50 protein-coding genes, 1 tRNA gene and 1 pseudogene (2 of these 52 running past the window's edge) are annotated in these 57671 nt (G+C 60.6%); 34 read left to right on the plus strand and 18 right to left on the minus strand.

Annotation, left to right across the window (positions count from 1 at the left end; genetic code table 11):
• From ACWUKX_RS15275 to ACWUKX_RS15310, 8 genes are all read left to right on the plus strand, one after another.
• On the plus strand, positions 1-35 hold the final stretch of the coding sequence (locus ACWUKX_RS15275) for a hypothetical protein (protein WP_456007713.1). 355 nt of this gene lie to the left of the window's left edge; only the last 35 of its 390 coding nucleotides appear in the window; the start codon falls outside the window, past its left edge; its stop codon occupies positions 33-35.
• 757 nt (positions 36-792) lie between these two features.
• Complete coding sequence (locus tag ACWUKX_RS15280; RefSeq protein ID WP_456007715.1) at positions 793-1023, plus strand: hypothetical protein; 231 nt, start codon at positions 793-795, stop codon at positions 1021-1023.
• Entirely contained in the window at positions 1020-1493 is a 474-nt protein-coding gene (locus tag ACWUKX_RS15285; RefSeq protein WP_456007717.1) for a Crp/Fnr family transcriptional regulator, read from the plus strand. Before ACWUKX_RS15280 ends, ACWUKX_RS15285 begins: the two co-directional genes overlap by 4 nt.
• Before the next feature lie 82 nt (positions 1494-1575).
• Positions 1576-1821 carry a hypothetical protein gene (locus tag ACWUKX_RS15290; protein WP_456007719.1) on the plus strand — a complete coding sequence of 82 codons (246 nt, stop codon included), beginning with the start codon at positions 1576-1578 and terminating at the stop codon, positions 1819-1821.
• 284 nt (positions 1822-2105) lie between these two features.
• Positions 2106-2312 (plus strand): hypothetical protein, encoded by a 207-nt coding sequence (locus ACWUKX_RS15295; RefSeq protein ID WP_456007721.1) that lies wholly within the window; start codon positions 2106-2108, stop codon positions 2310-2312.
• A 575-nt stretch (positions 2313-2887) separates the two neighbouring features.
• Positions 2888-3187 carry a PRC-barrel domain-containing protein gene (locus ACWUKX_RS15300; protein ID WP_128344980.1) on the plus strand — a complete coding sequence of 100 codons (300 nt, stop codon included), beginning with the start codon at positions 2888-2890 and terminating at the stop codon, positions 3185-3187.
• Between the two features lie 344 nt (positions 3188-3531).
• Positions 3532-3657 carry a hypothetical protein gene (locus ACWUKX_RS15305; RefSeq protein ID WP_456007723.1) on the plus strand — a complete coding sequence of 42 codons (126 nt, stop codon included), beginning with the start codon at positions 3532-3534 and terminating at the stop codon, positions 3655-3657.
• 147 nt (positions 3658-3804) lie between these two features.
• Positions 3805-4677 carry a ferritin-like domain-containing protein gene (locus tag ACWUKX_RS15310; protein ID WP_456007725.1) on the plus strand — a complete coding sequence of 291 codons (873 nt, stop codon included), beginning with the start codon at positions 3805-3807 and terminating at the stop codon, positions 4675-4677.
• A gap of 1088 nt (positions 4678-5765) precedes the next feature.
• Here the strand turns inward: ACWUKX_RS15310 and ACWUKX_RS15315 are convergent.
• The 4 genes from ACWUKX_RS15315 to ACWUKX_RS15330 all read right to left on the minus strand — a co-directional run bounded on the left by ACWUKX_RS15315 (position 5766) and on the right by ACWUKX_RS15330 (position 10200).
• On the minus strand, positions 5766-6116 hold the full coding sequence (locus ACWUKX_RS15315) for a hypothetical protein (protein ID WP_456007727.1): 351 nt from the start codon (positions 6114-6116) through the stop codon (positions 5766-5768).
• 938 nt (positions 6117-7054) lie between these two features.
• Entirely contained in the window at positions 7055-7465 is a 411-nt protein-coding gene (locus ACWUKX_RS15320) for a hypothetical protein (RefSeq protein ID WP_456007729.1), read from the minus strand.
• Positions 7466-8170: 705 nt separating this feature from the next.
• Positions 8171-9256, minus strand: a complete 1086-nt coding sequence (locus tag ACWUKX_RS15325; protein ID WP_456007731.1) for an FAD-binding oxidoreductase — start codon at positions 9254-9256, stop codon at positions 8171-8173.
• An 86-nt stretch (positions 9257-9342) separates the two neighbouring features.
• Entirely contained in the window at positions 9343-10200 is an 858-nt protein-coding gene (locus ACWUKX_RS15330; RefSeq protein WP_456007733.1) for a LysR family transcriptional regulator, read from the minus strand.
• A 134-nt stretch (positions 10201-10334) separates the two neighbouring features.
• On the opposite strand from ACWUKX_RS15330, the gene ACWUKX_RS15335 reads away from it, so the two are divergent.
• The 6 genes from ACWUKX_RS15335 to ACWUKX_RS15360 all read left to right on the plus strand — a co-directional run bounded on the left by ACWUKX_RS15335 (position 10335) and on the right by ACWUKX_RS15360 (position 17146).
• The gene (locus ACWUKX_RS15335) at positions 10335-11417 is read left to right on the plus strand and encodes an amidohydrolase family protein (protein WP_456007735.1); all 1083 of its coding nucleotides are present in this window, start codon (positions 10335-10337) and stop codon (positions 11415-11417) included.
• Between the two features lie 12 nt (positions 11418-11429).
• Positions 11430-11783 carry a Rieske (2Fe-2S) protein gene (locus tag ACWUKX_RS15340; protein WP_023797723.1) on the plus strand — a complete coding sequence of 118 codons (354 nt, stop codon included), beginning with the start codon at positions 11430-11432 and terminating at the stop codon, positions 11781-11783.
• A gap of 113 nt (positions 11784-11896) precedes the next feature.
• Positions 11897-13504: an ABC transporter substrate-binding protein gene (locus tag ACWUKX_RS15345; RefSeq protein ID WP_456007737.1), complete on the plus strand. Its 1608-nt coding sequence runs from the start codon at positions 11897-11899 to the stop codon at positions 13502-13504.
• A gap of 72 nt (positions 13505-13576) precedes the next feature.
• Complete coding sequence (locus ACWUKX_RS15350; protein WP_029353916.1) at positions 13577-14623, plus strand: ABC transporter permease; 1047 nt, start codon at positions 13577-13579, stop codon at positions 14621-14623.
• A complete protein-coding gene (locus ACWUKX_RS15355) occupies positions 14620-15504 on the plus strand; it encodes an ABC transporter permease (RefSeq protein WP_456007739.1) in 885 nt (294 codons plus the stop codon). Before ACWUKX_RS15350 ends, ACWUKX_RS15355 begins: the two co-directional genes overlap by 4 nt.
• Positions 15494-17146 carry an ABC transporter ATP-binding protein gene (locus tag ACWUKX_RS15360; RefSeq protein ID WP_456007741.1) on the plus strand — a complete coding sequence of 551 codons (1653 nt, stop codon included), beginning with the start codon at positions 15494-15496 and terminating at the stop codon, positions 17144-17146. Before ACWUKX_RS15355 ends, ACWUKX_RS15360 begins: the two co-directional genes overlap by 11 nt.
• A gap of 272 nt (positions 17147-17418) precedes the next feature.
• Here the strand turns inward: ACWUKX_RS15360 and ACWUKX_RS15365 are convergent, their stop codons facing one another.
• Entirely contained in the window at positions 17419-17652 is a 234-nt protein-coding gene (locus tag ACWUKX_RS15365; RefSeq protein WP_456007743.1) for an SOS response-associated peptidase family protein, read from the minus strand.
• A gap of 361 nt (positions 17653-18013) precedes the next feature.
• Here ACWUKX_RS15365 and ACWUKX_RS15370 point away from each other — a divergent pair, with 361 nt between their 5' ends.
• Positions 18014-18718, plus strand: a complete 705-nt coding sequence (locus ACWUKX_RS15370) for a Crp/Fnr family transcriptional regulator (RefSeq protein ID WP_456007745.1) — start codon at positions 18014-18016, stop codon at positions 18716-18718.
• A gap of 723 nt (positions 18719-19441) precedes the next feature.
• The gene (locus tag ACWUKX_RS15375; protein WP_456007747.1) at positions 19442-20230 is read left to right on the plus strand and encodes a LuxR C-terminal-related transcriptional regulator; all 789 of its coding nucleotides are present in this window, start codon (positions 19442-19444) and stop codon (positions 20228-20230) included.
• Positions 20231-20332: 102 nt separating this feature from the next.
• Here ACWUKX_RS15375 and ACWUKX_RS15380 read toward each other — a convergent pair whose 3' ends face one another.
• Positions 20333-20599 (minus strand): hypothetical protein, encoded by a 267-nt coding sequence (locus tag ACWUKX_RS15380; RefSeq protein WP_456007749.1) that lies wholly within the window; start codon positions 20597-20599, stop codon positions 20333-20335.
• A gap of 681 nt (positions 20600-21280) precedes the next feature.
• Positions 21281-22078: a LuxR C-terminal-related transcriptional regulator gene (locus ACWUKX_RS15385; RefSeq protein ID WP_051695254.1), complete on the minus strand. Its 798-nt coding sequence runs from the start codon at positions 22076-22078 to the stop codon at positions 21281-21283.
• A gap of 593 nt (positions 22079-22671) precedes the next feature.
• Here ACWUKX_RS15385 and ACWUKX_RS15390 point away from each other — a divergent pair.
• The 10 genes from ACWUKX_RS15390 (at position 22672) to ACWUKX_RS15435 (ending at position 37864) form a co-directional block, all read left to right on the plus strand.
• Positions 22672-24459: a polysaccharide biosynthesis/export family protein gene (locus ACWUKX_RS15390; RefSeq protein ID WP_456007751.1), complete on the plus strand. Its 1788-nt coding sequence runs from the start codon at positions 22672-22674 to the stop codon at positions 24457-24459.
• Positions 24460-24708: 249 nt separating this feature from the next.
• Entirely contained in the window at positions 24709-25998 is a 1290-nt protein-coding gene (locus tag ACWUKX_RS15395; RefSeq protein ID WP_456007753.1) for a GNAT family N-acetyltransferase, read from the plus strand.
• Between the two features lie 121 nt (positions 25999-26119).
• A complete protein-coding gene (locus tag ACWUKX_RS15400) occupies positions 26120-27394 on the plus strand; it encodes an NAD(P)-binding domain-containing protein (RefSeq protein WP_456007755.1) in 1275 nt (424 codons plus the stop codon).
• A 434-nt stretch (positions 27395-27828) separates the two neighbouring features.
• The gene (locus ACWUKX_RS15405; protein ID WP_456007757.1) at positions 27829-28704 is read left to right on the plus strand and encodes a hypothetical protein; all 876 of its coding nucleotides are present in this window, start codon (positions 27829-27831) and stop codon (positions 28702-28704) included.
• 727 nt (positions 28705-29431) lie between these two features.
• Positions 29432-29516: transfer RNA gene (locus ACWUKX_RS15410), tRNA-Asn, on the plus strand.
• 776 nt (positions 29517-30292) lie between these two features.
• The gene (locus tag ACWUKX_RS15415; protein WP_456007759.1) at positions 30293-31147 is read left to right on the plus strand and encodes a class I SAM-dependent methyltransferase; all 855 of its coding nucleotides are present in this window, start codon (positions 30293-30295) and stop codon (positions 31145-31147) included.
• A 525-nt stretch (positions 31148-31672) separates the two neighbouring features.
• Positions 31673-32284, plus strand: a complete 612-nt coding sequence (locus ACWUKX_RS15420; RefSeq protein ID WP_456007761.1) for a 4'-phosphopantetheinyl transferase family protein — start codon at positions 31673-31675, stop codon at positions 32282-32284.
• Positions 32285-32584: 300 nt separating this feature from the next.
• A complete protein-coding gene (locus ACWUKX_RS15425) occupies positions 32585-33613 on the plus strand; it encodes a TubC N-terminal docking domain-related protein (protein WP_456007763.1) in 1029 nt (342 codons plus the stop codon).
• 36 nt (positions 33614-33649) lie between these two features.
• Positions 33650-36625: an amino acid adenylation domain-containing protein gene (locus ACWUKX_RS15430; protein ID WP_456007765.1), complete on the plus strand. Its 2976-nt coding sequence runs from the start codon at positions 33650-33652 to the stop codon at positions 36623-36625.
• A 60-nt stretch (positions 36626-36685) separates the two neighbouring features.
• On the plus strand, positions 36686-37864 hold the full coding sequence (locus ACWUKX_RS15435) for an acyl-CoA dehydrogenase family protein (RefSeq protein WP_456007767.1): 1179 nt from the start codon (positions 36686-36688) through the stop codon (positions 37862-37864).
• 317 nt (positions 37865-38181) lie between these two features.
• On the opposite strand, the gene ACWUKX_RS15440 is transcribed toward ACWUKX_RS15435, so the two are convergent.
• From ACWUKX_RS15440 to ACWUKX_RS15470, 7 genes are all read right to left on the minus strand, one after another.
• Positions 38182-39516 carry a hypothetical protein gene (locus ACWUKX_RS15440; RefSeq protein WP_456007769.1) on the minus strand — a complete coding sequence of 445 codons (1335 nt, stop codon included), beginning with the start codon at positions 39514-39516 and terminating at the stop codon, positions 38182-38184.
• Positions 39507-40784 (minus strand): glycosyltransferase family 4 protein, encoded by a 1278-nt coding sequence (locus tag ACWUKX_RS15445; protein ID WP_456007771.1) that lies wholly within the window; start codon positions 40782-40784, stop codon positions 39507-39509. The genes ACWUKX_RS15440 and ACWUKX_RS15445 overlap by 10 nt, the downstream gene beginning before the upstream one ends.
• 14 nt (positions 40785-40798) lie before the next feature.
• Complete coding sequence (locus ACWUKX_RS15450; RefSeq protein WP_456007773.1) at positions 40799-41443, minus strand: hypothetical protein; 645 nt, start codon at positions 41441-41443, stop codon at positions 40799-40801.
• A gap of 100 nt (positions 41444-41543) precedes the next feature.
• A complete protein-coding gene (locus ACWUKX_RS15455; protein ID WP_456007775.1) occupies positions 41544-43544 on the minus strand; it encodes a hypothetical protein in 2001 nt (666 codons plus the stop codon).
• Positions 43520-44665 carry a glycosyltransferase family 4 protein gene (locus ACWUKX_RS15460; RefSeq protein WP_456007777.1) on the minus strand — a complete coding sequence of 382 codons (1146 nt, stop codon included), beginning with the start codon at positions 44663-44665 and terminating at the stop codon, positions 43520-43522. Before ACWUKX_RS15460 ends, ACWUKX_RS15455 begins: the two co-directional genes overlap by 25 nt.
• On the minus strand, positions 44653-45471 hold the full coding sequence (locus tag ACWUKX_RS15465) for a glycosyltransferase family 2 protein (protein ID WP_456007779.1): 819 nt from the start codon (positions 45469-45471) through the stop codon (positions 44653-44655). The genes ACWUKX_RS15460 and ACWUKX_RS15465 overlap by 13 nt, the downstream gene beginning before the upstream one ends.
• Before the next feature lie 689 nt (positions 45472-46160).
• Positions 46161-47816 carry a glucosamine inositolphosphorylceramide transferase family protein gene (locus tag ACWUKX_RS15470; protein ID WP_456007781.1) on the minus strand — a complete coding sequence of 552 codons (1656 nt, stop codon included), beginning with the start codon at positions 47814-47816 and terminating at the stop codon, positions 46161-46163.
• Positions 47817-48160: 344 nt separating this feature from the next.
• Here ACWUKX_RS15470 and ACWUKX_RS15475 point away from each other — a divergent pair, with 344 nt between their 5' ends.
• The 5 genes from ACWUKX_RS15475 to ACWUKX_RS15495 all read left to right on the plus strand — a co-directional run bounded on the left by ACWUKX_RS15475 (position 48161) and on the right by ACWUKX_RS15495 (position 52898).
• Positions 48161-48463, plus strand: a complete 303-nt coding sequence (locus ACWUKX_RS15475) for a hypothetical protein (RefSeq protein WP_456007783.1) — start codon at positions 48161-48163, stop codon at positions 48461-48463.
• Between the two features lie 217 nt (positions 48464-48680).
• Entirely contained in the window at positions 48681-49853 is a 1173-nt protein-coding gene (locus ACWUKX_RS15480) for a glycosyltransferase (protein ID WP_456007785.1), read from the plus strand.
• Positions 49854-51470 carry a hypothetical protein gene (locus ACWUKX_RS15485; protein ID WP_456007787.1) on the plus strand — a complete coding sequence of 539 codons (1617 nt, stop codon included), beginning with the start codon at positions 49854-49856 and terminating at the stop codon, positions 51468-51470.
• A 7-nt stretch (positions 51471-51477) separates the two neighbouring features.
• Positions 51478-52359: an NAD-dependent epimerase/dehydratase family protein gene (locus ACWUKX_RS15490; RefSeq protein WP_456007789.1), complete on the plus strand. Its 882-nt coding sequence runs from the start codon at positions 51478-51480 to the stop codon at positions 52357-52359.
• 230 nt (positions 52360-52589) lie between these two features.
• Complete coding sequence (locus tag ACWUKX_RS15495; RefSeq protein ID WP_456007791.1) at positions 52590-52898, plus strand: hypothetical protein; 309 nt, start codon at positions 52590-52592, stop codon at positions 52896-52898.
• A 143-nt stretch (positions 52899-53041) separates the two neighbouring features.
• On the opposite strand, the gene ACWUKX_RS15500 is transcribed toward ACWUKX_RS15495, so the two are convergent.
• Positions 53042-53488: an FkbM family methyltransferase gene (locus ACWUKX_RS15500; RefSeq protein ID WP_456007793.1), complete on the minus strand. Its 447-nt coding sequence runs from the start codon at positions 53486-53488 to the stop codon at positions 53042-53044.
• A complete protein-coding gene (locus ACWUKX_RS15505) occupies positions 53425-53718 on the minus strand; it encodes a hypothetical protein (RefSeq protein WP_456007795.1) in 294 nt (97 codons plus the stop codon). The genes ACWUKX_RS15500 and ACWUKX_RS15505 overlap by 64 nt, the downstream gene beginning before the upstream one ends.
• A 390-nt stretch (positions 53719-54108) precedes the next feature.
• Here ACWUKX_RS15505 and ACWUKX_RS15510 point away from each other — a divergent pair, with 390 nt between their 5' ends.
• The gene (locus ACWUKX_RS15510; RefSeq protein ID WP_456007797.1) at positions 54109-54984 is read left to right on the plus strand and encodes a glycoside hydrolase family 16 protein; all 876 of its coding nucleotides are present in this window, start codon (positions 54109-54111) and stop codon (positions 54982-54984) included.
• Positions 54985-55032: 48 nt separating this feature from the next.
• Here the strand turns inward: ACWUKX_RS15510 and ACWUKX_RS15515 are convergent.
• Together ACWUKX_RS15515 and ACWUKX_RS15520 are read right to left on the minus strand one after the other, a co-directional pair.
• Positions 55033-55405, minus strand: a pseudogene (locus ACWUKX_RS15515) (Tn3 family transposase); the annotation flags it as partial.
• A 204-nt stretch (positions 55406-55609) separates the two neighbouring features.
• Positions 55610-55768 (minus strand): hypothetical protein, encoded by a 159-nt coding sequence (locus ACWUKX_RS15520; RefSeq protein ID WP_456007799.1) that lies wholly within the window; start codon positions 55766-55768, stop codon positions 55610-55612.
• Between the two features lie 217 nt (positions 55769-55985).
• Between ACWUKX_RS15520 and ACWUKX_RS15525 the strand changes: the two genes are divergently transcribed.
• Together ACWUKX_RS15525 and ACWUKX_RS15530 are read left to right on the plus strand one after the other, a co-directional pair.
• Complete coding sequence (locus ACWUKX_RS15525; protein ID WP_456007801.1) at positions 55986-56969, plus strand: NAD-dependent epimerase/dehydratase family protein; 984 nt, start codon at positions 55986-55988, stop codon at positions 56967-56969.
• Positions 56969-57671, plus strand: partial view of an HAD-IIIA family hydrolase gene (locus ACWUKX_RS15530; RefSeq protein ID WP_456007817.1) — the 5' portion only. 1220 nt of this gene lie beyond the right edge of the window; 703 of the gene's 1923 nt are visible here — the first part of the coding sequence; its start codon is at positions 56969-56971; its stop codon lies beyond the right edge, outside the window. The genes ACWUKX_RS15525 and ACWUKX_RS15530 overlap by 1 nt, the downstream gene beginning before the upstream one ends.

Raw genomic sequence — 57671 nt, forward strand, 5'->3', positions numbered from 1 at the left:
CGCGTGCCATGATGCGCGCCGGCAAACCCCTTTAGCATTAGGAGTGGGTCAGTTTCAATTTCTGAATATGATTGGCTGTGCCGCCCACAAGGGCGTATGGTGAAGTGTCGTCCGCACCAAACCGAGGCAAACGGACGCTTGAAAGAGCAGATCACGCTTTCGCCCCGACGAGGGAGGAGAGTGTTATGGCCTTCTCAAAATTCAAAGCGTATTCACGTCGACCGACCTGGACCTTCTCCAGAAGGTATTCGAGCAGCTGTGCCAAGAGCGTCGTCTGGCCCTTAAAGACCGGGACCAGAGGGAACGGCTCGCCTGCCAAGTTATTGAAGCTTTCGAGAACGGCTTCACAGACGAAACAGAGTTGTGGCAAGCGCTTTCGAAGCGCCGCACGGCCAGTGCGTGAACTTTAGGTGCTGCGCATTATAAAAGAGCCCGTTCCGTTGAGAGGTCCGGAACGGGCCCGAAACCCACGGAGTGGTGGGTCCGACGGGGCAAATTCGGCATTAGATTCACCCGGTCCCCAACTTCTAAGTCAGCGCAATGTTCCATCGTCCCATCGCGTGCTCATTTCCTCGCGAAAGTCTTGTAGCGCGGCGTTTGCTACTGAACGCTTTCGGACAAATCTTGGCCAGTGGCTTCGGAATAGACAGGCCTTCGCCCTCCTCGCGAATTTCCAGCCAAACAATTTGCGAGTGGCGTCCACAGGGTATACGTTGTCGTATGGGCCGCCGTGTTTCCCGGATGCAGCCGACAGTAAGAGGTTCGTGCTCTTGCCCGTCAGGGAGAAGAGCCATGCCCCAATCTCTCCTTCGCAACCATGTTTTGAAAACCCTCTCCTCCGAGGATTTCGCGCTTTTACAGCCCTCGATACATCACGTCGAACTGGCCATCAAAGCGGAGTTGGAGATCCAATATCAGCCGATCGAGCACGTCTATTTTCCAGAGGCGGGTATTACGTCGGTGGTCGCGACCATGACCGGAGGGCGGCAAGCGAAGTTGGCACCATTGGGCACGATGGCATGACGGGTCTTGCGGCAGTGCTCGGCCAGGACAAGTCTTCCAACGAAACCTATATCCAGGTCGCGGGCAATGGCTGGTGCCTGCGGGTGGACGATTTGCGTGTCGCGCTCTCGAAAAGCCCGACACTACGAACGTCACTGCTGCGCTATGCTCACGCATTCCTGGTTCAGTCGTCCCGAACGGCACTGGTCAACGGCCATTCGAAAATCGACGAAAGGCTGGCCCGCAGGTTGCTGATGGTCCACGACCGGATCGAAGGAAACAAGATCTACCTGACCCATGAATTTCTGGCGACCATGCTTGGCACTCGGCGCCCCGGCGTCACCACGGCTCTCCAAATGCTTGAATATAGGGGGCTGGTTCAAGCTCGGCGCGGCGAAATCACAATCGTCGACCGCCCCGGAATGATAGAACTCACTCATGGTGCTTATGGCGAGGAGGAGCAACGTCACTTCGGCATTGCCTCCGGCTGATTGTCTGGAATCGGACATTCCCTTGAAGGCTGTCGCATCTTGGGCGTAAATCGTGTTGGTTTTGGTTCGGGGAGGCATCTTGATGACAAACACGTTTCACACCGTCACGGTTGAAAGAGCGGCCGAGGCCTATGTCCTTTCCAGAGGCAGGGCCCGATTCCTCTCCATCGCACAGGCAATCCGTGCCATCCGAACACTCATGCCGGCCTGCAACGCCACCGACTGCCAGTTGGAGGAAATTCTGGCGGCGGAATGCATCATTCACAGTGTGCCCGTCGTTTTCGACGCAACAATGGGCGACGGCTCGGAAACGCGGCTCCATTCATAGGGCCTGAGATGCCCGCGCACCCCTCCGAGGCCTATTTCATAGGACATTCGCCAAGCGATTGTCTGCTATCTGCTCGACAATGTCGAAAACCCGATGTCCGCGCCTTGCGAGACGCGTTCCCACTTTCCGAGCGGACGGATTGGGAACTTGGCGATCGTGTAGCTCGCAGCGCGATCGATGCAGGATTTGCTATTGATTTCGATGGGGTGTTTCCGTAATCGCAGAATCTTGTTCTCCTCGACTTCGACCATATTCGCTGGTGACGGCATATCCGGAATGAAGGCATGGCGGGCGAGTATTTAAATCACCTTTTAGAGTGCCCGTTCTGTGGCACCATTCGGCTGCAGATTCCGATTGATGCAGAGCCTTCAACGCCAATTAGCTGCGCCGATTGCGGCGAATATCTCGGTACATGGGATGATCTCCAGACGGACTTCGAACGCCAGGGTGGCAACAATGGGGTGTTTCGTCTCGACAAGGGCGCATCCTGAAGCTCGGCTAAGCGCTCTGGAGTTTCCCCACATGAATCGAGATTCTTCGCAGTGATCGTCTGTATTCGCACTTCTGCCGCTCTCCCTCGCCAAGGCGAACGCCTTCTCCTTGTCCTTCGTCGCCAGCATGTCGAATCAGCGCGGGCCCTTCGTCAGCGACATCGGGATCAAGAAAAGGCAGCCGCACGGCGTTTCAATTAGCGTCCCACGACGGCGTGCGTTTCCTCTACGGTATGGCTGCAGAATACCGAAAGGATCGTGCATAGTGATGTTCGGTCGCCTGGATATTTCAAACTGAGACACTACCCGGGTTCGTTTGAGCTTGCCCACGGAACGCGCTCTGTTTGCTATCGTCTCGAGCGTCAACGCCGCGATTTCAGCACCCGGGCCTCACGGGTCAATTAATTCCAGTTGGTGCGCGGCAGCTCCAAAAATCTGCGCTCTGTCCAGCGGGAGACCGGATTGTCAGGCTGTCGCGAAACGGCGAGATCACATTTGCCATCTACCTGGCTTCCTTCGGAACAGATGGCCTTGCCGGGGATTAAGGCCATTCGAACCCACAAGGAGCCAAAGCAATGGACCACACCAATCATGTCCGCCTAACTGAGGCGGAACTCACACCCGATATTCTCGAGGATGCCACGATCTACGGCCCCGATGATGAGAACATCGGATCGGTCTCACGTGTCGACGGCACCGGGAGTACCGCCACAGTCATCATCGACGTCGGCGGCTTCCTCGGTATTGGCGCGAAGTCAGTAGCGGTTCCTGCCAGCCAATTAGAGTTTATGCGGGACGAAGACGGCGATGTTCACGCCGTCACCACATGGACGGAGGACCAGCTCACGGACATGCCGGAGTATATCGACACCTAAACCTTATCGAGCGTTAAGGTCGACCCCAACGCCGACTCATTCAGAGCATCGGCGAAGGCGTCGACCTGATCGTCGAATTGTGCATTGGGGAACGAGCAGACCTCATCGAGGTAGACTCAAGGCGATCTCAAACAATCTCGAACAAGAAACCTGCCGGTCTCGCCGTCGGATACAAGCGCGATGGGCAAGTTATTGCGGCGATGGCGCCTGTGCACATCATGGTGAGCAGCGGCGAGAGACCAATGCCTGGAGTGATGCTCTAGGTCGACACTGAGGACAAAGCGCTCGCGGCCGAGCCGGACGGCTACCTCCATGTTATGTGGCCCAAGGTCGATGAGTTGCGCATGCCGACGGCGCAGACCCGGACGCGCATGATCGTCGGCTGGGTTGCGATGGTCGGTGTCGTTGGCCTGTTTGGCTGGCTTGCCTATTCCGCACCGGCGAGGCGGCGTAAAGGGGTGGATGCCTGATGTCGTGCGTTGGTTCCGACCATCGACTGAACTTCCGACCCGCCGCCACAACCAGATCCCGGAACCTTTGGACTGCGGCGATGTTTGGTTAACTGGCCCGCACTTGAGGAGCCAAGACTGACGCCGGGCGGGCTTTAGGAGGAAGTCATGTTCCGTGCGATCCCTTCACTTATTCTTCCCCGCCGCCGCCTCTTGCAGTTTGGCTTGGGCGCGACGCTTGCCTCGACTGTAGGCCGCGCTTCAGTATCGCTCGCCGACGAGGCCAGTGATATCAAAGACGAGGATGTCTTCCAGTTCGCGCTCAATCTGGAGTACATGGAGGCGGAGTATTACCTGCGCGGCACGACCGGGAAAGGAGTCGATGATTCCGATGCAGGTGCGGATGCGGGCCAAGTGACCGGCGGCAAGCAGGTTTCCTTCGAAACGCCTGCCATCGGCGAGTTCATGGCCGAGGTGGCAGAAAACGAACTGGCTCACGTGAGGTTCTATCGCAAGACCCTCGGAGACCAGGCTGTGCCTAGGCCGACCATCGATTTCGAAGCTGGCTTCGCAGCCGTCGCAAAGGCTGCAGGGCTAGGGGAAGACTTCGATCCCTTCGGTAATGAGACGAACTTCGTCCTTGGCGGAATGCTCTTCGAGGATGTTGGTGTTACCGCCTATGCCGGCGCGGCGACAGTGTTGAAGAACAAGGATTTCCTCGCCGCCGCCGCTGGAATCCTAGCCGTTGAGGCTTACCACATGGGAATGGCGCGATCAACGCTCTACCGAAAGGGCGAACAGGCCTGGAAAGCCGCCAACGCGGTCTCCGACGCGCGTGACAAGATCGACGGATCGGACGACAAGGACCAAGGCATCCGGGTAGACGGCAAGGCAAACATCGTTCCTTCGACACCGGATGCGATAGCCTTCACCCGAACACCGCAAGAGGTGTTGCGCATCGTGTATCTCACCGATCAGGAAGGTGCGAGCAAGGGTGGCTTTTACCCCAATGGAATGAACGGCAAGATAAAAAGTACCTGAATCGTCTGGGCTGTCCGAGTGGCCAAAGCCTGACATCGACGATCGCTACGACCTTGCCGCCGTCATGATCTGTGCCGATGGAACATCGCTGGCCAGCGATCTCGGAGGGAGAGGACGCGACGACGGGACGCCCGGTCGCTTATGATTCTCCCTGCGTTAAATACCACGGGCTGGGCGAGATTTGAGTGGCGTCGCGGCGGAAGCCTTATACCAGTTTAGCGTCCTAACGGGAGTTTCGACGCCGAAAACAGTTCTTCCTCGTCCGTGATTCCGGCTTGGTAGTTTGCGATGATGCGGGACGCGATCGCTTCACGTCGCTGCGGGGATTGACCCTCGATCGTCAACCTCTCGAGACGCGGCCGAGCAAGGCATCTTGTGCAGCTAATCCAATTGGAAACTCAATCAAAGAGAAACACGCGGGATGGCGCGCGCGATCAAGAGCGGCGATCCACTGTCCTTAGACGCGTGGTGATGCATACAGAGATAGTCTCCGAAAATGGCATTGCATACCAGCGGAGCGCGCCTTGCGCGCCTTGGCGCGGCAAGCCGTATAGGATCGTCGACAACGTCCGGCGTTCGGATTGTCACCGCCGACGTCGCAACGGGATCGAGCAGTCAGGTCAGTGGACGTGGTCCAACCTCAGCGGCGGCGAGGATGCCGCAGCTGTTGCGACTGAGCCATGCAACCGTAGAACATAAGCTGAAAACGCAAAAGCCCGCTGCCAAAGATAGGCCCGCTAGGTCACGCTCGAAGAACGCGAGCGGAACAGAGCATCGAATGGCCGCAGGAACAGGCCCGTTTCAGCGTTGCAGGATCCAAATGGATCGTTGTCGGCCGCTTGGTTCGAAGGCTAGAAGCCGAACAGCAAAGAGGGCGCAGAACCGGAACTGGCGCGGTTTCGTCCCGCCCGCGTTCTGGAGGACAAGACGGTCATGTGCGCGTTTTGCTGCGTAGCGCTTTAAAGCCCATTCCCGAACCGATCCTCGGCTGGCGGCAACTCGCACGCCAGCCGAGTTCATTCTCAGTCGGTCGTCGGGGAGACCAGCCCAGCGACCGCTGGGCACTCCGATGCGTGTCGAACCGCCGATCAACAACCTTCGGGGGTCTTTTTCATCTGGCCGGGCGCGGCGGTGTTGGCAGCCGTGTCCTGCTGGCCCGGAGCGGCCTGCTGAGCACTACCGGTCTGCTGGCCAGGTGCGCAGTCCCTGGCCGAGTTCGGATTGGTGGTGCCGCTGGTGGTGGTCGTGTCGGTGCCCTGATCGTTGGGCGTGTTGGCCCCGCTGGTGGTGGTGCCGGTGCCCTGGGTCGTGCTGGGCACGGTTGTTGTGGTCGAAGTTCCGCCCGTCGAGGTGCCGCTGGAGGTACCGCTCGTCGTCTGGGCAAGGGAAAGCCCGGCCGACACTGCCAGAATTGCCGACGCCAAAAGTATGCGTTTCATCTTCTTTCTCCGGTTCTGAATGCGCGACATGCGCTGGTAAATCCAACAGGCAGACCGAAGGAGTGTTCCGCCTATGAAGTGTCAACTTTTGTAACTCTGGCCTTACGGCTAGTCTCCGCGCCAGGAGTGCGAAACGAACGGCACTTACTTTATTCGTCCCTCCAGAGCACCCGCACTCGAAACTTTCAGGCGTCACGTGGAGGGATGCGTCACGATGTTGTCGGGTTTGGAAACGTAGCCACGTTTCGGAGTTCCGTCTGGATAGCCATCAAAGGTATGGCGGGTGGCAGCAACATCATTCACAAAGTCAGTGCACCACTTCACGGCCCCCGTGGCGGGCCGATCGATGCGCTGCCGATGGCGGTGTTACTACTTTGATGCAATGTTGAATTGCAGCCCGCTTATGTTCCGGGCCGCTCTGGATTCGTCGCCTTCCGGAGGCTTGTTGACCAGGGTCGGCATGAGCGGTTCGATAAACTGCAACCGGCCATCCCCGGAACTCTTACTTATACTGGAACCCGTTCCCCTTTCCGCAGCGTGGGTCGGACATTGGAACGAAAGACGCGTTCGCGAATTCTTCCGCTAGATAATTGGAATCGTCGCCCATGAGGCTCGCGACCCTCCACCTTGAAACTGCGAGATACGGCGACGTATATCGCGCCGCAAGGCTCGCGATGTTAAGGCAGCAAATGGTGAGGCACATCAAGCGGACGGACCGCTCGGCGCAGAAAGTCGAGCAAGCGCTGGTCAGGTTGGCTGAAGCCAACGCGCCCGTAGAGCGGCTCGCGCGGCATCAGTAGGGCGGCGCTCACGGCAGAGCTCCGGTGAAGATCGCGCCTACGTCGACAGCCGGTAGTGATCTCATGTCAGTTGCTCTTCTCGGGCAGGCCCATTGTGTCGCCGGTCGCCTTCTCCACCCGATCGAAAAGGGTGCGCAGTCAAAAGAGCTGCGCAGGCAGCAGCTTGCGGACGGTATGCAGATCGCTCCGCTCGAAGTCGCCCGCGGCGACAGCGCCCGTCGCCTGGAATATGTCAGAAGCCGCGTCGAGCGTCGGATCCAGCAGGGCGCCCGGAGTGTTTCGGGTCGCATACCTGGAGATCGGCTTGCCGGTGACCATCGAGGGGCCAAGCGTGCCCCTGGTGGCCTTCTCCAGCACGCCATTGGCATCCATCGCCCATCCGGTCAGGCCGGACCAGTCGAGGGCTTCCACCGCCCACACCTTTGGATCTTCGGAAGTCTCGCGGCCGGCGATCGTTTCCTTTGCCCAATACGTCACGGCGCCAAGGCCAAGCGACAGCATCACCCCGTCAAGGGTTGCTGCATCTCTTTGCTGAAAGCCCGCGAGCATCGTTTTCTGCATGCCCGAAATCGAAAATGACTTGAATTGACCTACCGGTCTTCCCAGTTCCGTGCTCATCCACAACGGCTTGTCCTGCCCAGGAGTCACGATGATCCGATCGACTTCGCGGACAACCGCCGCTCGAAACGCTTCGATTGCACCGCGATCGGACCAGTCGCCAGCCTTCGCAAACAGGATGCCGTTTTGCTCCTCACGATATTCGGCGAACTGCTTGACGATTCGGCCGGCCAGGTCGGCATCGATGTCGGAAGAAAGGCTCCGGATGTCTCTCGCCGTCCCCTTCCCTTCTGCGACACGCTGCGAAGCGCGTATGGCCGGAGTCGACCCAAGTGCGACGTAGAACGCTCTGTGGGGACACGGCAGAGCCGAATCCTTTGGCCGGCTCGGTCGCGCCAGAAGCTGTCCTTGCCAAGCTGATCGCGAAATGTCGTCTCTTGGGCCGAATGCTGACTGGCGGCTTTGAGGCTCGGATTATAAGAAGCGGCCCTTCAGGCCCCCCGCGGGTACCGACGTGATCTGACCCAATCCGACCATTCCCGCCGCACGATGCGCCAGAAAGCCGACATTCAAAGGATACCAGCGGCCAAGCGCAGGTTGCCCGAACCGACTCATGAGTGCGCGCGCCGTTTATCCAATCATGTGAGCCAGCGGCATGCCCGCAGCGCCGGGCTTGGCCATCAATTCGCAATGAGGTCAGAGATCGAGGCAAACGGTGCCTTGCGGCCGGCTGCAGCAAGCCAGCACATAACCAGCCGCCTTCTCTTGAAGGCTGAGTCCTCCAAGGTCGTCGATCACGACGTCACCTGAGAGCTTGACCGTCCGACAGGTTCCGCAAATGCCCTGCTGGCATGCGGAAGGGATGTAGAGGCCGCTATTGCGCGCCGCATCGAGCAGAGTCTCTCCAGGCGCACACAGGTGCTCCACGCCAGACCGGGCGAAACGGACACAAGTTGGGCCAGCGGCAGCCGATTGAGGAGGCATGGAATTGCCCCCGGCGCCGCCGAAACTTTCCTCGTGGTACTGCGAGGGTGCGATGCCGATCTCCGCGACACAGGCCCGAACCGTCTGCATAAACGGCTCGGGGCCGCAAACGTAAGATGTGCGCTGGTGAAGGTCGGGAGCCAGCCGCAAGAGCATGGGGCCGTCGATCCGACCCATAGGGCCCTGCCACGCCGAACCTTCCTGAGTGCAGATGAAGCTTACATCGACATTGGAGAATCGCGCGGCGATCGCCTCCAACTCGGAGCGGAAAGCGATGTCGTTCGCCGTCCGAGCGCAGTGAATGAAACGGATGTCATGACCAGATGCCCGGTCGGTTAGCGCCCGCAGCATCGACATAACGGGAGTGATGCCGCTGCCGCCCGAAAGGAAAAGCGGCTTTTCGGATGGCAGATCGTCGAAGTTAAAACGCCCGACTGGCCCTTCGATTTCAATGTCGTGGCCCGGACGGAGATTGTCGTGAAGCCAGTTGGAAACAAGCCCGCCCTTCACCCGCTTCACCGTGATCTGCAGGTCGAGCGGTCGAGTCGGCGGAGACGACACTGAGTACGATCTTGTTACTCGGGTGCCGTCGATCGTCAGGTGCAGGACTAAATACTGGCCTGCACTGAAGCTGAACATGTGGCCAGAAGCGGCCGAAAACACGAATGTCCTGACATCGGACGTGTCATCGATGATGCGTCGGCAGCGCACGAACTGTCTTGCGCTCTCCGCCCATTGCCGTTGACGCATCGCTGGAGCGAAATCGGTGGCCGAAAAGGAAGCGTGTGCGTTCATCATTTGACTCTGCTTGACCTGGCCAGGATGGCAGCCGGGATGCTTTAAAAAAAGCGGCAGATGTCCCCTTTACAATCGGGTATTTCGATCTAACTTTCCATGGACATAACGGCCAGATGGAGCGCGCGAATCCCTCTGCGGATGATCGGCTCGTGCTTGCGGCGCGCCAAAATAGCGGTGTGAACGGGCTGCTGAAGCGCGGGCGAACCCTCGACCACAAAAGACGGCCGCTCGGCGGTATATCGCCGAGCGTCGTCACTGCGCATATAGCAAGTGCCACCCATGCGCCGCAGCATCGCTTCGGCGAGCGTTTCCGAGCCCATCGAAAGGCGGCCTATCGCCAATGCCGGTAGCGCCACGGCGTGGGCTTTTTCAAGCGCGACCGTGTAGCCTGGCCGGATATACGTATCCGGGTTGACCTCCGACAGGATCCTGGCAGACGTAGACACCATCACGTATTCTTCGACCATAAGAGGATCGTAGGAGATTTCAGGCAGGTATCGGGGCGCGTAAACCACAGCAATATCCAGGTTTCCCAAGCTCAAATCGGAAATCATCTGCGGCGAATAGTCGGATTCCACGTGAATTGACGATTTTGGCAGCACTTGGAACAACGTCTCCACCCAACCTGGCAATATCGAGCGCGTCATCCCGACCTGGGCAGCGACGCGCAAGGTGCCTTCGAACCGGTTAAATGCCCGCACGTCATGGCGGGCCTGTGACCATGTCGACAGCACGGCGCGCGCATAGGCTTCGAAACGCCGCCCCGCCGCGGTCGGTTCGGCGCCGGCTCGTCCTCGCAGGAAGAGCTCCGAACCGATGGCCTGCTCCAAGTTCCTGATGCGGGTGCTGACTGTTGACTGCGTTACGCCCAAACGATCCGCAGTGCGGTTGAAATTTCGCGACTCCATGATGTCGAGAAAGGTCTCGATGTGCTCCAGCTGCATGTCACCTCGCAATCGAAAAATCCGATCGTATTACCCCAAATTACAAGCTTGATCAAATAATTCCCAAGGCGGAAGCTGCGGTTGAAGGAGCCGGCTAGGTTAGTCGGCCTGCTACGCCAAGGAGTTGGATAGGGGTGTGCATAGTCGATTGCGATTGTCACAATTACTGGTCGAGCGCGACGGTGCTCGAGCCCTACCTTTCCGGCGTCTGGAAAGACATGTTCATGGAAGGCGAGAAAACTGGTCCGAGAGGCGCCTTCCCGCACGGGCACCGTCCGTGGTTCCACCCGCAGGACTTCTCCCGCAAGGATGTCAGGCCAGAGACCGAAGCCGACAATTATCTCATCATGAAGGAAAAGCACCTCGACAAATATAATGTCGGGGCCGCTATCCTCACCGGCGACGAGCCGATAGAGGCATCCACGCTGGCAAACCCCTATTACGCCAGTGCGCTGGTCAGCGCCTATAACGACTATCAAATCGCCGAGTGGCTTCCCAAAGACAGTCGCTTTATGGGTTCCATCATCATCGCGCCGCAGGATCCGAAGCTCGCAGCAGCCGAGATCCGCCGCCTCGGCAATCATCCCCGTGTGGTACAGGTTCTGGCCTCCCAAGGCTCGGTCAAACCCTACGGCGATCCGTTCTATCATCCAATTTTCGAGGCTTGCGCCGAAGTCGGGCTGCCATTCGCGATCCACCTGGGCGGCCATGGCGGCATCAACTGGAACGCGGTTGCGCCGGCTCCGACTACCTTTTTCTGGGAGACGCACGCTATTCTTCACATGTCGGCCTTGTCGCATGTGGCGAGCATGATCGCGCATGGCGTTTTCGAGAAATGGCCGGATTTGTATTTCGTGATCATCGAGTGCGGCGTGGCCTGGGTTCCGTCGGTATTGTGGCGCCTGGACGCAGACTACAAAGCGCTTCGCAAGGAAACGCCGTGGCTGAAGATGCTGCCCTCAGAGTATTGCCGGCGTAACATCCGCTTTTCCACGCAGCCGCTGGAGCAGCCCGCGAACATACAGCATCTCTGGTCCACTCTCGAAGCAATGGACGGGGAGAACACACTGATGTTTGCCTCCGACTACCCGCATTGGGATTATGACGATGCCAACACGCTGCACATCCCGCCCGCCTGGAAAAGCAAGATCATGGGAATGAATGCGCTCGAGGTCTATAAACGCATTCCCCGCACGCAAGCGGCGAATGCCGCGTGACGGGAGCAAACCATGGCTGAGAAGACATACATTTGCCGCGTCGACGAAATCGAGACCGGAACCCCCTACATCGCCAAGATCCGCAGCCTTTCAGTCGGGGTTTTCCGTATCGGAGATTCATTCCATGCCTTGCTGAACGTTTGTCCGCACCGCGGCGCTCCGCTTTGCGAGGGACCGCAATGCGGAACCACGGCACCGGTCGACCAAGCGCAATTCATCTACCACCGCGAGAACGAAATCGTGCGCTGCGCCTGGCACGGCTGGGAATTCGACATAAAGACCGGTGCCGCCCTAGTCGATCCGGGCGTGCGTGCCCGAACATTCCCTGTCACGGTGGAAGCTGGTGAAATCTATGTAACGGCGTAGGATTTGCGTCAAACCGCGGAAAAATCGAAAGGAGGCAAATCGGCTGAATCCGCCAGATCTGCTCGGTAAATGCCAACAACAAGAATGCGGGAAATCCGCAATGGGAGGAAGCAGTGTCGGAATCTGAATATAAACTGCGCTTGGCGCAAGACCTGATCGGCCGCGGCAAGGTTTCGCGCCGTGATTTCATCCATCTAGGGCTGGCGGCAGGCCTGACGGTCGCCGCCGCCAATATGCTCTTCGTGAACGTGGCGCGGGCCGCACCCAAGCAGGGCGGCTTCGCCAAGCTCGGCATGGCGCATGGCGCGACGACGGATTCGATCGATCCGGCCGGCTATCCCGATACCTTCACGCAAACCGCCTTTTCGGGTGCCATGTCCAACAGCCTGACAGAGGTGGACGCGAAAGGCAGCATCCAGCCGGATCTTGCCGAAAGCTTCGAGACCTCGGACGAGGCGACGACGTGGGTCTTCAAGCTGCGCAAAGGTGCGACCTTCCACAACGGCAAGACCATCACCGCGGACGACGTGGTCGCCTCTATGCAATATCACATGGGAGCCGACACCAAATCGGCGGCGAAGTCGCTGCTCGAATCGGTGACCAACATCAAGGCAGACGGCCCGGAAACGATCGTTTTCACGCTAAACAGCGGGAATGCAGACTTTCCCTACATCATGAGCGACTATCACCTTGTCGTCATGCCTGCCAAGAACGGAAAGGCGGACTGGGAATCGGGCGTCCGGACCGGCGCCTTCGTGCTTGAGAACTTCCAGCCAGGGGTCTCGGCGAAGCTCAAGCGCAATCCCAATTACTTCAAGGCCGGCAAACCCTATTTGGACGAGGTGGAGTTTATCGCCATCACGGACCTCGCCGCGCGTATGGCCGCGCTGTCGACCGGCGAGGTTGATTATATCGGCCGCGCCGACCTGAAAACGCTCGGCATGCTGAAGCGCAAGCCGAATATCGATATCCTTGAGGTCACCGGCTACGGCCACTACACGCTGCCTATGAACGTGACGGTTGCCCCATTCGACAACCCCGATATGCGCATGGCCCTGAAATGGGCGATCGACCGCGAGGAAATCGCGCAGAAGATCTTCCTTGGCCATGCAACCGTCGGGAATGACAACCCGATCGCACCGGCTATCAAGTTCGCCATCAATCCGGAGCCGCAGCACAAATTCGATCCTGAAAAGGCGCGCTTCCATCTGAAAAAAGCGGGAATGGAAAATCTCAAGGTCGACCTTTCCGTCGCCGACGCCGCTTTCGCCGGCGCCGTGGACGCAGCCGCCCTCATCCGCGAGACGGCGGCCCAATGCGGCATCGATGTCAATGTGGTGCGCGAGGCCGAGGACGCCTATTGGGACAATATCTGGCTCAAGAAACCGTGGTGCGCCTCCTATTGGAGCGGTCGTGCAACGGCCGACTGGATGTTCACGCAGGCCTACTCGGCCGATTCCAGCTGGAACGAGACGTTCTGGAAAAATCCCCGCTTCAACGAACTGCTGATTCAGGCACGCGCGGAGACCGACGAGGCCAAGCGCTCCGCGATGTATGCCGAAATGCAGCAGTTGACGCACGACGACGGCGGCGCCATCGTCCTGGTCTTCAACAATTTTGTCAGTGCCAAGTCCAAGAAACTGGCGCATGGCGAATTGGCGCCGAACTGGGAAAATGACGGACTGAAGATGGCCGAGCGCTGGTGGGAAGCCAACGCGTGACGTTCGCCAGGCGAACCGCCGGCGGCGCGGGCGGTTCGCTCTTTTCAGGGGAAACGCTCGAAGACATCGCCCATGAACCCGGTCGTTAGGACGGTTTTGCAGCGCCTGGGTCTCGGCCTGATCACGCTGTTCATCGTCTCCATCATCATCTTTTCGGCGATTGCCATGCTTCCGGGCGATTTCGCCAAGGCGATGCTCGGGCAATCGGCGACGCCGGAGACGGTCGCTGCGTTCCAGCGCGAGATCGGCATCGATCGTCCGCCGGTTGAGCGCTATTTCGCCTGGGTCGGACAGATCGTGCAGGGGGATTTCGGCTCTTCCTTCGCAAGCCGCACCGGCTACCGGCGCACGGTCGCCGAGATCATTGCGCCCCGGCTCTACAACACGATGTTCCTCGCCGTGATGACTGCCCTTATAGCGGTTCCACTCGCGCTGGGACTCGGCATTCTCGCCGCTCTCTACCGCAACAGCTGGTTCGACCGTGTGGTGAACACGGTGACGCTGACGACGATTTCATTCCCCGAATTCTTCGTCGCCTATATGCTGGCCTATCTCATCATCTCGCGCGACACGTTCATTGGGACCGAATTCGCACAGTCCCTGCCCGAGTGGCTCGCGGCTTCGATCAACTGGGTCCTGAACCTGGTTCCCAAATTTCCGACACTGGCGAACATCAGCGACCGAACGCCGTTCTGGGAGCACGTCTGGCGCGCAGCGCTGCCGTCCATCACCCTCACGCTGGTGATTGTTGCCCATATGATGCGTATGACGCGCGCTGCGATTATCAACATGCTGGCAAGCCCCTATATCGACATGGCGCGGCTCAAGGGAATGTCGCCGATGGCAATCGTTCTCAGACACGCCCTGCCCAATGCCTGGGCGCCTATCGTCACGGTAATTGCGTTCAACCTCGCTTATCTCATCGTAGGCGTGGTCGTTGTCGAGGTGGTGTTCGTCTATCCCGGCATCGGCCAATTGATGGTCGATGCGGTGAAGTCCAGGGATGTTCCGGTCGTGCAAGCCTGCGCCTTGATTTTCGCGGCAACCTACATCCTGCTTAACCTGACCGCCGACATCATTTCCATCGCCACCAATCCGAGGCTTTTGCACCCGCGATGACCAGCACCGAACATGCCGTGGCGGTTCCGAGACAGAGGCGCACGCGCGCCTTCCGGGTAAAAACCGCACTCAAAAAGGCTCCATTCAGCGCCTGGTTCGGCGTCGTGGTCATCCTTGGCTATGTCTTCGTCGCGCTGTTAGCGCCCTGGATAGCGCCCTACGGAGAAACGCAGGTTTTCACCGAGGCTTTCGCGCCTTGGAGCCAGGAGTTCATCGTCGGGACTGACCAACTCGGTCGGGACGTGCTCACCCGGCTGATCTATGGCGCGCGCAATACAATCGGCATCGCCTTCGCGACTACGCTTCTGTCCTTCGCGGTGGGCGTCACGCTCGGATTGCTGGCCGCGATGTACCGGGGGTGGCTCGACCAGATTCTGTCGCGCGCGGTAGACGTGCTGATGTCGATCCCAAGCCTCATCTTCGCGCTGATGTTGCTGTCCATTTTCGGTTCCTCAGTCATCAACCTGATCCTCATCATCGCCGTGCTCGATTCGACCCGCGTATTCCGGCTGGCGCGTGCGGTCGGGCTGAATGTTGCCGTCATGGAATACGTCGAAGCCGCGCAACTGCGTGGCGAAGGGCCGAGATGGATTCTGACCAAGGAGATCCTGCCCAACGTGCTGCCGCCGCTGATCGCGGAATTCGGCCTGCGCTTCTGTTTCGTTTTCCTCACCATCGCCGCGCTCTCCTTTCTCGGCGTCGGCATCCAGCCGCCGACAGCCGACTGGGGTTCGATGGTACGGGAAAACGCCACCCTCATCACCTATGGCGACATCACTCCGCTCTTGCCGGCAGGCGCGATCGCCCTTCTCACGGTCTCTGTGAATTTCGTTGTCGACTGGTTCCTGCACGCGACAAGCGGGTTGCGCGATGAAAAGTAAGGATTCTGGCCTACGCGAAAAGGGGACGAAACTCCTCAGCATTCGCGACCTTCACGTCGAAGGGTTTTCCGACGAGCGCTGGCACCCGATCGTTCGCGGTGTGAATCTCTCGCTAAGGCGCGGTGAGGTCCTCGGCCTCATAGGCGAGTCCGGCGCCGGAAAGTCCACTATTGGGCTTGCCGCGATGGGATATGCCAAGCCAGGTTGCCGAATTACGCAAGGGTCGATCCTGTTCGACGGGATCGACCTTCTCGCCATGAGCGAAACCGCACGGCGGCGGCTCCGAGGCTCGCGCATCGCCTATGTCGCACAAAGCGCGGCCGCTTCCTTCAACCCGGCGCATCGGCTGCTCGATCAGACGGTCGAAACAGTCGTGGCTCACGGGATCGCCAGTCGCGAGGCAGCGAATCGGGATGCCATCGAGCTTTACCGGCGTCTTCACCTGCCGGATCCGGACACCATCGGCTTCCGCTATCCTCACCAAGTCTCCGGAGGGCAGTTGCAGCGGGCGATGACGGCGATGGCGATGGCCTGCCGGCCCGACCTCATCATCTTCGACGAGCCGACGACGGCGCTTGACGTAACCACACAGGTCGAGGTCCTCGCCTCGATCCGCAAGATTGTCGAAGATTTCAACACTGCCGCGATCTACGTCACGCATGATCTGGCCGTCGTCGCGCAGATGGCGGACCGGATCATGGTTCTGCGCCATGGCCGTACTGTGGAGGAGGCCGAAACACGCCAGATGCTTGCGGCGCCGACTGAAGACTATACGAGGACGCTCTGGGCGGTGCGAAAGCTAGCCAAACCAGAAGTGCCGGCCGCGGACCATCTGCTCACGATCGATAACATCACCGCCGCCTACGCCGGGGCAGTCAAGGTTCTGCAGGATGTATCGATCAACGTGCCGCGCGGACGGACGGTAGCGGTCGTCGGTGAATCTGGTTCCGGTAAATCGACGCTCGCCCGCGTCATAACCGGCCTGCTGCCGCCGGTCTCGGGCTCGATCTCATTTGCGGGACATCGTCTGCCAAAAACACTGAAGGAGAGGCCTAGAGACATTCTGCGCCGCATTCAGATGATCTACCAGATGCCTGACAACGCGCTCAATCCGCGTCAGACCGTCGAGGAAGTCATCTCCCGGCCGCTCGAGTTCTATCTCGGCCTCAAAGGGGCGGCGTGCGACCGCCGCGTTGGCGAACTCATGCACATGATCGAGATGGACGAAAGCTTCCTCGACCGTCTGCCGGGCGAACTTTCGGGCGGTCAGAAGCAGCGCATCTGCATTGCCCGGGCGCTAGCTGCTAATCCGGAGCTCATCATCTGCGACGAGGTGACCTCGGCCCTCGACCAGATCGTACAGGAAGAGATCCTGAAGCTCCTTATGCGGCTGCAACAAGAATTCGGAGTCAGCTACATTTTCATCACGCACGACATCGCGACGGTGCGGGCAATCGCCGACGAAATTGTCGTCATGCACCAAGGCAAAGTCGTCGAGCAGGGGCCCAAGACCGAAGTCCTGACGCCGCCGCATGCTCCGTATACCGAACTGCTTCTCTCCTCGGTGCCGGAGGTGGATCCAGACTGGCTGACGAAGCTGCTGGAAACCCGGGAGGGCAAGCGGGTCGGCGCGGCGAACTGAATCCCAACGTATTGACCGCTTGAGACTCCGGCTCCAGTTCTCGCGCGAACGTCCGATTTTGAGGGGTGGCGGGAATCACCGGTTATGCCGCAACCGCGACGTCCAGAATGGTTGCAACAATGTCTGCTTTCAGGCAGTAGCAACGGTCACCTCAACGGCCGATATTAGGCGCACAGCAGTCGTTCACCAAAGTGTGGCAAGAACGACTGCAACGGGTTGAAGGCAGATATTGCTGGCGATCTACCTGAATTTATTTCGCGAAGACGGTTCGCTCATTTAGGAAACGGGCCGTATTCCGAGGCCATGTCGGTCGGCTGAATCAATCTCTCTCCGCCCTTATTCTTGCTCAAATTCACCTGCCGATCGACTCTGTTGAATTGCAGATGGCCACCGAGATCGCGCCTGAGCAGGTCCTTGGCCGCTGAGGTCGGCGTCGCCGGATCCAGCCAGGCGTCATAGGCGGCGGGATCGAGAATTATCGGCTGCCGATCGTGGAGGTTGGCCATCGAAGGCTGCCCTGTCCGTCGGGCAACCGGCACCAGAGATAGCCCCGCGCCCTGTGATCATATTCACCGTCATCGGCGATCAATCACCGGCATCGGTCCGCGCCACTGACGTTCACTCTGCGATCCGGGTGTTCTGCAACCGCATCGTCACGCCGCCAAGCGAGCAAAGAGCGAGTGTCCGACACAAGCCGGGAGACCCGCCTGATGCGTGCATCACCTTGATCTAAGCGCAATTTGCCTCATTCAAACAGACGAGGACAGTAGGCCGGCCTGATCCTACGTTAGGAGGTCGTTCTGTCGAACTCGTCCTGGAGCAATTATTGCACGTTATGCGGAAACAGAAGCAAGCTTGCGAATCGTCATGCAGACACTGTTGGAGTTCATGCGGTCGCATCCCGTAGGGGGCACATTGTCGAAGAACGGTTGGGGGAACAACGATTTTTTCGGTGTTACCGCAAAAATCTACAAACCCCATTCGGTTATTTCCCGCCAGGATGACCACAACGATGGGATATTTGTCGTAAAATCGGGTTGGGCCATCCTTTACCACGGACTGCCGGACGGAGAACGGCAGATCATCGACACCCCTCTCAGGGGAGACATTGTCGGTTTCCGTGGTGTGGACGGACCCCGTCTAGCGTCGCTGGCGTCCATAACCGAACTAGCTGTTTATGAAATTTCCAGTAAGGAACTGCTCGAGGCCATTTTGTCCCAAGGCCACCTCGGGAAGAAGATCGCCTGCTCCCTGGCCCGCTTGAACGCCATCCTTGCCGAACATCTTATGAATACCGGGCGGCGGAACGCGATGAGGCGCACTGCCCATTTCCTGCTCGAGTTGGAGGAGAGGCTCTCTGTGATTGGGCTGTCGGCCCATGGAAGATATGAGTGTCCCCTTACCCAATATGAACTGGCCGACATCCTCGGGATGACCGCCGTTCACGTCAACCGAACGTTAAGGGAACTCCGCAAGGCCGATCTCGTCTCTTTCAAGTCAGGCTATGTAGAGGTGATCAACCGCAAGAAGCTGGTCGAAACAGCCGGATTCGATAACGAGTATCTCAGGTAACGGCTATCTCTCTTTGAGCGGCAGCGCATGGACCATCAGCAAATTTTCCGCTGAAGACGACCGTCCGCCGTCGGCGGAACAGTTCCACACGACATTTCCGGGGAAACCTGGCGGGGCTTGGTATGTCTCAACGACGGCAGCCGCATCCGGCTCGAGGCGGTCGAAGGTTGGGCTGAGCGGAACCAGGTTCGTGCTGAGCAAAATGCGCGAAAGGCCGGATCATCCTGACCGATGGCAACACGGCCTATCGCGCGAGGACAGTGTGCTGCAGAAATATGTGCAAGTGCCCACATACTACGGCAGATCCACCGGGTGTGCTCGACGTAATGCGTCGTGCCACGGTTATCACCGCTGCCCCGACCACTGCCAACAGCACCTTCAGGAATTCTGGGCTACCCCCGTAATCGCGGCAGCACTAGCCGATCCACGTGCGGCTGCCTGCTGGGCTGAAGATGGCTAAGGGGTCCCATGCCTGCGTCTTAAGGTGATTGCAGCGCCTTGGGGCCAGCCTGGCGCCGGTTTCCTTGAAAATTACAAAAAAAACAACCTATGTTAGAGACTGCTTATGAATAAACCTTACACTCACCCAAACTGGGTTCGCTGAGGAGTCGGAGAACTGAAAACGGCTCAAATGGGGTAATCGAGCCTCAAGCTTTCACACATCCGGGGTATCAAACCTTCAATGTTAGCGAATGAAGAAACTACATCGCAAGGCGGCTTGGTATGGGAAAGAGTGGCTATTCCACAGCAGGGCTGCATAATTACCCTTCGGCCAATCGGTCAGGGGTTCCGTCCAGCGGAAGCGTTCACGGACAGAGGGAATACCTCCTCATCCTGGACGGAAGGGCCCTAGACCGCGAGTGTCTCGCATCGGCTCTCGTGGACCACGAACTCGCCATGGGGGTCGCCGCCTTGAGTTCGATCGATGAATGGCGCGTAAAGAAGGGCTCGGCCCCTCCCCTTGCAGCCATACTCTTCAACCTTGGCGGACGGAAGGTCACCGACCATGGCATCGCAGATGAGATCAGGCACATTTCCTCCGAGTTCAAATCAGTCCCTGTGGTCATCCTGGCCGACACCGAAGACCTTGTACAGATACTGACCGCTCTCGAATGCGGTGCACGCGGCTACATTCCGACCTCGGTCGGAATCGATGTCTGCGTCGAGGCTATCAACCTTGCGGCAGCGGGAGGCATCTTCGTCCCGGCGAGCAGTGTCCTTTCCATGCGGCACCTGATGGATTCGGGCAGCCGCGACAGACAGCCTTTGACAGGCATTTTCACGCTCAGGCAGGCCGAGGTTGCCCAAGCGCTCCGGCGCGGCAAGGCGAACAAGATTATCGCCTACGAGCTGAATCTGCGCGAAAGCACCGTGAAGGTCCACATCCGAAATATCATGAAAAAGCTAAAGGCGACCAACCGCACGGAAGTCGCCTACAAGGTCAACGATCTCCTCGCCGAGGGAACTCTGGCTGAAGAGCGAACCAGGCGTAACACTGCCCGCCTTGGGTGAATTCCGCGGGGTGTGTTCGAGGTCTTCGGCACGATCGGCAGTATTGCCTAGCTGACTGTGCGGGTTAATTGCTACCGCGGAATCGGCCGCTCAATCTGCGATCTAAGCAGGCTCGGGGAAGGTGTGTCTGCCTACCCATCCTATGGCCTCCTCGATCGTATCGAAATTCTTGTGCTGCCCGCTCAGCAGCCCGAACCCCGTCTCGAGGAACCATTTGCCCTTCGTGGAGTAGGCTTCCTCGTCAATCTGGGTGAGGACCGCCACCAGTTGGTCGCGTTTCCACACCAGAACCCCGGCTTCTCCGCCCTCGACCGTTCCGATCCGGACTTCGCTGAACGACAATCCACAAGCAATTTTTTCTTTGCCCATTTTGATGAATCCCCCTCGAATTCAAAATGGTAGTAAAAATCCGTCAGCCTTGTGTATGTATCCGTTTTTAATCAGCTCACGCGGTGAGTTCAAGCCGTTTCGCTCGATCTAATACGCTGATCCACCGTTATTCGTGTGAGAATATGTACAAACTGCTAAAGGATTTTGAACTTCCGGAGCGCGAACGCCTCGGCGAAATGATCTTGTGCCCGGCATTCCATTCCGCAGCCTCGCAAGCCCGGCGAATGTCTCGCGGTCGAACCCGTCCTTGGAGTGCAAGATCGAGTCCCTCCACGAACACGGGAGGCAGTGTTCGAGCACGTCGGCCGTGAGCGGCACGTATGCATTGGGCTGGCAAAGATCGCCGTCCTATTCGGGATCTCGTATTCGAGCATCAGGTGATCGCGAAAGACGTTCTGGGTCGGTTGGTTGACCTCCCGTTAGTCCTCGGGATCAACCCGTGATCTGCATCCGTCGGCCACTGCTTATCGATCGGCTATAGGCGGGGAAATAGCTGTCTTCGAAATCAGCGGGTTCGAATGTGGACGAGTTTAATCGGAAGGGCCTCGGCCGAAGCCCGTGCCGCTTATCCAACGCTACCGCTAGGCTTTGGCAAGTGACCGCACAAGCCCGAATGACGATATGTCAGGACGGGAAAGCGGGTCTATCGGATGATGATTATTAGTGGTACCCCTTTTGTGCTTCAAGTAGATCTTGCGGATGGTGAGACTGCTGAGTTGCCATCTTTTCGTTCCCCGACGAGCCATTGCCAGAGGGGGGCGTAAGCATACCATGGTTCATCGCCCAAACTGCAGCCTGTGTCCGGTTGCGGACCCGAATCTTTCGAAGGATGGCCTTGACGTGTACCTTCACTGTAGCTTCGGCGATGTTAATCTCGCGCGCGATGGCTTTGTTAGATTCCCCTTCGATCAAGCGCCATAAAATACATCTTTCCCGATTTGACAAAATTACTAGTTCTCGATCCTCATTCTCCACTTTAACAGCCACGTGTGTTAACTCGTCAGTTACCGTGTCATGTTTCAGACCATGCCTTACATCTTGAAGAAACGTCGAAGTTTCTGCAGGTAACACCATCTGCCCTAGCATAACCAATTCGAGAGCTTTGACGAAAGTGTCGTAAGCAGCAGCTTTTGTCAAATACCCGTCAGCCCCCGCACGAAGAGCTGAAACTATATCGGTCGTTCGACAGTAATCGGCTAGCGCAACGACATGGCAGGTCGGGTAAATCGCTTTAAAGTCTGCAATTTGTGCGAATTCAGCATCCGCATCGATGCCGCCGACATCTATGATGAGCAAGATGGGTCGGTGCTGGGGTAGCGGCTTCTGCAGAAGATCGTGAACACAAGCCGCAGAGAAAAGAATACGAAAATTTGCTGCATCCAGGATTCGACTAAGGCCTTCCCGGAGTAACTCGCTCGGCCCGACAAGCACTGTGATAAAAGATTGCCTTGTCATCATGGTCTTCTCGCTCTGCGCGATTAAGATACACGCGTCGATTAGGGCGCTCCACGCACCACCGCACAGTTTCTTTTTTCACCTTACGCTTGGAAAGCCCTACCCCAAAATACCCTCTTAAGGCGTAGGGCAGCATCGTCGAGGCCTATCCGGATTCTCAGGCCTACGACCTTTGGGGAAGGCACGAGCCCGGCTTTCAGCCGCTCCGCTAGCGGAATCATCGTGTTTGCAACTAGGAGTCGTAGATGGTGATCGGCTCGTCCTTCCAGGAGCTGGATGATGAAGTTGGAAACGGCCCAGCCATCCTGCGAATGCATGTCGGAGCCGCAGGCGGTTCGAGACGCTGCGTCGGTAAACCAAGAGTTCCTCTTCGTTGCGTTCGATCGCTTTTGTCCCGTTTGCCATCAAAGAAGTTCTCCTGCAGCGCAGCAACCTGGCTATTGGACGAGTTCTCCCAAGACCGCGCTTTATCCGGAAGGAGTGCCCACAAAGGGATAGTTGTGCCGCTGACGGCGAAGGCTCACGATAAGGCAGAGCCTTGTCCGTCGACCCTCGACCAGTTCGGACGGGATGGCCACCATTGAAAGAAACGCGCCATGGCCATGGATACAGAATACAAATCCGAGCCCGTCACTCATTCGTCACTGGTGCCCCGCGGCAGGGGAATGAAGGCCGTCCTGCTTGTCTTAGGGCTCTCTGGGGTCGCCGCCCTGGGAGGGGGCGTGATCAGAAACTGGGGGGCCATCGAGGTTATTTCCAGACCCGTGATCCAAAAGGTCGAGGACGTCGCCGGAGCTGTGGTGCACAAGGTCGAGGGTGTTTCCGGAGCCGTGATGAAGCAGGCCGAGAATGTCTCCGGCGACGTGGCGCAGAAGGTCGCGGATGCCTCCGGAGCCGTGGTGCAGAAGGTGTCTGCTGCTATCGATAGCTGGCAAGAACAACCGGTCCAACCCATGGCCGAACCCTCCCGCGCGATCGCGTCGGGACCGGATGCATGGGCCGTGGCGTCGGTCGAGCGGAGTGCCATCCCTGCCGTCCCCGCCAGTGCCGAGCGCCCCAAAGCCCTCAGCAATGCGCCAGGCGCGTCAATCGGAGCCCTGTTTGGCATCGGCGACCGCCTCAAGGTCGCGTTCTACGAGCGCGTCGAAGTCGAAGAAGACAAATGGGGGCGCGCGTCCTCGGCCTTGCGCGGCATCCAGCAGCGTCCAGAACTGAGCGGCGAATATATTGTCCAAGAGGACGGCACGATTTCCGTGCCTTTGCTTGGCTCCATTCCGGTCGCCAACCGGTCGACGCAACAGGTACAGGCCGATCTGGTGGAAACCTTCAATCAACTGCTGGGCCGCGAGGGACTGGTGAACATCCTGTCGCTGGAGCGCCCGCCCATTTACGTACTTGGGCCGGTCAAGAATCCAGGCTCGTTCAAGTACGCTGCCGGCATGACGATCCTGCATGCGATCGCGCTGGCCGGCGGACTCGACCGGGCCGAGAGCGAACCGTGGCAGAAGATCGAAACCGTGCGTGAAACCCAGAAGCGGAGCGGGGCGATCGATGCGATGTTGAAGTTGCTCGCGCGCGCGGCGGTGCTGAAGGCCGAGCGCGACAGCACGGCACCCACTATCCCGCGCCAGTTGCTGGAGCTGGCCGGCGCGACCGAAGCTGCTAACCTAGTCAACGAGGAGAGCGACCGGCGCAAGGCCGTCTCCACGGCCCGCAAGGATCGCGAGCGCGCGAGCCTGCGGGCGCTGGAGGCGGCCAGGCAGGATGTTGTTGCTTATGGGCGCATGGAGTCGCTCGACGAGCTCGTCAAGCTGCGCCAGGAGCGCGTCAACAGCATGCGCACGCTCGTGGACCGCAAAGTTCTCAGCATGACGGTGATGGCTCAGATCCAGAGTGAGTTGTCCGACGCGGAACAGCGTCGGCAGGACGCCCTCAACCAGTACGCGAGCGCCAAGCAGCGCCTCGCGTCGCTGGAGTTTGAGGTGTTGCGGACCCGGGCCGACCTCAGGAACGATCTGGAGGTCGAGATCGAGGCCACGGAGAGCCAGATCGCGGCCCATGTGCGCGAGTTGAACGCCAGCGAAGGCGTCCTGCACACGTTGCCGGTGACCCGCACCCAGTTTGCGAAGGACGCAAGCAGCGCAACTTATCAAATCGTGCGGCAATCGGCAGCCGGGCCGGTCAGCATCGAGACCGTTGGGATGGCCCTGTTGAAGCCAGGCGACCTCGTCAACATCATCGTGGGCGAAAGCGAGCCAAGAGAGCCGGCCGATTCGTCGGACCCGATCTTGTCGCCGACCTGCGAGGGCTTGCCGGCCGCGTGCAACCCAAGCGATGTCGACCCTGCCCGCGTGGTGACGGAGGAGAGGATCGGTCCGAATTGATGCCCGGCAAGCAGTGGTCTGCATGGCTGGTCTGCGTGGATGAACTCGTCGTGACGAAGTGGGAAGCGCGAAACGACCACTCGCCGTCGCCGACAGCTTGAACCGCTTCATGAACGAGCATGTCCGCCTCCGCTCAGGAGTTCGGAATATTGGCACCACTAGCCGGCCGTGAGTAGTCAGGAATAGCGTCTTCACTTCCCGCGCTGGCGATACGAAGCTTCTCCAAACAGGACAAACCCCGAGTACTCCATGGACGAACAGCAGCGCGCAGCGAAGATACTCCTGGCATTCCCGCCGCAATGCGAAAAGTATCAGGAAGATACCTGTATATCAGGACCTCTTGATGTCTCAGCCATCGGTGCGGAACTCTCTTGTGTGGCTTCGGTAGAGCAAGCCGTGCGCCAGGATACGGTCATCGATGTTACCGTGGAGGCCTTGCCGGATATTGCGAGACTCGAGACCGTTTGGAAGGAGCTCGAAGCGCGAGCAACTCACTCATTCTATCTGTCCTGGCTCTGGATCGGAACTTGGCTGCGGCATCTGCCAGGGAGCGCGCAACCACATGTTCTAGTCGCTCAAACGTCAAGCAGGATCGTTGGGTTGGCTATTATTTGCCGGCGGAGGGCGTGGAGTTTCGGGCGGGATGCGCGGGCGCGTTGGCTGCTCAATGAAACCGGAGATGTGCGTTTCGATCGGTTGTTCATCGAATACAACGATATTCTTGCGGAGCGATCCCTGGCCGATGCCACTAGGGTGGCCTGCCTCGAGGCCTTGGCGCATCACTTGCGCTACTCTGACCAACTGGTGCTCTCCGGAATTGGCCCGGACTTCGAGTTGTCCGCTTGTCGCACCGCGGGTCGGGCCGGCCTCCTTACCGAGGTGAAAGCAGAAGATACGGCACGGTGGATCGATTTCGCCAAAGTCCGCCAGAAAGGCGGAAATTACCGCGCCACATTGGGCCGCAATACCCGCCAGGCGGTAAGCCGTGCCATGCGGTTATATGCGGAACGCGGCCCCATTGCGTTCCGGACTGTGGAAGTGACATCGGAGGCGCTCGCCGCGTTTGATTTGCTCGCCGAGCTTCATCAGGCGCGGTGGGGACGCAAGGGAGCCTTTGCCGATCCGAGCTTCCGTCGATTTCACGAGGAACTCATTGCACGCGGAGTTCCCACCGGGACCGTCCGCATCTCGCGAACGTTGGCTGGGGACCAGACAATTGGGGTCCTGTACAATTTTGTGCATGACGGCTGTGTTCTCAACTATCAAAGCGGCTTTCTGTATGAGCGCGACGGCCGGCTCAAGCCCGGGCTTATCAGCCATATTCTGGCTATTGAGGACAGCATCGGACGTGGCGAGTGCGGTTACGATTTTCTGGCAGGCTACTCCGGGCACAAGTCCCACCTGGCCAATGCGGAGCATCCCTTGAAGTGGATCGCAATAGGCAGAGACAATCCAGAGCGCCGCATCGAGGCCAAGGTGCGCGGTGCCAAGCGGCTGCTCGGGAGCATTGTTGCTCACATGAAACAGGCCGCGGCTTGACGCGTCGGCCAAAAAAGGACCCGCCACTTAGTGTCGGTATTGGTAGCAGGTTCTTGGACAGTGGTCGGCGGGTGCGGCTATTCGGCAGGCGAGGATCAACGAGAGGTGCGCTTTGTATACGATGTGCGATGTGACCATCGTCGGTGCTGGCCCGTATGGACTGTCTGTAGCCGCACACTTGCACGGCCAGGGCATCGACTGCCGGATAATCGGCAGCCCGATGGAGAGCTGGAAAAGGAAGATGCCGAAGGGCATGCTGCTCAAGTCAGCTGGGTTCGCATCAAACCTTTCTGATCCCGAGCATGCTTTTACACTTCGGCAATTCTGCATCGAGCACGGCAGTCCCTATGACCATTTGGATCTTCCAATTCCGCTGGAAACATTCTCCGCCTACGGGTTGGCATTCCAAAAACGCTGCGTGCCGGATGTAGAAGCCGAGGAACTCGTTTCCTTAGTTCCGGCTCCAGAAGGATTCGATCTTCGCATGAAGAGCGGACTATCCTTCAGGACGCGCAAGGTGGTGATCGCAACAGGCCTAACCTATTTCCGCCATATCCCCGACTTGCTCTCCCGACTGCCCAGCGACAAGCTATCGCATGCCGCTGATGTTCACGACCTGCAAAGATACCGGGGGCAGCGTGTCGCGGTGCTCGGAAGCGGGGCATCCGCAATAGATATAGCGGTGCTCTTAAGCGAAGCGCGGGTAAACGTTCAGCTTATCGCGCGCAAGCCGGCCATCATTTACAGTGGCCGGTGGGGAGGCTCAGGCTCGCACCCGGTGCTACGCCACCTAACATGCCCCGTTTCTGGAATCGGCCCGGGTTGGAAACATCGACTGCTCGCGGACTTGCCTTGGCTCTTTCGGTATTTCCCCGAGTACTATCGACTTGAAATGGCAGAAAAGTTTCCCTCTCCGTCGGGAGGGGAGCCAATGAAACACCGAGCGGCAGCTGTTCCTCTACTTGTGGGACGCTTGCCGCAGGAGGTGAGATTATCAGAGCACGGAGTACAATTAAACTTAGTTTCCATGGACGGCAACACTCAAGTCGTCGAGGCAGATCATGTAATAGCGGCGACCGGATATAAGGCCGACGTGCATCGTCTACCTTTTCTAACCCCCTCAATTATCGAGCAGCTGCGTCTGATCGGAAAAACTCCGAGGCTATCCACGAACTTCGAGTCGTCCATCCCGGGATTGTATTTCGTGGGGCATGTATCGACTACGACGTTTGGACCCGTCATGCGTTTCGTGTTTGGCACCGACTTCACCTCTCGCACGATATCCAGGCATCTAGCGAGTCTTATGCGGCCTAGGCCGTGGCGAGAATCCCCCCGTAGGAGTACGGGGCAGCACCGCCCCTCTGTGTCGACATCTTCAGCCCGGAAATGTCTGTAAACGCCCACCCTAAACCATTCAATTGGAAGTTAGTCTTCTCGCTAGGATTGCCGGCTCTCATGCCTAGTCACGTGACAAATCCGCGGCAACACACTCTAGCAACCGATGGCGCGCCGACACCCCTAGTCTTAGGAGGAGGAATAAACGGCCTGTCCGCTGTACGCAGCTTGGCTCAAGCGGGACTTAGACCCGTTGTAGTAGTTGATGAAAAGTATGATGTGGCATCTGCATCGCGATATGCCCGGAGAGTTACCGTTTCCACATTTGTCGGCGAAGAGTTCGTGCAGGAACTATTTAGACTGAGAGAGGTAATTCCTCAGGGCGGCGCAATAATATTTTCCGATGACCGTCCGCTGTTGACTGTATCGCGGTACCGTGACCGTGTAGCTCCTTGGTTCGGCTTCCAACTCCCACTCCACGGACTGCTGGTCGACTTGACTCAGAAGGAGCCATTTTTTCGTCTGGCCCAGCGCGGTGGCTTTCCGGTGCCAAGGACCCTCTTGGCGCAAAACCACGGTGACTTGAACGGCCTGAGTGACCTTCGGCCTCCATTGTGCGTGAAGCCAAATAGCCGTTCCCCGGCGTATGACGGCTTTTTTAAGAAGGCCTATCGCATCGAGACCCAAGCCGATGCTCGGTTGCTCTGCGAGCGAGTGCTGGACACGGTGGGGGAGGTGATTGTTCAGGAGTGGATTGAGGGGTCGAATGACTCCATCTACTTTTGCCTGTGCTACCTGCGCCCGGGTGCCTCGGTCGCCTTTACGGGCCGCAAAGGCCGTTCCTGGCCGCCTCAGATCGGCGTGACTGCTAGTTGCTGGGCGGCGCCGGAAGTCGCCGAGGAATTGGAGGATCTGACAATCCGCTTCTTCCGATCAATCGGTTTGACGAGCGGCTTCGCCAGCATGGAATACAAGCGCGACCAGCGTGACGGGGGCTTTCGGTTTGTCGAGCCAACCGTTGGCCGGATCGATGGGCAGGTGGAGATCTCCGCCCTCTGTGGCATCAATCTGTGTCATGTCGGTTATTGCGACGCCGCCGGGCAGACAGACCCGCCATTAGAGCTTGATCCGACGCACGTCTGGCGCGATGAATTCAGGGATTTCATCTCGGCCCGGCTCCTCGGCGCCGGCTGTTTGTATCCTTTGGGTCATCAAATTCATAACGCCTACTGGCGCTGGGACGATCCAGGCCCGGCGCTGCTGGAGGCAGCAAAAGCCGCCAAAGAAACGCTACGCCGTGTGATCTGGCGCTCCGTCAAAACTGCACCGATTTCAACGTACCGGAAAGATCAACCAGAATTGAGGTGCTGATTGTCTCAGCGTCATCTCCGCCATGGGGTGCACTTCATGGGCCTGTCGGCCGCGACTGGTTTTGTTGAGAGGCTCCCGCAGCAGCGCAGCCGCCCTAATGCGTAATAATTCCTGACTGCTCGGCGCATCCTTGTGGTCGAAAACGGCTATTTTTAATCGCTGATGGTAGCAACTGGAGGCAAGGTGGACGCGACAGCCAAGTTACTCGTCCGTGGGCTTTTGCGCTGCCCGCGCTGCAAATCGGGCATTGCGGCCGTACAGTCGGGTGCGCCAGCACGCGCTTTCGTATGCCAGGACCCCGACTGCGAAATGTCGCAAGCTGGATTTCCGGCTCTCGACGGCATTCCCGTACTGGTCGACTTCGACAACTCCGTCTTGTCCCGGGAGGAGGTGCAACTTACCGGGGGAAGCTCTTACTTGGAACGCAGCACGGGCTTTCTCCAGAAGGTCCACGACTTCTTCTGGCGTTCCGCCAGCCCGACCACCGCCAATGCCGTCGCAATAGGCAGAGACAGTCCAGAGCGCCGCATAGAGGCAAGCTGCGCAGTGCCAAGCGGGTGCTAGGGACCATTGCTACTCACATGAGACAGGCCGCGGCTTGCAGTGTCGAGAAAAAAGGGAGCTGCCACTCTGTATCAAATATTGGGGGCAGGTTCTTGGACAATCGATCAGCGGGCCCTTCGGCAGGCGAGGACCAAGGAGAGGTTGGATTTGTCTAAATCTATGTTTCAGCGTGGCGGAATTGGTAGACGCATCGCACTGTTAATGCGACGCCGAAAGGCTTGTAGGTTCGACCCCTACCGCTGGAGCCATAGATTACAAGTAGCCACGTAGCCACATATTAAGCGGTTGAATAAGGGCCTTTCGGCCCCCCTTCTGCCCGTGCGGGAGTACCCCTTGGTCCACCTGATCCGCCGCCAGCAGGGCGAGGTTCACCGCAGCGGCCGACAGGACCGTTTATCGGCGGACGCTCGCCAACATCAGTGTGCCGGCCGGTGATGGCGGCGTCCGGTGCTTCGGTCGCCTTTACGGGACTCTCGGTCGCGACTGGGTTGGACATCCGGTGTGCCATTGAAAGGCTCCTGCAGCACCGCAGCCATGTGCTCATTGGCCGAGTTTTGACTTCGCCCAAGGCGGTGCCTTATCCGGAAGGAGTGCCCACAAAGGGATAGTTGTGCCGCTGGCGGAGAAAGCTCACGATAAGGCAGAGCTTTGCTCGTCGACCCGTGCTCGACCAGTTCGGGACGGGATGGCCATCGTTGAAAGTGAAAGCCACGCGCCATGGCCACGGATACAGCATACAATTCCGAGCCCGTCACTCCCTCGTCACAGGTGGCCCGCCGCAGGGCCCTCCTGCTTGTCTTGAGCCCTCCGGGGTCGCCGACCTCGGAGGGGCGCGGTCAGAAACTGGGAGGCCATCGAGGGATGCATGGATACACTCTGTGCTGGCCGGGGACTTCAACTGTCGGGCCGAGGCTTTCCCTAAGGCCCTTGTGCCGGGCCGCTCGGCTGCCGGGTGGGCCGCGCCAGCCGGTCGCCAGGGTCTCAGACAAGGCCACAAGAAGCGGGCAGATCGAATGGGGCGCGCGTGCTGACAAATCTGAAGCCTGACTATGTCGCGATCCAGCGGCGCTGCAAGGACAGACGGCCGCCCGAGCGCCTGATCGCGCACTACGAACTCGAACGCCGGCTCGCGGATCGGCTGCGGGCCGCCTCCCGCGACGAGCGCTCCCGACTCTATCCCGAGGTCTATTCGGAACTGTTCAACAGCCTGCCGGACCATCCGCAGAAAGCCGCCGTCGGCTCGCGCCCGGACCGGATCGCGAAACAGTTCAGGGTGCTCAAGCCTCTGATGGGGCGCGGCGACATGTACCTGGAGATCGGCTGCGGAGACGCCTCGCTGCCCTTCGCGCTGTCCGGGATCGCCCGTCAGGTAGTGGGCCTCGATGTCACGGACGCCCTGGTGGATTTCGCCGTTGCTCCGGCCAATTTCCGCTTCCTGAAGACGGACGGGGTCGAGATCCCGCTCGCGGACAACTCCGTCGATCTGGCGCATTCGGACCAGCTCATGGAGCATCTGCACGTGGAGGACGCCGAGGCTCAGCTCCGGGAGATCCACCGGGTGCTCAGGCCCGGCGGGCACTATGTGTGCACGACCCCTAGCAGCGTCACGGGGCCGCACGATATCTCGATGTATTTCGACGAGGTGGCGACGGGCACGCACATGCGGGAATACGACTACCGCTCACTGCGCGCCCTGATGCTCCAGGCGGGCTTTCGCCCGATCGAGTTCCCACTGGTGGTCACCGGATATTGGCTCGCCACGCCGCCCTACCGGCTGCTGCACGGCATCGAACGGGCTCTGCAATGGCTTCCGGCTCGGTTGCGGCGCAATCAATTGGTCCGCGTCCTGATGGGCATCACGGCAGTCGCCACCAAATAAAAGCGCTGAACTTCAGGGCGCGCGGCCGGGACTTCCAGGGCCTTGCCATTGTAGCGCGAGTTCATTGTCAATCCGGCAAGCTAAGTTTGGCAGTTTCGCCTCCGGCAGACCCCTTGCGAGCAGCATGTCTGGGTCTTTTGATGTAGCCCATCCATACATCAAAATATCCACCAGGCGCTCCTTGCTTTCGCCCTTACGTGATTGTTTCATCAGGGAAACCCTAATGAATGGCGCTGCCGTTCACTAGAATGAATCGCACTTGTGCGCATGAGCACTCCCAGCGATCGGAATCCACGTATGACTTTTGACTGCTGCCCTGAGCTCGACTTTATCCGATTTTCTGGCGCGGGCGGGGACGATCGCCATGGCGCATTGGGCGCGAGCTGGAATTTTCATGCTGTCTCGGCTCGGCCGGGACATCGATTAATTCGACCCGTCAGATTCGGCGTCAGTCAGCCTCTTGTGGAGCCGGCACCGCCCCCTCCAAACTTTTTGGATAAAGTCGAGCTGAGACCCGGGATCATAATGCCGGTTCTCGAGAGTGATGGTTTGGAGGTCCTGGCATTCATGCTCGATGCGGCGCAGAACGTCATCCGCGAGATAGGCGTTTGCCTCAACGAAGAGGAACGTCGGCGCGCCGAGGGGTCGAGACTGGAGCGGGACCGCCGCCGCTTTGTCGCTACCCGTGGGCAGCTGCGCCGGGTCCTCGCTTCCAAACTGGGAATCTCGCCGTCCGACGTCGAACTAGAATATGGACGCCTGGGCAAACCCCACCTCTCGCACCGCATGCCTGCTCGCGATTTGCGCTTCAGCGTCTCACGATCCGGAGATGTCGCGGTCGTCGCCCTCTCGACCAGGCAGGAGGTCGGGGTGGACATCGAGGCAGTTCTCCCTGTGCCCGAAGCGGACGAGATCGCAGCGCTCTGCTTTTCCGCCTCCGAGTATGGGTCCTACACCGCCCTTGGTCCGGAAGACCGGCTGGAAGGCTTCCTCCGGCGCTGGACCCGGCTGGAGGCTATCTCCAAGGCCCTGGGGTGCGGCTTAGGACAGCCCCTCTCTTGGGATGAAAGGGATTGGGCTGTCCGTAGGTTCATACCGAAACCTGGGTACATCGGGACCGTGGTAGTCCGGAATTGAGTGGTAGTCCGGAATTGAAGTGTCCGCGATGCCATCATTCACTTACGATGCACTGCGGATAAACGAGGAGCCTCAACCAATTCCATGGACTGCACGCAAGTTCATTCGAACCGCACTTGTTTCCCACACTTCGCGGTGGGTCGCGGTCGAGAACACGGGACGGCGCTTCACTGACATGTCCCGGGCGTACGGAGAAAGAGGCGGCAGTTTCAGCGATGAAACCGTCGTGCTGGAGCAGCTGGGACGCGGGAACCACTTCAGCTCCGTCGTAAATCATGAAGAAAGTGATCGGAAGGCCCTATGTCGGCGGACGTGATGCAGTTCCCGGAGCTTCTCGCAGACCTCGCGGTCAAGGACATCAAGATCTGGGTAGAGGGCGACCGGCTGCGGTGCAACGCCCCAGCTGGCGCACTGACGGCGGAGTTTCGCGACCAGTTGCGGGACCGGAAGGGCGAGATCATCGCGTTTCTGAATATGGCCAAGGCGGCGGCCGGGCAACAGCCTGCGATCATTCCCCTGCAGTCTCGCGGAGCACGCACGCCCATATACGCCGTACCCGGGCATGTCGGGGCGCCCTTCTCATTCTCGGCCCTGTCGAAGCGCCTGGGCGGCGATCAACCGTTTTACGCACTCCAACCGTCTGGCTTCGATGGGCAGAGCGAGCCAATGGACCGCGTCGAAGATATCGCCGAGTACTTCGCCCGCCAGATCGTCGAATATCAGCCCACCGGTCCGTACATCATCGCCGGTTACTGCTCCGGCGCTGCAACCGCTTTCGAATTGGCGAAAATCCTGGGTCAACGCGGAGCGGAGGTCCCATGCTTAGCGCTCTTTGGCCCTCTTCACCCCACCACCTATAAGGAATTGCCGCGTCTGCTGTATTTCTTTGCCAGGCGTAGCGCCGTTTCGTTCCTGCGAGAGATGGCGAAGCTGCCGACATTCGGCGCCCGTCTCCGATATTTCGGCAGTCGCCTCCGGAATCTCGGCGAGCGCGTCCGCGCCCTCGTGACCCTGGTTCGCAAAAGCAAAGAGCCTGTCACGACAGATCCGGTGCTGGCGAGCAGAGCTCGACTCAAATCGACGGCGATCACGGCTTTGCGGCGGTACATTCCCACGCCGTATTCGGGTCGAGTATGCATATTCCTTCCGAACAGGGCCTGGCTGCGATCAGGTGCAGCACCGCACCGATGGCTTCGAGTGGTGCCCCATGCCGAATTTTATTTCGGGCCTGAGGACTGCAACGGTCCCCTTATGCTGGAGGAACCCGACGCACCTGCCATCGCAGAACTTTATCGCCAGGCAATCCAAAAAGCTGAACGATCGACGTGATCTGATTTTTGATTTCCGCGATGGGAAGCGTATCTCATGAATGAAGTCCTACCTATTGCGGCAGAGGGCGTAGCGCTTCCCCTGCCGAAAGATGCCGATCATCAGGCGCTGGTTGTCGAGTACAACGCCACGGCTGCGCCCTACCCGTCGGACAGGACGATCATCGATCTCTTCCGCGACCAGGCGACGCGTAGTCCTGACGCTGAAGCGATCCGCTTCGGCGACGCAACGCTGACATACCAGCAGCTCAACGAACGCTCCAACCAGATGGCCACGCATCTGAGCTCGACCGGCGTGGGGCCGGGTCGGATTGCCGTTGTGTTCATGGAGCATTCCATTGAAGTCGTCGTCGCGATCTTAGGCGTCCTGAAGTCCGGCGCAGCCTATGTGCCGGTGGATGCGGCAACGCCGAAGGGGCGTCTGGCAACAATCCTGAAGGACATTGCCAACGGGACCGACGCGCGCGCGCCCGTGGTGATCACTCAGGCGCGCCTGCAATCCGTCATTTCCCCGAACCTTGCCGACATTTTCGTGCTCGACGCCGATTTCGGGTCGATTTTGAATCAGCCGGACTCGGCCCGACCGTCCGCTGCCACTCCGGACGGCGCCGCCTATATCATCTTCACCTCCGGCTCGACCGGCACGCCAAAGGGCGTCGTGATCGAGCACCGGAACCTCGTGAACTACATCTGGTGGGCCGCTCGGGTGTACAGTTCCGGCGAACGTCTCGCATGGCCCCTTTTCTCATCCCTCGCCTTCGACCTGACCGTCACGACGCTCTTCACGCCACTCATCACCGGCGGCCGCATCGTGGTCTATCTTGGTGATCCCGGAGTCCAGAGCATGGTCGTGCTCAAGGTCATCGACGACAATGTCGTCGATATCATGAAGCTGACGCCGGCACATCTCGCGATGATCCGCGACCGCAATCTTGAGACCACAAGGCTGCGCAAGTTCATCGTGGGTGGCGAGGACTTCAAAACCGAGTTGGCTCGCGATATCACGAAAGCCATCCCCCATCCTATCGAGATCTACAACGAGTACGGACCAACCGAAGCCACTGTGGGCTGCATGATTCACCGTTTCGACATCGACCGGGATCAATCCGCATCGGTGCCGATCGGCGTTCCGGCCGCCAATGCGGGCATCTACGTCCTCAACAAGGCACATCAGCCCACCGCCGCCGGCACCATCGGTGAGATGTTCATTGCCGGCGACGGTCTCGCGAGAGGCTATTTCAATCGCCCTGACTTGACCGACGAGCGTTTCTTCACGGTCACCGACCCCCGAGATGGGTTTTCGAAGCTGCGGCTGTACAAGACGGGCGATCTCGCCCGCTGGAACTCGGAAGGGCGCCTGGACTTTCTCGGCCGCGCCGATCATCAGGTGAAGGTTGGTGGCGCGCGTGTCGAACTGGGCGAGATCGAGGCGCGGCTTCTGAAGCACCCGCACGTTCAGGAATGCGCTGTCGCTGCCATCGCCACCTCGGTGGCGAAACCAGTGACACAAGTGCGTTATTGCGAACGGTGCGGTGTTGAGTCCGGCCTGCCCGGCACGACATTCGATGCAGCAGGCGTCTGCAATTTATGCCGGGCCTTCGACACCTATGTCGACAAGGCGCAGACCTATTTCAAGACATCGGATGACCTCCAGGTTCTCATCGCGGAGATGCAGGCTAACCGAAAGGGACCTTACGACTGCATCGTGCTGTTGAGCGGCGGCAAAGACAGCAGTTTTATGCTGTGCAAGCTCGTCGCCATGGGGGTGAAGCCGCTTACCTTCACCCTCGACAACGGTTTCATTTCGGAAGGAGCCAAGGCCAATATCAGGCGGCTCGTGAACTCCCTCGGCGTGGATCACCACTGGGGAAGCACGCCGCATATGAACGAGATCTTCGTCGACAGCCTGAAACGGTTCGCGAACGTCTGCAACGGTTGCTTCAAGACGATCTACACCCTGGCCACAAACGTCGCCCGCGAACAAGGGATCGGGTACATCGTGACGGGGTTGTCCCGCGGCCAGTTCTTTGAGACGCGCCTGACCGAAGAGGTCTTCAAGCGGGACGACTACGATCCGGCCCGTCTGGACGCGCTCATCGCCGAGGCGCGCAAGGAGTATCACCGCCGCGAGGATGCTGTGTCGCGCTATCTCGACGTGGATGCCTTCCGGAACGACTCAGTATTCGAGGAAGTGAAGTTCATCGACTTCTACCGCTACTGGAGCGTCCCTCTGGAGGACATGCTCGACTTCCTGAAGACGCAGGCGGGATGGGATCGGCCTGCGGATACAGGACGCTCCACGAACTGCCTCATCAACGATGTCGGCATCTACGTTCATAAGAAGCAGCGGGGCCATCACAATTACGCCCTTCCCTACAGCTGGGATGTGCGTCTCGGCCAGAAGACGCGCGATGAAGCCATTGACGAACTCAACGACGAGCTGGACGTACCCCGCATCAAGGAGATTATGGCCCAAATCGGCTATGTCGAACCGCCAGCGGCCGAAGACGGCATCGCACGACTTGTGGCCTACTATGTCTCGTCGAAACCCCTGACCGTGGCGGACTTGCGCGCCCACCTCGCCGAAGAACTCTTGGAGTCCATGATTCCGACGCACTATGTTCGCCTCGAACGGATGCCGCTCACGTCCAACGGCAAGATCGACCGCTCCGCGCTTCCCGAGCCGACGGCGGAAAACATCCAGCCTGCACAAGGCTTCGCCGCCCCCTCGACGGAGACCGAGAAGACGCTGGCCGCGCTGTGGTGCAATCTCCTGAAGGTCGAGTCGATCGGCCGTGACGACAACTTCTTCGCCCTGGGCGGGCACTCGCTCCTAGTGATGCGGGCGGTGTCGCGCATGCGGGAGACCTTCGGCGTCGACGTGCAGCTTCGCAACCTCTTCGAGCGCCCGACAGTGGCCGGACTGGCGGAAGTGATCGACGGAATGCTCTGGGTGGCCGATTCCAGAGCCCCTTCAGTCTCGGAAGGACCGAGAGAGGAAATCGAACTCTAGCTTACCGGAAGGCCTCCGAATGGCCTCGGGGAACCAGCGTTGGACTGCATAGCAGAGCGGATGAAGATGATGGACAAAGCTTGGGTACCGGCGCGAGGACCGGGGCTGCCTTGGGCGGCGGGGGAGTATGAGCTCTTACGCGACCAGGTGCGCCGGTTCGTCGAGGAGGAGATCAAGCCCCGTGCGGATCGCTGGGAGGAGGACGGGTTCATTCCCCGTCCGATCCTGCGCCGCATGGGCGAACTCGGCTTCTTCGGCATCCGCTACCCGGCCGAGTATGGTGGTGCCGAGATGGACGCGGTCGCATCCACGATCTTCGCCGAGGAGCTCGGGCGCTCGACCTATGGCGGCGTCGCCATCGCGACGCTGGTCCATACCGACATGGCTTCCGTGCATGTCTTTCACGACGGGACCAAAGCCCAGCGGGCCCGCTGGATGCCGCGCATTATCAGCGGCGAGGTGATCACCGCGGTCGCCATCACGGAGCCGGATGCGGGCTCGGACGTGAAGGCCATCCGCACGCGCGCCCGCCGAGAGGGCGACTCTTACGTCCTCGACGGCACGAAGCTCTACATCACGAACGGCGTTCACGCGGATCTCTACTGCGTCGCCGCCAAGACCGATCCCTCGGCAGGAAGCCACGGGATCACGATGTTCCTCGTCGAGAAGGGCACGCCAGGCTTCAGCGTCGCCCGCGAGCTGGACAAGCACGGCTGGCGCTCCTCCGATACGGCGGAGCTCGTCTTCGATGGTTGCCGTATCCCCGCCGAGAACGTGCTCGGCGCGGAGGGACAGGGCTTCTACTCCATCATGCGCAACTTCCAGAACGAGCGCCTTGTCCTCGCCGGCATGGCGATAGGGGCGGCCGAGGCGGCAATCGATATGACCCTCGCCTGGGTGAAAGCTCGCCGCGCATTCGGGGGCGTCCTATGGGACATGCAGGCGATCCGTGAACGTCTCGCGATGCTCTCTGCGAAGGTGGAGGCAGGCCGCCAGTTTCTCTATGCCACCGCTTGGCGCATGGCGGCGGACGAAGATTGCCTGCGCGAGGTCTCGATGGTGAAGGCCATCTGCGGCGAACTCGTCAACGAGGTCATGTATACGTGCGTGCAGTTCCACGGCGCCATGGGCCTCATGCGCGAGAGCCCGATCGAGCGCGTGGCGCGCGACGCCCGCATCCTATCCATCGGCGGCGGCGCGACGGAGGTGATGCTGGAGGTGGTCGCGTCGATGTCGTAAGCCTGATGCGGCAGCGAGGACATCGCTGGGGGTCCTTCGGCTGTTCTTTTTTCCCACACCCGCTCTCAGGCGGCGCCGCCGGAGCAAAGCATAAGCGATCATAGCCATGAGCGCGTGTCGATACAGCCCTGCCAGGAGCGGCGCTCGAAGTGGTCGAGGCCAAGGCGGCCCGTCGGCAATGCGGATGCGAAGCGCCGAGTATCTGGCGGTCAATGGGCTCCGGTGCGCCAACTCAGTTCCGTCCAGATCGCCGCCACATCTGCGTCGCCTCCAAACACGAACCCAAGGGTCGCATCATGGCCGCCATGGACGAGATCTCAAGTCTGGAGCGGCGAGGGGGGCGGTTCTTCGTGCACAGGGCCGGCGGCAGAATCAAGTTTTATTGCGAAGGCCAAAGTCAGGGCCCCGCACACGCCCTCGATGCTGGTGGCGAGCGTCCAGCCCAGGACCAGGCCTTGAAGTCCACCAAGCTTCGCCCCCGCGACCACGAAGCACAGCTCCAGCAATCCGCCAAGCGCGAACCAGCGAGATGCCTTGCGCATCCTGTCGCCCAACCGCGCCAGCGTACAGGCATGAAATTTGAGCGTTGATCCCAACAGGCTGAAGCCGAGGAAGCGCAGGCTCGAACCGGCGATCTCAGGATAGACCGGATTGAAGACGGCAAGGATCTCCTGCGAATAGGTGAAGACGACGACGGCACAGGCCAGCGAGAAGAGCAATGACGCCGACAGCGACACAAGGATGTTGTGTCTGGATTGTTTCGGGCTTGTTCTGACCACGGGGAACAGGATCGTGGCCATGGCTGCTGGAATCAAAGAGGCTGTGAAGACCAGCATCCACAACGGCATGAAGGCGGCATTTGTGATCGGCGACAGGAGAACCAGCACAAGGTAGGGCATGATGACGAGTGGTGCCTGCGAGGCGACATCGAGCGCGTAGTGGTCGAAGACCTTGCTTCGGAGCGTATGGAGCAGCTGGAAATCGGGAGGCCCGACGAGGCGACGCGCACCGCCCCGGGTCAAGAGATCGACGCCGATACAGGACGCCACCAGGCTAGCCGCCCAGCTCAGAAGAAGCGCGGCATTGGAGGTGTAGCCAGCGGCCGCGGCGACGGCGAGCAGCATCAGCTTGAACGTGGAGAACAGCACTTGCCGGATCATCCTGCCGGTGCTGCGCAGGTTGCCCATGAACGCCGTGTCGGCCACGATGCCGAGAACGGTCAGGCCGCAGCCGAGGACAAACGCAGCGCCCACGAACCAACCGTCGATCGGCCCGGTCGAGCTGTTGAGGTACGCCTCCCCGAAGACAAACAACAAGGCCAGGCCGATCGCCAGCGCCACTCCGACGGACGCTGCAGCGGCCACGAGGCCGCGCCCCTTGCCGGGATGCCGTACGATTTCACCCATCAGCAGGGTCCCGAGCCCGCCCTCCCCCAGCAGGCCGACGAGCGCCATCACAGACAGGAGGGCGGAGGCCTTGCCGATCACCTCCGGCGGAAACAGCCGGGCCGCGAGCCACCAATAGACAAACCCAAGACCGGCCGCTGTAATCGTTCCGATCGCCAGAGCGCCGGAATTCAGAACGAGCGCGGCGCTCTTTCGAAGCTCTCGTCGGGCGCGAATAGTGGCCGTCCCGACGAGGCCTACCGGCATGATGGCTCTCCCGAACCTTGGTGCGCCGGCACCACGGACCTGCTGGCGGTTGGGCGCAGGACGTCCCGGTAGACCTGCTCAATCCGGATCACGACCGCTCCGGCCTTGAGGCGCCCAACCCTGGCGAGGCTTGTCGCCTCCAGGCGGGCCAGCAAGGCGCGGTCCTCCAGAAGTGTCTGCATCGCGTGGGCCAGGGCATGCGGGTCGCCGCTCGGTACGAGAACGCCTGTTTCGCCATGGTCGACGAGATCCGGCATGCCGCCGACGTCGGTTGCAACGACAGCCTTGCCGGACGCCATCGCTTCAATGATCACTGTCGCGCAGGCTTCGGGCCCCAGCGATGGCAGCACGCCGAACAGTGAGCGCCGCCATGCATGCATGATGGCGGGATGCGGCCACATGCTGAAGAGTCGAACGTTCGGCGGGAATTCGGTTGGCGTATCGGCGACCCGGCGCCCGATCAGGACCAGCTGCGGCGCCCGCTCCAGGCCGGCATAGGCTTGCAGGAGAACGTCAATGCCCTTGAGGCGCGTCATGTCACCGACGAACAGGATGAATTCATCCCGGGGTAGCTCCCGCAGGCAGGAATCCTCCGGGCCAAGCACCCCGACATCGTCGGGCACGAAGTTGGGGATGACCTCGTAGGGGGCGCGGCCTTCGGTCAGTCCGGTGTGACGCGCCACCGCTTGGCTCACCGCGATGAAGCGGTCCACCACGCGTCGAGCGGCGAAGCTCGACGCCCTATTGCCCAAGGTGGTCGCGGCTGCCTTCACCGCCCCGTAATGCCCTGTGGCGCAAGGCAGGCACTTGGCCGGCGCTGGGCCGCTGCAGAGATGGGCGCCCAAGTGCATGAAGTTCTTCTTGGCGCAGACAAGGCCGTAATCGTGGAGCGTGACCACGAGGCGTGCCCCACTGAGAACTTTGACCGGCAGGAAGGACGCGTAGATCCAGTTATGGGCGTGGACGATGTCCGGCCTCTCCTGGGCGACCAGCCGCTTCAGGGCTAGTACCAGTTCGGGATCCGGGAAGGGTGGTGCGTGGCGGCGCTCGGGATCGGTGTGAAGGCCCGACAGACGCTGGAGCGTGCCGCGCAGGCGATGCACGCGGACTGCGCCGTCCAGCTCGGTTTCGGGCGATCCGGGATGCATCAAGGTCCCGACGCTGACATGATGGCCCCGCTGCGCCAACGCCGCGCCGAGATTGCGGACGTGCCGCTCCTCTCCCCCGATCACCGGAGGATAGAACTGCGACAGCAGCAGGATGCGCATGGTCGAGCCTCGTTTCAGATGCGCGGCACCAGCGTCGAAACGCTGCGGTAGAGCCGGTTGTCTGCCGGTCGATAGAGCCGCGCCTCCGCCTTCTGCGGGGTGGCCAAGACGGGCACCGGGATTTGCCGCGCCCAGGTGTCGCCCGGCGCGATGGTGAGCGATCGGAAGATGGCGAACGGTTGCCCGTCGAGAGTAACTTCCACGTCGAATCGCTGAGGTTGAGTCTCGGCGCTCCTGATGCCGACGGTGATCCGGCCGGACTCGCCACTGGCCGACGGCAACAACCAGAACGCGGTGTATTTGAATTCCCGGTAGGCCGCTTCGTCCCGGACGGCCAGCGCGTAGGCTCCGGTCGCCACAAGCACCGCTAACATGAGCGCGGCCCCCTGCCAGATCCGGACCCGCGCCGGAGCAGGCCAGGCTGGCAGATCGGGAGTGTCGCGGCGGCCGGCGGCAACCAGTGCCGCGGCGACCGTCACGGCCCAGAACCACACCGCCCAGCCGAGCGGCGTAAGGAAGCCTGCGGCGTTCAGGGCAAAGCCCCCGGCGATGCCGGCGGCTAGGTTTGCTCCGACCGCGTAGACGAGGTGTTGCAACGCGGAGGTGGTCCTGACGCCAATGGCCCGCAGCACCGTGTGGCCCGAGACAAGGACCACCATAGGCGCGCCCAGGGCAGTACGGAGGAGCAAGCTGTCGCTGACCGCAACGGCCGCCACCGCGGCCCCCGCCCACAGGCACGCGGCCAGAAGGTCCCACTTGCTACAAATTCTCATGCAATCCCCTCACGTCATAAATGACGATCCAGCCGTTGTCGTAGATGCGGGTGACGCCCTTGACGTCATTGAACTTGAGCAGCGCTGCGCCCGAGAGCGGCGCTCCCTGCCGCGGTTCCCACGGCTGGAAGTAAAAGCCGAGCACCGGCGGAGCCGTCGTCAGGCGCAGGTCAACCAGCAGGAAATCGACGTCGCTTCGCGCCAAGGACCAAAACTCGTCGGGCCCCAATGTCTCGTCCTCGAATATGCGCGCGGGATCGACGCCTTCGACGATGATGGCCCTGACGTCCTGCCGGCCGTAGCCCGCAAGCAGAAGGCGGTTGATGCGGTCGGTGGTGAAGCGGTTGCCGGCACCGAGCCATTCCTTGGCCCAGCGTGCCGTTTCGATCCCCATCGGCTCGATCGATTCCTGATCTGCGGCCACCCTGTAGCGCCCATGGATCGGATTAATCGAAGAGCTCGTGACGCCGCCCAGGACGATGATCACCAGAGCAACGGCCGGTGCGATGCGGCGCCACCCGCGTGGCGTGCGGCCCTGCCAGAAGTGGACGATGCTGACCGCGACGACCAGCCCGACGGCGATGAACACGAATGTTGCCATGCGGTTGCCGACTTCCCAACCGGCGACGGTCAGTCGGAAGGCCACCGAGACTGGGAGCCCGAATGCCAGCAAGCTGAGGAGCACGAGGCGGCTATCGCGCCAGCGGCGTTCGAGAATGTCCTGGATCGGACGCCAACCGGACCGCGCACCACTGGGCGCTGCCATGGCCAGCGACCGAAAGAATCCCGTTGCCAGTCCGAGGGCCACGAGCAGGAGCGCCAGCAAGGTGGTCAGCCGCATGTAGAGGGCCTTGTCCGGCGTTCCGAGGTGCTCCGACCGCGGGATGGGCGCGCCCATGATGTACCCGAGCAATGTGTCGAAGCCGGACTCGATTACCGGGCCGAGATAGCCTGTGAGAGGGATGCCACGGGCCTGCACCCACAGGAACGGCAGGGCTATGGCGAGGATCGCCGCGAGGCCCACGGCAGTGCTGGTCTTGATGCGCAGGGGATCGTGCCGGCGCAAAGCCTCGAGGGCCGCCAGCGCTCCGAAATAGATGGCGGCGAAGGCGGCAGAGAGGTGATGCGTGACCGCGAGGCTTGCCAACAGCAAGGCAATCAGCCCGAGCGACTTCAGCCTAGGTCCCCCAACGAGATCCTTGGACGCAGCTTCGACCGCGAAGGTCAGCACGCACAGCACAATGCCGAGGCTCCCGTAGGAGAACGCCGAGTCGAACAGGAAGAAGGTTGAGCAGCCCATATAGGCCAGACAGGCGATGGCCGAGATACGCGGCGATCCGGCGATGCTTTCGAGGAACAGAAACAGGGCACCGATGAACGTGCCCTTGAGGATGGCCAACAAGAGCGTCCCCGCCACAAACAAGGGCAGTCCCGTCAGATCGACGATCGCCGTCGTCAGGATTTCCAGGGCGGGATACGTTGGCCCGATCGGGAAAAGCGGGTTGGACAGGAACAGCCGGCGGGCCGTGATGAGATCCTCGGCCGCGATCCAGTGCAAGACCTCGTCGTAACCGCTGAAGCTCGTCGGGGAATAGAGGTTCTTGCAAAGGAACAGGGCTTCGGCAAGCAGGAACAGGAGGAACAGGCGCTCGCCCCTGGCTGTTGTCGGCCAAGCTATGCGAAGGCTGGTCGGGACGACGAGGAGGACGACACCGGACCAGAAGAACAGCGGCGCCACGTCATAGCCCCGGCGCCCAGCGGCGTGCCCGGCCACGACCAGGAGCAGAGCCGTAGCGACCGTCAGGCACAGAACCGCGATCCATCCGGAGTTGGCCCGTTGCGGCGGGGCATCGGCACTGCCCCCGCGAAGGTCGGGACCGATAACGGCCGAGACGAACCTTATCCCGGCCTGGAGCGGGTTGATCCTAGTTCCCGCGGTGAAATGAGCCGGCATCATCAGCATCATGCCCTCGTCGCAGGAGGCCACGATGTCACGCCGCCGGAGGGCAAGCGGACCGTGGATCGGCTGCTAAGGACCTCACAGTAGACGTCGTTCAGCGCTTGAGCGCAGGCATCCCAGTCCGGCAGCGCCAAATCCGGGACCTCCCGATGTGCCCTCAGCTCCTCGGCCATGGCGGCGGCCAGCTCTTTCGGACCGGCGTCGGGCGGAATCGCCCTGCATAGGCCATTGGCGGCCAGCTCCCTCAACCCGGACGTGTCGCTGACAAGGACCGGACGGCGCAGCGACAGGGCTTCCATGACGGCAACCGGATGGGCTTCGTAGTCGCTGAACAGCACGAATAGCGCGGCGCTCGCCAGAAGGTCTGCCATTTTCTGCCGCTCGGATCCGGGGATAGCTTCGATAGTGACCCGCTTCTCGAGGCCGAGCGTCGCGACGAGGCGCCGCAACTCTCCCTCGTACGGGCCTGTTCCGACGATGTGCAGTCGCACGTCCGGTACCCTGGGGATCAGTTCGGGCAAGGCCCCAATCACCCGGTGATGGCCCTTATAGCGCTCCAGCCTGCCGCCCGAGACGATCAGGTGCGGATCGACCTTCATGCCGGGGCTCGGAGCCGGCATCGCGGCGCCGTTCGGGATGACGACAAACCGTTCTCGCGGCACGCCCATCCTCACGCTGAAGAAGTCGGCTTCGAATTCGGAGACGCCGATCAGCCGCGCGGCCCGGGCCACCAGCGGCCGGAGCAGCGCGTGCTGTGTGCCGCGCACGGCGTTGCGCAGCCGGGAGGAATGCCCGCCGCTGTGGAAGGTCAGGAAGAACGGCAGGTCCCCGCGGACGGCCGCGAGCAGCCCGATTGGCGCCACGAAGGTGTTGTAACCTTGGAAATGGATCAGATCCCAAGCCCCGCGCCGGATCGCGGTATAAATGCCGGGCGCAGCATAGAGGTCCAGCTCCCTCGGCCAGGCCCGCACGCGCCGCACGCGCATGCCGCGCATCTCCTCCTCAACCGGCAACTCCCCCGAGGGATCGGTGGTGAGCACGTCGACCGAGTGGCCACGCGCCACCAAGCGGGCACCGACTTCCTGGATGTGAGTTTCAATGCCGCCTATGAGAGGATAGCAGCGGGCGGCAACCATCAGGATTCGCATCGGGTTTGTCCACCGCCATCACAGGCTGTCGCGCTCCGCCTGTGCTGTGGGTGCACCCTCTCGCGCAGGATGGTTTTCAGGACGCGCCAGCCGTCCGGGAGGGCGCGCAGATGGCTCACACCGCTGATGCGCGGAGCCTCGAAACTCGCCACCTCGACGATATTGAGGTGGTTCTTCAAGGCTCGCACGTTGATGAGGGTCTCAATCTCGAACCCGTCGCAATCGCAGTTCAGCGTGGCGACGTGCTTGGTCCAGAAGGCTATGTATCCGTAGCATAGATCGGAGAACCAACCGCCATAGAGCAGCCGCACGAACAGGGTCAGTCCCGTGTTGCCGAACATCCGGAACAGCGACATGTCACCGGTGCCGGCGCCCTGGATAAAGCGTGAACCCTTAACGAGATCCGCGCCGGCCATCAGCGCACTGACAAAGACGATCGCCTCCTCCGGGACCATGGAGCCGTCGGCGTCCAGCATGACGATGATGTCGCCTGTGGCGGCCAGGAATCCCGCTTGCAGTGCAGCGCCCTTGCCCCGCCGGGGCTCCATGACAACCTTCACGTCCTCGCGCAGGCGGCGCGCGACCGCGACCGTGTCGTCGGTCGAACGACCATCCACGATAATGATCTCATGCGCCCAGTTGGGGATGCGCGGCAGGAGCCAAGGGAGGTTCTCGGCTTCATTGAGCGTGGGGACGACGAAGCTGACTCGGGGCAGAGTCAACGATCGCCGCAGCGCGAAATTGATCGGGTCAGGCGGCGATGCGGCACCGATGGGGGCGACAATGCTGGAAAGACGGGCGTTCATGGCAGCGCTTCGAGGTCGTACGAAGGGACCCGGGGGGCGGGCTGAAAGCGCGCCAGGACTGCCGATAAGTATCGGGCGAGATGATGGGCCGCGTGATACGTCTGGTGCTCCACATCGCGCGCAGGCAAATGCGCGGCTAGCGACAAGCCGTGGGGGCCAGCTCCAATGACCGCCACATCCACGAATGTGCTTGATCCAACCATATGCGGACTCCCGGCCATAATGAAATGAAGATAAGATGAAAGAAGATCGGTACGCTTGCAGCCCCCTAATCTTAGTTTGTTATGCGAGCATTACTGATGCATATCTGAAATGGAAGGACGATGGATGGTTAGGAAAAGACAATAGATGATTAGCTCTTTTGAGGTATTCCTTCAGGTTATTTCCAGCCCATACCACCAGCGCGGACGGTACGGCAGCGGCATCGATCACCTTCAGCAGCTGTGTTGGCAGCATTGCCAAACCCGCTTAGACCTCTGGGCCCACCTTCAACGCCAGCGAGGACATCCATCGACCCGCGGTCGGCGCTATCTCACAAGCGACAATTTCTACTGAGCGAGCCGTGCAGAAGGCACCGAAGGTCGTCGGCGCGAAGAAATGAACGTCCAGCGCAACGCTGACATTGCCACTGGCCAGAAGCTGCGATGTGCAGATGGGCTCGCTGCTTCACTCGGCCGTGATTTCCGAGCTTATTCTGTGCCCGAAAAGGGTCGAGCGCGCCCGGCCCTTCGCAGGCGGGGTACCTTGCGCTCGACCGCTTGGCTACGGGTAGCTAACCCGGACGAGACCGGCCAAGAGAGGGACTGCCCACGCGGTCCCGAGACCCCAAGCGGTCCCGAGACCGGCGCGGCGGGTACCAGCAAACGATAGGAGGTCGTGACCTCTCGCAAACCCCGGATATGCCCGAACAGGTCGATCACCTCCAAACCAGACCGGCGGTTGTAGGTGTGACACCCCAACGCTCCGGACCAAATGCGACCGACCGGGGTCTGGGCAAACTCCGACGCGCCGAGCGCATCGATCTGGCAGAACGTCACCGCGCCGCCATAACCGCGCGCGCAGTCTTGCACCGGGCGTAGCGTGCGTCCGCCGTGTCGGATGACGGCGCCTGCGGGGCGGCTGAGCCTGGCATCGAGCAGGACGGGGTTGGCGGCATGGGGCGTCCAAGACCCGGTCAGGCTCTCGGCACGGTAGAGGCTGAGGACATCCCAGGACGTGGACCTCCACAGCCTTGGGCTGACGAAAAACCAAAAGCCGCCCGCATGCCAGAACGGCGTGGTATCGTAGCCCTCAATGCCTTCCATGAGGCAGGCCTCCCGCGTCCACCGGTAAGGGAATTCCACCGCCCTATAGAGGCTGACATTCCTGGCCGCTCCCGATTCGGGGATCATCCAGATCTGCCCATCCTGCTCGAACACGAACGGGTACGAGAGGTGATGCGGTTCCTCCACGACGATCCGGGATGCGCTGGCTGTCCCGTCCCGGTTCACTGTCACGACCGCAATGCACCCCCGGTTCTTCGAGTAGAGGTACTGTTCGACAAAGATGAAATCCTGCCCCTGATGCCGGAACGGGAACGGGTCGGCAAGGAAGCTGTCGGCATTTCCGGTGAGCACCCGGAAGGCTGCTTCGCCTTTGTCGAGCAGGCTCGCCGATTCATCGAAGCGCCAGCCAATCCCCCACATCCTGCCGCCCCTCGCCAGGACGTCCAAAAGCCCGATCGCCTTCGATGCAACCGTGCCGGTCGCCCTTGCAATCGCCGAGAGCGCGCCAAACGAAGGCACTGCCATCCGTGGACCGGGGATACCGGACGCAGCTGAACCGGTTTCCTCGCACAGGGCTTTGAGGATCAGCGGCACAGCGCAGGAAAGGGCGCTGTCGAGCCTCGCTGCCAACACTTCACGGTCTGCACTGGCCGGACGCGCCGTCCACGGCCGCAACGGGCGCGCCGTGTCATGCAGGTCGACGAGAAGATCCTGATGATCCACCCAGGCCGCCACGACTCCGATCTCGCCGGGTGCGCCGTTGAAGACCGGGGTGAGCACGCGCCGCCCCGCCGGGAGCGACTCTGCCCCGCTCAAATCGATCAATACATCCACTTGGTCGGCCGGAGGCGGCGGCAGGCACCGCAGCGCCGCCTCGACGGGGTCGATGGCGCCTTTCCCGCGAACGCCATAGACCAGTCGTTCGAGTTCGAGCAGCAGACGGCAGATTAACGGCAGCGGGCGGCTACCGGCCGCCAAAGCGCAGGAGACTTCGTTGCCGGGCACCTCAGCAAGCGCTTCTGCCAGCCAGAGGTGCCACCGCAGTAGCCGGGACGGATCGAGACTCAGGCAAATGCGCATTGTTGTTCTCACGGCGGATTTCAAAAGGACGCCTGCTCACAGCTTCGACGAGAACCACCTCAGGCGATCCGCCTACACTGGACTCCGCCGCGGGCCGGCGAGCCAAAGGCGGCAGATGGAAAGCCGCAGCGCGAGGATGGTTTCCACCTGCTGCGATTGCGGGGACTTGCCATGTGGGGAGCCGAACACTTGATTGGGAGATGCCTGACAGCACGGGTCCATACTCGAGCGGCTGGAAGCGGCCAAGCACCACTATGCCCGAACGGCGCCGGGCTGTGCGAGGTCAGAGGAGGTAATCCTTCGGGGTTCTTGTGCTGCGCCTCCGGCAAGGGTCATGTGGAGAGATGATTATCGAATGGCAACGGGCGAAATACGGACTGCGCAAGGCGTGGTTGTGTGCGCTCGTGTTCGCGTTCGTATCCGTTCCGGCAGTCGCAAGCGCTGCAGACGGTCCGTCGGCAACGTCCTTCATCAAGACTTCCGGAACGAACTTTACGTTGGACGGCAGGCCGTTCTTCGTGGCCGGCGTAAACAACCACTATCTGACCTGCGGGTTTGTACCCTCGATCTCGCGCCGGGCGCGCTGCAAGAGCGGTTTCTCGATGACCATGCGAGCGCCGATGAGCGCTGGCTGGACGAGTTGCTGATGCCCTACGCCCACCCGCGCGTGCCTGGCGTCGGCGGCCGCCTCGAGCCTCTGTGGCGCAAACCTCAGCCCTGGTTGGTGGCTTTTTATGCTGAAAACCGGCTTCCGGGTAGGCCGAATCCCGCGTGGAAGCCTGGCTTTTCAAAAACCAAGACCATCGCACCGTCTGTCGAAGAGTTTGGGCAGATATTGGCAGCTCAAGTCGGGAGAATTCCTAGATGCGTATTCTGATGCTTGCGCAATCCTATACGCCGATTGGCGTTGGCCAGCGGGGCCATGTCCGGAACCTAAGTATCGATCTCGCCCGCCGCGGTCATGACGTTGCCGTTGCCACAACCGGTCAGCCTGGATCCAAAACCGGGCAGCCCGAGGATGGCGTCAGCAGCGAACGCCGGCAGGTCCCGCCCCCCCCTACGATCTCGGTGATTATCTGTGCCTACACCGAGGACAGATGGGAGCTGATGCTTCAGTCGGTGGCCTCGGTTCAGGAGCAGACCTTGCAACCCTGCGAGATCATCGTATGCGTCGACCAGCCCCTGTTCCGCCGTTGTTCCGCCTACTGGGCCGACCTCGCCACATCCACCCCTCCGCTACGGGTGATCCAGAACAAGTATGACGGGCACCTGGGGTCGGCCCGAAACACGGCAGCCGAGGCAGCTGCCGGAGAGATCCTGGCGTTCCTGGATGACGATGCAGCGGCCGACAAGGATTGGCTCGAGATTCTCACCGAGCCGTACCAGGATGAGCGCATCGGCGCCGTCGGCGGGCGTCCCATACCGGTTTTCGAGGCTAGCCGCCCGGCCTGGTTCCCTGTGCAGTTCGACTGGGTGTTCGGATGTGCCTATGATGGCCTTCCGACCAGCCGAGGCCCTTTGGCTCACCTCATAGGAGCCAACATGTCGGTGCGGCGAACCCTTCTCGAGCAGGTGGGAGGGTTCCATTCCGACAAACACGACGACATGGACATGTGCCACCGCGTGGCGCACATCAAGGGCAGTGAGGCGGTCATCTATGAACCGGCGGCGACCGTCCGCCACTTTGTACCCGCCTCACGGCCGACCTGGAAGTACTTCTGGCGCCGCTGCTTCTTCGTCAACAAGGGGAAGGTCGAGGCCTTTTCCCAGATGGGCGACGCCGCTACTCTGGGCGCAGAGGCCCGCTTCGTCTGGTACGCGCTGACCAAGGGCGTACCGCGGGAGATTTTGCAAGCGGCCAAGGGTGACGCCCACGGGCTGGCCCGGTCCGCGGCGATAGTCGTTGGCGTGGGGCTGGCCGCGGCAGGCCACGTCGCCGGCCGGATCGAGCTGGTGCGGCGCTTGCGCCGGCGGCGCCAACAGGCAACCAAGCAGATCCTGGACACGGCCGCGCAAGGCGGTAGGCGCGGGAAGTAAATGCCGTCTTCGATAATCATTGGTTCGGGTCCGGCTGCAGCCGCCGCCGTATTGGCGCTGTCCGAGAAGCCGGACGAGAAGATTACCGTGTTCGATCCAGGCACCGTGCTCGATGCGGAGACGCAGGAGATAATCTCCAGGCTGTCAAAGCTGCGTGTCGACGACTGGGATGCGGAGGACGTCCGCCGGGTCAGCCTGCAGCCCAAGCAGGTCCGGTCCGATTCGCTACCTGAAAAGAGAAGCTACGGATCCGATTTCCCCTTTGTCAACAGGGGCCAACTCGACGGCGTCCACTCCCAGGGTAGAGTCAACTCGGCTGTCATATCAAGCGCCTACGGGGGGTTCAGCAATGTCTGGGGGGCCCAGATCATGCCCTTCAGCGCCGCCACGTTCAAGGGATGGCCGTTCGACTTCTCGGATATGGAAGAGCACTACCGGACCATCCTGGGTCACATTCCTTTCGCTGGAGAGTCCGACGATCTCGAGGAGTGGTTCCCGCTCATCGGATCCCCGGACCCGCTTCCGCCGCTGGCGCCGCGGACTCAGATGGTCCTGGCCAACTACGACCGGCACCGCGATCGTGTGCGCTCCACGGGAATAACGATAGGCCGCGCCCGCCTCGCCTTCTCAGCGCCCGAATGCCAGCCCTGCGGCCTATGCATGACTGGGTGCCCGCGGTCGCTGATCTTTTCGGCCTCGCACAGCTTCGATCGCTTCAGGCGTAGCGGGAGGATCGACTACCACAGCGGGCTGCTCGCGGTGCGAGTCGACCAGGAGCGCGACACGGCCGTCGTGCAGGCCCGGGAGCTGTCCAGCGGCCGGATCCAGCGATTCACAGCCGACCGGGTCTTCGTGGGCTGCGGAGCAATCGGGACCACCCGGCTGATCCTGGGCTCGCTCGGATCGGACCAGCCGGTACATCTTTCGGAATCGGCTCAGTTCGTTCTCCCAATGATTTCCATGAAGCCGACCCCCGACCCACGTACAAGGCGCGAGTTCACACTCAACCAGTTCAACATGGTCATCGGCCGGGACGACGAGGGCTTCGATGTCTCACAGATTCACTTCTATCCATTCAACCAGGCATACTACGATGCGCTGCCCGGCCTCCTCCAACACCGCGCCGCCGCCTTCGCGACGGATCGGCTCCTGAGCCGGTTGACGGTAGGCCTGGGCTATTTGCCGTCCTGGGCATCACCCAAGGTCCGGGTCACCGCCCAGGTGTCCGCAGCTCCTGATGAGCTACCCCAGATCACCCTCACTTCGGAGGGCTTCAGCGAGGCCACGGTCAGGGGCAAGGACGTGCCTCCGATGCTCCCTGACGTAATAAAGCGGATCCGCAGGGCGGCACCTTACCTGGACTTGTGGCCAGTCACGCCGCAGATGCTGTGGTCGGGCGGGGCCAAGAGCTACCACTTTGGCGGCAGCTTTCCCCACGCCAGTGAGCCGGATTCTGGGAATTCGACGACAGACCGCCTCGGGCGGCTGGCGCGCTGGGACCGGATCCATCTCATCGACGGGTCGGTTTTCCCAAATGTTCCAGCTACTACCTTCACCCTGACTGTGATGGCCAATTCTCATCGCATCGCCTGCGAAGCGATGCAGCTGACGGGTTGAGGGTTTAATGCGGGTCGGTATCACCGGAGCCAACGGATATGTCGGGACCATCCTGCGTGCCGCCTTCGCCGAAGAAGGGCATGAGGTCATCGCGTTCGCCCGTTCGAACCGGGTGACCTCCGAATCTGCCGCCGCAATGGTCGGCGTCGCCGAGTGGCGCCCATACGAGATCAAGCGCCCGCCGTCGGGGGCCGCATTCAGCGACCTAGATGTGCTCATCCACGGTGCATGGGACCTGACTCTCGTCAACGCCGGCGATGTGTGGGGTGTCAATGTGTCCGGCTCGCAGCACCTCCTGCGCAATGCCGCCGACGCAGGGGTTCGCCGGGTCATTTTTATCTCCTCGATGTCCGCTTATAAGGGAACCCGACAGTTATACGGCCAGGCGAAGCTGGCCTGCGAGCGTACCGCCAGCAGTCTGGGGGGTGTCTCCACCCGCCTCGGACTAGTGTACGGCCCCGGTTGGGGCGGGATGGCAGGTGCGCTCCGAAAGCTCACCAACCTGCCGGTCACACCTCTCATCGGGGCGCGCTCCCACCAGTTCACAGTGCATGAGGCGGACCTGGCAGCCGCCATGGTGCGTATTGCCGAGTCGGACATGCCCCTGCCGGAACCGGTAGGGCTGGCCAACCCCGAACCGGTGCCGTTCCGACGGCTCATGAAAGAGATCGCCGCGTCACAAGGCAGAACACTGCGCGCCGTCCCGGTGCCCTGGCAGCTTGTCAGTGGCGTCCTCAAGGCAGCTGAGGCCCTGCATGTCCCCCTACCCTTCCGATCCGACTCCATCCTTGGGCTCGTGCACCCGGCGGCAGAGGTTCCCGGTGTAGAGCGGCTCAAGCAACTCGGAATCGAGTTTCGGAGCTTCTCGCTGGACGGCGATCGACCCTAAACAGTGTGGGAGATCCCCGGCCTTGCCGGGGAGACAGTAGCAGTTTGACCTTTCCGGGAGTCCGACTTTCGCCTTCGTGAGCCTCCACCCTTGAGCCGCTTTGAGAGGCTCAAGTCTGAAGCCCCGGTTTTGCCGGTGGATGGCTACTCTAAATTTCGAATGTTGTCGCCGATCGGGGTCAAGGGATGCCGCATTATCGTGGCTACGTTCTGAACGAACACGGCCAATTCATGGGCGGGGTCAACCTCGCCTGCACGGACGACGATGCAGCGAAGGAACACGCCAACCGGTTAGCAGATGGCCACGAGGTGGAGCTTGGCGCCTGGTTGCGCAGTTCGCCCTGGATTCACGGCGAACGTCGTGAGCGAGCAAATGCGACCGGGAAATCCGAAATCCAGCGCTACCATACCAAGGCGCTGCCAAGGCCGCCCATGGAAGTCGCGATGAAATTCTCGGACGACCTGATGCGCGATTCCACCGTCGCTCAGAAGTACGACGAAGCTTCGCAGCGGGGAAGCCGGTTTTCCGAAAGAGGCTAACGAACGGCGTTCAGTTCAAGGGGCTGTGCGAAGCGCTGGTTCGCGGACCTGTCAGGGAGAAACAGCACATCGGCAGATTTGGTGCCGGTTGTTCTGGCCTCAATCGCGGATTGGCTTGCCTTTCGGCGCCCGGTCCGTGTCAACTAGTATGCCTCGTATCCGTTATCCGCCAAGAGACGCAGGACTACCAAAACCGACGCCCCGAACTTGTTCAATCCCTGGTCGGAAAGTTCGACGAACAGGGCCGGCCGGGCGAACCTCAGGATCTCGATCATGCCCTGAAGCGTCAGCAGTTCGGCGCCCTGCACATCGATTTTCACGAGCGCCGGGCGCCGGGGTCCCTTGTCCGCGAGCAGTCCGTCGAGCGTCACGGCGGTGACCGGCACGCCGGTGCCGTTCCGGGAAAGCTTGTGGTCGGCCGGGGAAAGCGGGTTGATTTCGAGAAAGGTCGTGCCGGGCTCGCCGGCGGCGACCACCCTCAGCGCCTCGACGCGGCCAAGAAGGCCCGCGCGCTCGAGCGCGGAAATCAGGCCGCTGTAATTCTGGTCCTCCGGCCGATGGCGATCACCTTTCCGCCATCGCCGACCCATTCAGCAAAGCGGAGCGAGAAGAAGCCGACATTGGCGCCGACGTCGATGACCAGCGATCCGTCTGGCACGAATTCCCTGAGCTGATCGATCGGGCCTGCTTCAAAATACCCTTTGTAGAGGGGATAAAACGCAAGATAGGCGCGGTGGAAAAGCGGAAGACGCTGCAGGCCGAGCTTGGCGGTCAGCACATATAGCCTGATAGCCGAATCTCTTAGGAACACTTTGAGCATGCAGGAACCATCCAATGACACCGGTGCAGGATTTGTTGGCAGTGACTTGGCGAGGGCCCCGCTCGGAGGGCGGCATCGCAACGATCTTCGTTCGGCCATGCAGACTTTATCACTCGATCAAGGCCTGATCGCGGGAATAAAGAGGTGCCTCCCGAGGATCGGCATCGACACACCGCCCCAAGACTACCTCGCTGGATAATGCCGCCTTAAACCGACTGAGACCTCTAAACCTCGTGCCCTATGGTCGCATCGAGGCCCACCTGACGAGGCACAATACAGCCGAGGTAACCAATCCTCGTCGTTTCGCTATGAGATTGGCTGTGCCATTGGTGAGCGGCGGCGACCATTGCAATCGCATCTTGGTCAAGCCCCTCGATACGAGGAGGGCATATGAAAAGTATATCGAAGTACATTTCTTTCACAGCGCTCATGATCGTCTCCTTCACAGCGCTCACGATCGTCACGTGCGGCACGAGTGGTGGAGGTAGTGGATCGTCGCTGCCACCGCCGGCTGGGTACACTACCAGTCAGCTGATATTCGAGGACACCTTCACCGGGCACTCGCTCGACTCCACGAAGTGGATACCGGCGATCGCGGACCAGAACGGTATCTGGCAGCAGAGCGTGCCATCGCCGTACTCCGCGATGAACGCTGGCGGGTTCAACGCTGAGTACTTTGACCCGGCTCAGGTCAGCACTGGCCCATCAGGCTTGAAGATCGTTGCGACGAGAAGCAACCGGTTCGCCGGGTACACGTGGAAGTCGGGCGCTATCTGCACGCACGGCAAGTTCACGTTTGCCGGTGGCTACGCCCAGATACGCATGAAGCAGCCGGACGTCAGCACTGGCGGATGGCCAGGCTTCTGGCATCTCGAGGGCGGGGCCGAGATCGACACGCAGGAGGGCGGGTTCCTCAACGGCTCCGTGTCAAGCAACCGAGTGCTGGCCAACGCTTTGTTGGCTCCCACCAACGACCAGCAGTTCTTCGACGCTGGTGTGGACCTGTCGGCCGACTACCACGTCTGGGGCGTGGAGTACAAACCGGGTGTGTCGATCAAGTTCTATTTCGATGGCGTGCTCAAGCGAGCCGTCACGACGAACGTGCCAACCGGTGCCGTGACCCTGCTCATTAATCTGAGCATCGCCAACAGCAGCGCGTCTGGCTGGCACACCGCCTACGACAGTTCGACCCCGGCAACGCTCGAACTGGAGGTGACCGACGTTCAGGTCTACCACCTGAGCATGACCGACAGCATCAAGGGGTGACGACACGAAAGTGGGCGTTACGCACCGCTCGAAAGAACGGATCAGGAACTAAGCGGCGAGTAGTGAGACGGGCCGGCGCAGCGGCCGCAAGCCGTCGATAGGCGTCGGATCGGCGCCCCAGACGTAGTCCCCCGTCAGAGCGACATGCTCCCGCCCTAGCGGCGCGACGTGCTTCACGAACTCGGCCTGAACGTCGGTCCCTCGTTGCCGGAGGTCTTCGAGCGCAGCCTGCAGGTGCCGCGTGTTCCGGAGGATGACCGCCGACACCAACAGGTTCGGCGCTGAGGCGCGGTATGCCTGGTTCTCAAATGTGCGGTCGCGCATCTCGCCGAGGCGGTTGAAGAAGATCGCCCGCGCCAGCGCGTTGCGGGCCTCGTCCTTGTTCAGGCGGGGCGTTGGCGCGCCGGCGGAGCGCGGGGTCGCCGTGCCCTGGCAGCTTGTCAGTGGCGTCCTCAAGGCAGCTGAGGCCCTGCATGTCCCCCTTCCGATCCGACTCCATCCTTGGGCTCGTGCACCCGGCGCCAGAGGTTCCCGGTATAGAGCGGCTCAAGCAACTCGGGATCGAGTTTCGGAGCTTCTCACTGGACGGCGATCGCCCCTCATCTGGGACATTGCGTCGATATTCTTAGTCGAAGACCGGCGCGATGCGCCAGAGACGCAAACGGCGAAATTGTGCGGTCGGCACGATCGCAAGGATCCGCGGCAGCATCGACATCTGCGCGCAGCTTTCGATGTTGGCGTCGCCGCACAGACGAGGGCGGTGCGATTCAGTCCGGATCAGCAAAATGGGGCTACCCCGGAGGAATGATCGCGGAGCGGAGAAAACCATGCGATGATTTTTAGAAAGGCGCGTGACCTTAACGACGAGCGCAGAGCTTAACGCCCGGTCCGGTCGAACTCCCGACTCTCCAACGGTGAAGGCTTGCAACGGAAGTTGTCATTGCAGGATCCGGAAGACTTAAGGCCCGAAAGCTTGCACACAAGAGGTAAGGGCAATCCGATTGAGTGTACCGCACGCTATTTTTGTATCGGGAGTTGCGGGCTTTGTAGGAAGCAAGCTCGCAAGGCTCTTTGTTGATCGTGGATATCCGGTCTTCGGCTTCGATGACCTGTCGCGAGGTTCTCGTGAAAACCTGAGTGGCCTCCTCACGCATGAGAGGTTCATTTTTGAGAAGGTGGATCTCTCAGACGCCGGTGCAGTGAGAAGCCGCTTTATGAATTGTCACGGTCGCATTCCGATTTCCGAAGTCTGGCATATGGCTGCCAATTCGGACATTGCTTCGGGAATCGCCGACCCCTCCGTTGATCTACGCGACACCTTTCTATCGACGTTCAACGTGTTGGACGCAATGAAGGAGGCGGGGGTTCCGTTTCTTGCTTTCGCTTCCAGTTCAGCAGTGTATGGCGATTTGGGGGAGGCTCCGATTAGAGAGGACGTCGGGCCGCTGCTACCCGTTTCCAACTACGGTGCTATGAAGCTCGCATCGGAGGCGCTAATCAGCGCTGCCGTCGAGGACTGGCTAGATCGGGCTTTGATCTTTCGCTTCCCGAACGTGATCGGTGTTCCAGCAACACACGGTGTCATTCTAGACTTCGTGAGAAAGTTAAGGGGCACGCCAAACAAGCTGAATGTTTTGGGATCGGGGCGACAGCGGAAGGCATATCTTCACGTCGATGATCTGATTGATGCGATTGTCTACTTGCGCGCAAACGCATCCGAGCGGCTTGGCTATTACAATATCGGTCCCGAGGACAAAGGGGTAACCGTTAGCTTTATAGCCGAAACGACTGTCGAGGCTGTCGCACCGGGCGCGGGGATCGAAATCGAATATGGAGTTGAAGATCGCGGGTGGACGGGGGATGTTCCCCGATTTTCCTATGACATAGCAAAAATCCGTGCCCTCGGTTGGCGGCCCCAGCTTGGTTCGGCTGACGCCGTTCGAAAAGCCGTCGTAGAAATCGTGCGACAGGAAGCAAACTTGTGATGCAGGCTGTTGTACTTGCTGGTGGTCGAGGGACACGGCTCAGGAGCCGGACAGGTGATTTGCCTAAGTCGCTGGTCGACGTTGGTGGCAGGCCACTTCTTGAGCATCAAATCGTCCTCGCTAAGCAACACGGTATTGAGCGGATCTTGATCCTGGTGAACCACGGAGCCGGGCAAATCGTCGAGTTTTGTAATCAGCGCGAGAATTGGGGGATTGACGTTCGTTGCGTAGATGACGGTGCGCCTCGCGGGACCGCTGGAGCAGTTCTGTCCGTTTTGGATATGCTCGACGACAACTTCCTTACAATCTACGGCGACACGATGCTCGACATCGATCTCACCCGCTTTAAGTGCTTCCATGAAAAACACAAAGCGGCAGCGGCAACAGTTTTCACCCATCCGAACGATCACCCGCATGATTCCGATCTGGTAGAAACGTCAGAAGACGGCATAGTTACCGCGTTCCATACATATCCACACGATCCCGCTTGCTATTATCCAAACAAAGTCAGCGCGGCTCTTTATTACATTCGAAAACAAGCTTTATCCCGGTGGCGCGCCACAGTAACCCCGCTCGATTTTGGCAAGGACCTCTTTCCTGAAATGCTTCGGGCCGGCATGGAAATTAGAAGCTACAGCAGCCCTGAGTATATAAAAGACGCGGGAACCCCGGAGAGACTTGACAAGGTTTGCGCCGACTTTG

The organism is Mesorhizobium sp. f-mel, assembly GCF_053850215.1.

What these genes read in the sequence shown, in the direction of transcription:
- ACWUKX_RS15340 (WP_023797723.1), top strand. Translation starts at nt 11,430, where the DNA reads ATGGCTGAGAAGACATACATTTGCCGCGTCGACGAAATCGAGACCGGA.
- ACWUKX_RS15320 (WP_456007729.1), bottom strand. Translation starts at nt 7,465, where the DNA reads ATGCTCGCGGGCTTTCAGCAAAGAGATGCAGCAACCCTTGACGGGGTG.
- ACWUKX_RS15500 (WP_456007793.1), bottom strand. Translation starts at nt 53,488, where the DNA reads ATGGGTCGGCGATGGCGGAAAGGTGATCGCCATCGGCCGGAGGACCAG.
- ACWUKX_RS15445 (WP_456007771.1), bottom strand. Translation starts at nt 40,784, where the DNA reads ATGCGCATCCTGCTGCTGTCGCAGTTCTATCCTCCGGTGATCGGGGGA.
- ACWUKX_RS15290 (WP_456007719.1), top strand. Translation starts at nt 1,576, where the DNA reads ATGACAAACACGTTTCACACCGTCACGGTTGAAAGAGCGGCCGAGGCC.
- ACWUKX_RS15315 (WP_456007727.1), bottom strand. Translation starts at nt 6,116, where the DNA reads ATGAAACGCATACTTTTGGCGTCGGCAATTCTGGCAGTGTCGGCCGGG.
- ACWUKX_RS15480 (WP_456007785.1), top strand. Translation starts at nt 48,681, where the DNA reads ATGCGTATTCTGATGCTTGCGCAATCCTATACGCCGATTGGCGTTGGC.
- ACWUKX_RS15310 (WP_456007725.1), top strand. Translation starts at nt 3,805, where the DNA reads ATGTTCCGTGCGATCCCTTCACTTATTCTTCCCCGCCGCCGCCTCTTG.
- ACWUKX_RS15400 (WP_456007755.1), top strand. Translation starts at nt 26,120, where the DNA reads ATGTGCGATGTGACCATCGTCGGTGCTGGCCCGTATGGACTGTCTGTA.
- ACWUKX_RS15370 (WP_456007745.1), top strand. Translation starts at nt 18,014, where the DNA reads ATGCAGACACTGTTGGAGTTCATGCGGTCGCATCCCGTAGGGGGCACA.
- ACWUKX_RS15425 (WP_456007763.1), top strand. Translation starts at nt 32,585, where the DNA reads ATGTCGGCGGACGTGATGCAGTTCCCGGAGCTTCTCGCAGACCTCGCG.
- ACWUKX_RS15390 (WP_456007751.1), top strand. Translation starts at nt 22,672, where the DNA reads ATGGCCATGGATACAGAATACAAATCCGAGCCCGTCACTCATTCGTCA.
- ACWUKX_RS15485 (WP_456007787.1), top strand. Translation starts at nt 49,854, where the DNA reads ATGCCGTCTTCGATAATCATTGGTTCGGGTCCGGCTGCAGCCGCCGCC.
- ACWUKX_RS15325 (WP_456007731.1), bottom strand. Translation starts at nt 9,256, where the DNA reads ATGATGAACGCACACGCTTCCTTTTCGGCCACCGATTTCGCTCCAGCG.
- ACWUKX_RS15295 (WP_456007721.1), top strand. Translation starts at nt 2,106, where the DNA reads ATGGCGGGCGAGTATTTAAATCACCTTTTAGAGTGCCCGTTCTGTGGC.
- ACWUKX_RS15375 (WP_456007747.1), top strand. Translation starts at nt 19,442, where the DNA reads ATGGGAAAGAGTGGCTATTCCACAGCAGGGCTGCATAATTACCCTTCG.
- ACWUKX_RS15490 (WP_456007789.1), top strand. Translation starts at nt 51,478, where the DNA reads ATGCGGGTCGGTATCACCGGAGCCAACGGATATGTCGGGACCATCCTG.
- ACWUKX_RS15440 (WP_456007769.1), bottom strand. Translation starts at nt 39,516, where the DNA reads ATGCCGGTAGGCCTCGTCGGGACGGCCACTATTCGCGCCCGACGAGAG.
- ACWUKX_RS15475 (WP_456007783.1), top strand. Translation starts at nt 48,161, where the DNA reads ATGATTATCGAATGGCAACGGGCGAAATACGGACTGCGCAAGGCGTGG.
- ACWUKX_RS15385 (WP_051695254.1), bottom strand. Translation starts at nt 22,078, where the DNA reads ATGATGACAAGGCAATCTTTTATCACAGTGCTTGTCGGGCCGAGCGAG.
- ACWUKX_RS15495 (WP_456007791.1), top strand. Translation starts at nt 52,590, where the DNA reads ATGGGCGGGGTCAACCTCGCCTGCACGGACGACGATGCAGCGAAGGAA.
- ACWUKX_RS15305 (WP_456007723.1), top strand. Translation starts at nt 3,532, where the DNA reads ATGCCGACGGCGCAGACCCGGACGCGCATGATCGTCGGCTGGGTTGCG.
- ACWUKX_RS15465 (WP_456007779.1), bottom strand. Translation starts at nt 45,471, where the DNA reads ATGAACGCCCGTCTTTCCAGCATTGTCGCCCCCATCGGTGCCGCATCG.
- ACWUKX_RS15470 (WP_456007781.1), bottom strand. Translation starts at nt 47,816, where the DNA reads ATGCGCATTTGCCTGAGTCTCGATCCGTCCCGGCTACTGCGGTGGCAC.
- ACWUKX_RS15380 (WP_456007749.1), bottom strand. Translation starts at nt 20,599, where the DNA reads ATGGGCAAAGAAAAAATTGCTTGTGGATTGTCGTTCAGCGAAGTCCGG.
- ACWUKX_RS15430 (WP_456007765.1), top strand. Translation starts at nt 33,650, where the DNA reads ATGAATGAAGTCCTACCTATTGCGGCAGAGGGCGTAGCGCTTCCCCTG.
- ACWUKX_RS15280 (WP_456007715.1), top strand. Translation starts at nt 793, where the DNA reads ATGCCCCAATCTCTCCTTCGCAACCATGTTTTGAAAACCCTCTCCTCC.
- ACWUKX_RS15450 (WP_456007773.1), bottom strand. Translation starts at nt 41,443, where the DNA reads ATGGTGGTCCTTGTCTCGGGCCACACGGTGCTGCGGGCCATTGGCGTC.
- ACWUKX_RS15460 (WP_456007777.1), bottom strand. Translation starts at nt 44,665, where the DNA reads ATGCGAATCCTGATGGTTGCCGCCCGCTGCTATCCTCTCATAGGCGGC.
- ACWUKX_RS15285 (WP_456007717.1), top strand. Translation starts at nt 1,020, where the DNA reads ATGACGGGTCTTGCGGCAGTGCTCGGCCAGGACAAGTCTTCCAACGAA.
- ACWUKX_RS15350 (WP_029353916.1), top strand. Translation starts at nt 13,577, where the DNA reads ATGAACCCGGTCGTTAGGACGGTTTTGCAGCGCCTGGGTCTCGGCCTG.
- ACWUKX_RS15365 (WP_456007743.1), bottom strand. Translation starts at nt 17,652, where the DNA reads ATGGCCAACCTCCACGATCGGCAGCCGATAATTCTCGATCCCGCCGCC.
- ACWUKX_RS15395 (WP_456007753.1), top strand. Translation starts at nt 24,709, where the DNA reads ATGGACGAACAGCAGCGCGCAGCGAAGATACTCCTGGCATTCCCGCCG.
- ACWUKX_RS15330 (WP_456007733.1), bottom strand. Translation starts at nt 10,200, where the DNA reads ATGCAGCTGGAGCACATCGAGACCTTTCTCGACATCATGGAGTCGCGA.
- ACWUKX_RS15420 (WP_456007761.1), top strand. Translation starts at nt 31,673, where the DNA reads ATGCCGGTTCTCGAGAGTGATGGTTTGGAGGTCCTGGCATTCATGCTC.
- ACWUKX_RS15355 (WP_456007739.1), top strand. Translation starts at nt 14,620, where the DNA reads ATGACCAGCACCGAACATGCCGTGGCGGTTCCGAGACAGAGGCGCACG.
- ACWUKX_RS15360 (WP_456007741.1), top strand. Translation starts at nt 15,494, where the DNA reads ATGAAAAGTAAGGATTCTGGCCTACGCGAAAAGGGGACGAAACTCCTC.
- ACWUKX_RS15505 (WP_456007795.1), bottom strand. Translation starts at nt 53,718, where the DNA reads ATGCTCAAAGTGTTCCTAAGAGATTCGGCTATCAGGCTATATGTGCTG.
- ACWUKX_RS15510 (WP_456007797.1), top strand. Translation starts at nt 54,109, where the DNA reads ATGAAAAGTATATCGAAGTACATTTCTTTCACAGCGCTCATGATCGTC.
- ACWUKX_RS15435 (WP_456007767.1), top strand. Translation starts at nt 36,686, where the DNA reads ATGAAGATGATGGACAAAGCTTGGGTACCGGCGCGAGGACCGGGGCTG.
- ACWUKX_RS15300 (WP_128344980.1), top strand. Translation starts at nt 2,888, where the DNA reads ATGGACCACACCAATCATGTCCGCCTAACTGAGGCGGAACTCACACCC.